General features: G+C 65.7%; 52 protein-coding genes and 1 riboswitch (1 of these 53 only partly in view). Of the genes, 21 read left to right on the top strand and 31 right to left on the bottom strand.

Annotated features, from left to right (window positions below; all coding sequences use genetic code 11):
- Positions 1-708, top strand: partial view of a cobalt-precorrin-6A reductase gene (locus AC1DW9_RS25285; RefSeq protein ID WP_441490356.1) — the 3' portion only. It extends 57 nt beyond the left edge of the window; only the last 708 of its 765 coding nucleotides appear in the window; the start codon falls outside the window, past its left edge; its stop codon occupies positions 706-708.
- Here the strand turns inward: AC1DW9_RS25285 and cobJ are convergent.
- The 9 genes from cobJ to AC1DW9_RS25240 form a co-directional block, all read right to left on the bottom strand.
- The gene (cobJ, locus tag AC1DW9_RS25280; RefSeq protein WP_441507495.1) at positions 651-1,442 is read right to left on the bottom strand and encodes a precorrin-3B C(17)-methyltransferase; all 792 of its coding nucleotides are present in this window, start codon (positions 1,440-1,442) and stop codon (positions 651-653) included. The genes AC1DW9_RS25285 and cobJ overlap by 58 nt on opposite strands.
- Entirely contained in the window at positions 1,439-2,191 is a 753-nt protein-coding gene (locus AC1DW9_RS25275; RefSeq protein WP_441507496.1) for a precorrin-2 C(20)-methyltransferase, read from the bottom strand. The genes cobJ and AC1DW9_RS25275 overlap by 4 nt, the downstream gene beginning before the upstream one ends.
- Before the next feature lie 10 nt (positions 2,192-2,201).
- Positions 2,202-2,834 carry a precorrin-8X methylmutase gene (locus AC1DW9_RS25270; RefSeq protein WP_441507497.1) on the bottom strand — a complete coding sequence of 211 codons (633 nt, stop codon included), beginning with the start codon at positions 2,832-2,834 and terminating at the stop codon, positions 2,202-2,204.
- On the bottom strand, positions 2,831-4,129 hold the full coding sequence (gene cobG, locus AC1DW9_RS25265; RefSeq protein ID WP_441507498.1) for a precorrin-3B synthase: 1,299 nt from the start codon (positions 4,127-4,129) through the stop codon (positions 2,831-2,833). The genes AC1DW9_RS25270 and cobG overlap by 4 nt, the downstream gene beginning before the upstream one ends.
- Positions 4,126-7,488 carry a cobaltochelatase subunit CobN gene (cobN, locus tag AC1DW9_RS25260; protein WP_476776621.1) on the bottom strand — a complete coding sequence of 1,121 codons (3,363 nt, stop codon included), beginning with the start codon at positions 7,486-7,488 and terminating at the stop codon, positions 4,126-4,128. Before cobN ends, cobG begins: the two co-directional genes overlap by 4 nt.
- A gap of 3 nt (positions 7,489-7,491) precedes the next feature.
- The gene (gene cobW, locus AC1DW9_RS25255; RefSeq protein WP_441507500.1) at positions 7,492-8,541 is read right to left on the bottom strand and encodes a cobalamin biosynthesis protein CobW; all 1,050 of its coding nucleotides are present in this window, start codon (positions 8,539-8,541) and stop codon (positions 7,492-7,494) included.
- Positions 8,542-8,545: 4 nt separating this feature from the next.
- Positions 8,546-8,935, bottom strand: a complete 390-nt coding sequence (locus AC1DW9_RS25250; protein WP_441490350.1) for a DUF1636 family protein — start codon at positions 8,933-8,935, stop codon at positions 8,546-8,548.
- A 49-nt stretch (positions 8,936-8,984) separates the two neighbouring features.
- On the bottom strand, positions 8,985-9,725 hold the full coding sequence (locus AC1DW9_RS25245; RefSeq protein ID WP_441507501.1) for a CbtA family protein: 741 nt from the start codon (positions 9,723-9,725) through the stop codon (positions 8,985-8,987).
- Positions 9,726-9,737: 12 nt separating this feature from the next.
- Positions 9,738-9,968, bottom strand: a complete 231-nt coding sequence (locus AC1DW9_RS25240) for a CbtB domain-containing protein (RefSeq protein ID WP_441507502.1) — start codon at positions 9,966-9,968, stop codon at positions 9,738-9,740.
- Positions 9,956-10,138: riboswitch (cobalamin riboswitch) on the bottom strand. (Overlaps the previous gene by 13 nt.)
- 140 nt (positions 10,139-10,278) lie before the next feature.
- Here AC1DW9_RS25240 and cobU point away from each other — a divergent pair.
- Both cobU and cobO read left to right on the top strand, forming a co-directional pair.
- A complete protein-coding gene (gene cobU, locus AC1DW9_RS25235; protein WP_441507503.1) occupies positions 10,279-10,803 on the top strand; it encodes a bifunctional adenosylcobinamide kinase/adenosylcobinamide-phosphate guanylyltransferase in 525 nt (174 codons plus the stop codon).
- A 13-nt stretch (positions 10,804-10,816) separates the two neighbouring features.
- Complete coding sequence (gene cobO / locus AC1DW9_RS25230) at positions 10,817-11,428, top strand: cob(I)yrinic acid a,c-diamide adenosyltransferase (RefSeq protein WP_441507504.1); 612 nt, start codon at positions 10,817-10,819, stop codon at positions 11,426-11,428.
- Between the two features lie 103 nt (positions 11,429-11,531).
- On the opposite strand, the gene cbiB is transcribed toward cobO, so the two are convergent.
- A complete protein-coding gene (gene cbiB / locus AC1DW9_RS25225) occupies positions 11,532-12,512 on the bottom strand; it encodes an adenosylcobinamide-phosphate synthase CbiB (RefSeq protein WP_476768309.1) in 981 nt (326 codons plus the stop codon).
- Between the two features lie 11 nt (positions 12,513-12,523).
- Here cbiB and cobD point away from each other — a divergent pair, with 11 nt between their 5' ends.
- The gene (cobD, locus tag AC1DW9_RS25220; RefSeq protein WP_441507506.1) at positions 12,524-13,540 is read left to right on the top strand and encodes a threonine-phosphate decarboxylase CobD; all 1,017 of its coding nucleotides are present in this window, start codon (positions 12,524-12,526) and stop codon (positions 13,538-13,540) included.
- A 76-nt stretch (positions 13,541-13,616) separates the two neighbouring features.
- Positions 13,617-14,588 (top strand): D-2-hydroxyacid dehydrogenase, encoded by a 972-nt coding sequence (locus tag AC1DW9_RS25215; RefSeq protein WP_441507507.1) that lies wholly within the window; start codon positions 13,617-13,619, stop codon positions 14,586-14,588.
- Between the two features lie 92 nt (positions 14,589-14,680).
- Here the strand turns inward: AC1DW9_RS25215 and AC1DW9_RS25210 are convergent, their stop codons facing one another.
- From AC1DW9_RS25210 to exbB, 4 genes are all read right to left on the bottom strand, one after another.
- Entirely contained in the window at positions 14,681-16,384 is a 1,704-nt protein-coding gene (locus AC1DW9_RS25210; protein ID WP_441507508.1) for an ABC transporter ATP-binding protein, read from the bottom strand.
- Positions 16,385-16,569: 185 nt separating this feature from the next.
- Positions 16,570-17,454 (bottom strand): energy transducer TonB family protein, encoded by an 885-nt coding sequence (locus AC1DW9_RS25205; protein WP_441507509.1) that lies wholly within the window; start codon positions 17,452-17,454, stop codon positions 16,570-16,572.
- Complete coding sequence (exbD, locus tag AC1DW9_RS25200; protein ID WP_441490341.1) at positions 17,451-17,906, bottom strand: TonB system transport protein ExbD; 456 nt, start codon at positions 17,904-17,906, stop codon at positions 17,451-17,453. Before exbD ends, AC1DW9_RS25205 begins: the two co-directional genes overlap by 4 nt.
- A 3-nt stretch (positions 17,907-17,909) precedes the next feature.
- On the bottom strand, positions 17,910-18,953 hold the full coding sequence (gene exbB, locus AC1DW9_RS25195; protein ID WP_476776619.1) for a tonB-system energizer ExbB: 1,044 nt from the start codon (positions 18,951-18,953) through the stop codon (positions 17,910-17,912).
- Positions 18,954-19,329: 376 nt separating this feature from the next.
- Between exbB and AC1DW9_RS25190 the strand changes: the two genes are divergently transcribed.
- Positions 19,330-20,553, top strand: a complete 1,224-nt coding sequence (locus tag AC1DW9_RS25190) for an MFS transporter (protein ID WP_441507511.1) — start codon at positions 19,330-19,332, stop codon at positions 20,551-20,553.
- Positions 20,554-20,563: 10 nt separating this feature from the next.
- On the opposite strand, the gene AC1DW9_RS25185 is transcribed toward AC1DW9_RS25190, so the two are convergent.
- From AC1DW9_RS25185 to AC1DW9_RS25160, 6 genes are all read right to left on the bottom strand, one after another.
- A complete protein-coding gene (locus tag AC1DW9_RS25185; RefSeq protein WP_441507512.1) occupies positions 20,564-21,082 on the bottom strand; it encodes a hypothetical protein in 519 nt (172 codons plus the stop codon).
- Positions 21,083-21,250: 168 nt separating this feature from the next.
- A complete protein-coding gene (purU, locus tag AC1DW9_RS25180; RefSeq protein WP_441507513.1) occupies positions 21,251-22,114 on the bottom strand; it encodes a formyltetrahydrofolate deformylase in 864 nt (287 codons plus the stop codon).
- A gap of 83 nt (positions 22,115-22,197) precedes the next feature.
- Positions 22,198-22,830, bottom strand: coding sequence for a sarcosine oxidase subunit gamma (locus tag AC1DW9_RS25175; RefSeq protein WP_441507514.1), 633 nt, complete (start codon positions 22,828-22,830; stop codon positions 22,198-22,200).
- A complete protein-coding gene (locus AC1DW9_RS25170; RefSeq protein ID WP_441507515.1) occupies positions 22,823-25,810 on the bottom strand; it encodes a sarcosine oxidase subunit alpha family protein in 2,988 nt (995 codons plus the stop codon). The genes AC1DW9_RS25175 and AC1DW9_RS25170 overlap by 8 nt, the downstream gene beginning before the upstream one ends.
- Positions 25,807-26,082 carry a sarcosine oxidase subunit delta gene (locus tag AC1DW9_RS25165; RefSeq protein WP_441507516.1) on the bottom strand — a complete coding sequence of 92 codons (276 nt, stop codon included), beginning with the start codon at positions 26,080-26,082 and terminating at the stop codon, positions 25,807-25,809. Before AC1DW9_RS25165 ends, AC1DW9_RS25170 begins: the two co-directional genes overlap by 4 nt.
- A gap of 22 nt (positions 26,083-26,104) precedes the next feature.
- Positions 26,105-27,355 carry a sarcosine oxidase subunit beta family protein gene (locus tag AC1DW9_RS25160; protein WP_441507517.1) on the bottom strand — a complete coding sequence of 417 codons (1,251 nt, stop codon included), beginning with the start codon at positions 27,353-27,355 and terminating at the stop codon, positions 26,105-26,107.
- 82 nt (positions 27,356-27,437) lie between these two features.
- On the opposite strand from AC1DW9_RS25160, the gene AC1DW9_RS25155 reads away from it, so the two are divergent.
- From AC1DW9_RS25155 to AC1DW9_RS25110, 10 genes are all read left to right on the top strand, one after another.
- Positions 27,438-28,442 carry a GlxA family transcriptional regulator gene (locus AC1DW9_RS25155; protein WP_441507518.1) on the top strand — a complete coding sequence of 335 codons (1,005 nt, stop codon included), beginning with the start codon at positions 27,438-27,440 and terminating at the stop codon, positions 28,440-28,442.
- A 93-nt stretch (positions 28,443-28,535) separates the two neighbouring features.
- Positions 28,536-29,357: a transporter substrate-binding domain-containing protein gene (locus AC1DW9_RS25150; RefSeq protein WP_441490331.1), complete on the top strand. Its 822-nt coding sequence runs from the start codon at positions 28,536-28,538 to the stop codon at positions 29,355-29,357.
- A 169-nt stretch (positions 29,358-29,526) separates the two neighbouring features.
- On the top strand, positions 29,527-30,267 hold the full coding sequence (locus AC1DW9_RS25145; protein ID WP_441507519.1) for an amino acid ABC transporter permease: 741 nt from the start codon (positions 29,527-29,529) through the stop codon (positions 30,265-30,267).
- Positions 30,264-31,118: an amino acid ABC transporter permease gene (locus AC1DW9_RS25140; protein WP_441507520.1), complete on the top strand. Its 855-nt coding sequence runs from the start codon at positions 30,264-30,266 to the stop codon at positions 31,116-31,118. The genes AC1DW9_RS25145 and AC1DW9_RS25140 overlap by 4 nt, the downstream gene beginning before the upstream one ends.
- A 3-nt stretch (positions 31,119-31,121) precedes the next feature.
- Positions 31,122-31,874, top strand: coding sequence for an amino acid ABC transporter ATP-binding protein (locus AC1DW9_RS25135; RefSeq protein WP_441507521.1), 753 nt, complete (start codon positions 31,122-31,124; stop codon positions 31,872-31,874).
- 130 nt (positions 31,875-32,004) lie between these two features.
- Positions 32,005-33,537, top strand: coding sequence for a serine hydrolase domain-containing protein (locus tag AC1DW9_RS25130; protein WP_441507522.1), 1,533 nt, complete (start codon positions 32,005-32,007; stop codon positions 33,535-33,537).
- Positions 33,534-35,117 carry an ABC transporter substrate-binding protein gene (locus AC1DW9_RS25125; RefSeq protein ID WP_441507523.1) on the top strand — a complete coding sequence of 528 codons (1,584 nt, stop codon included), beginning with the start codon at positions 33,534-33,536 and terminating at the stop codon, positions 35,115-35,117. The genes AC1DW9_RS25130 and AC1DW9_RS25125 overlap by 4 nt, the downstream gene beginning before the upstream one ends.
- A gap of 224 nt (positions 35,118-35,341) precedes the next feature.
- Positions 35,342-36,490 (top strand): acetylornithine deacetylase, encoded by a 1,149-nt coding sequence (gene argE, locus AC1DW9_RS25120; protein WP_441507524.1) that lies wholly within the window; start codon positions 35,342-35,344, stop codon positions 36,488-36,490.
- 81 nt (positions 36,491-36,571) lie between these two features.
- Positions 36,572-36,955 (top strand): nuclear transport factor 2 family protein, encoded by a 384-nt coding sequence (locus tag AC1DW9_RS25115; protein WP_441507525.1) that lies wholly within the window; start codon positions 36,572-36,574, stop codon positions 36,953-36,955.
- Entirely contained in the window at positions 36,956-37,420 is a 465-nt protein-coding gene (locus tag AC1DW9_RS25110; RefSeq protein WP_441507526.1) for an NUDIX hydrolase, read from the top strand.
- Between the two features lie 9 nt (positions 37,421-37,429).
- Here the strand turns inward: AC1DW9_RS25110 and AC1DW9_RS25105 are convergent, their stop codons facing one another.
- The 5 genes from AC1DW9_RS25105 to AC1DW9_RS25085 form a co-directional block, all read right to left on the bottom strand.
- Positions 37,430-38,470, bottom strand: coding sequence for a succinylglutamate desuccinylase/aspartoacylase family protein (locus tag AC1DW9_RS25105; protein ID WP_476855208.1), 1,041 nt, complete (start codon positions 38,468-38,470; stop codon positions 37,430-37,432).
- 110 nt (positions 38,471-38,580) lie between these two features.
- Complete coding sequence (locus tag AC1DW9_RS25100) at positions 38,581-39,363, bottom strand: transporter substrate-binding domain-containing protein (protein ID WP_441507528.1); 783 nt, start codon at positions 39,361-39,363, stop codon at positions 38,581-38,583.
- Positions 39,364-39,406: 43 nt separating this feature from the next.
- Positions 39,407-40,138 (bottom strand): amino acid ABC transporter ATP-binding protein, encoded by a 732-nt coding sequence (locus AC1DW9_RS25095; RefSeq protein ID WP_113519325.1) that lies wholly within the window; start codon positions 40,136-40,138, stop codon positions 39,407-39,409.
- Complete coding sequence (locus tag AC1DW9_RS25090) at positions 40,125-40,775, bottom strand: amino acid ABC transporter permease (RefSeq protein ID WP_069877846.1); 651 nt, start codon at positions 40,773-40,775, stop codon at positions 40,125-40,127. The genes AC1DW9_RS25095 and AC1DW9_RS25090 overlap by 14 nt, the downstream gene beginning before the upstream one ends.
- Positions 40,772-41,434, bottom strand: a complete 663-nt coding sequence (locus AC1DW9_RS25085) for an amino acid ABC transporter permease (protein ID WP_441490320.1) — start codon at positions 41,432-41,434, stop codon at positions 40,772-40,774. Before AC1DW9_RS25085 ends, AC1DW9_RS25090 begins: the two co-directional genes overlap by 4 nt.
- A gap of 153 nt (positions 41,435-41,587) precedes the next feature.
- Between AC1DW9_RS25085 and AC1DW9_RS25080 the strand changes: the two genes are divergently transcribed.
- Positions 41,588-42,373, top strand: coding sequence for an IclR family transcriptional regulator (locus AC1DW9_RS25080; RefSeq protein ID WP_441507529.1), 786 nt, complete (start codon positions 41,588-41,590; stop codon positions 42,371-42,373).
- Positions 42,374-42,392: 19 nt separating this feature from the next.
- On the opposite strand, the gene AC1DW9_RS25075 is transcribed toward AC1DW9_RS25080, so the two are convergent.
- Positions 42,393-42,665, bottom strand: a complete 273-nt coding sequence (locus AC1DW9_RS25075) for a heavy-metal-associated domain-containing protein (protein WP_441507530.1) — start codon at positions 42,663-42,665, stop codon at positions 42,393-42,395.
- Positions 42,666-42,866: 201 nt separating this feature from the next.
- Between AC1DW9_RS25075 and AC1DW9_RS25070 the strand changes: the two genes are divergently transcribed.
- Together AC1DW9_RS25070 and cueR are read left to right on the top strand one after the other, a co-directional pair.
- On the top strand, positions 42,867-45,392 hold the full coding sequence (locus AC1DW9_RS25070) for a heavy metal translocating P-type ATPase (protein ID WP_441507540.1): 2,526 nt from the start codon (positions 42,867-42,869) through the stop codon (positions 45,390-45,392).
- Positions 45,393-45,414: 22 nt separating this feature from the next.
- Positions 45,415-45,861, top strand: coding sequence for a Cu(I)-responsive transcriptional regulator (gene cueR, locus AC1DW9_RS25065; RefSeq protein ID WP_069877841.1), 447 nt, complete (start codon positions 45,415-45,417; stop codon positions 45,859-45,861).
- Positions 45,862-45,910: 49 nt separating this feature from the next.
- Here cueR and AC1DW9_RS25060 read toward each other — a convergent pair whose 3' ends face one another.
- The 4 genes from AC1DW9_RS25060 to AC1DW9_RS25045 all read right to left on the bottom strand — a co-directional run bounded on the left by AC1DW9_RS25060 (position 45,911) and on the right by AC1DW9_RS25045 (position 52,326).
- Positions 45,911-47,251: an HlyD family type I secretion periplasmic adaptor subunit gene (locus AC1DW9_RS25060; RefSeq protein WP_441507531.1), complete on the bottom strand. Its 1,341-nt coding sequence runs from the start codon at positions 47,249-47,251 to the stop codon at positions 45,911-45,913.
- Positions 47,252-47,319: 68 nt separating this feature from the next.
- Positions 47,320-49,389 carry a type I secretion system permease/ATPase gene (locus tag AC1DW9_RS25055; RefSeq protein ID WP_441507532.1) on the bottom strand — a complete coding sequence of 690 codons (2,070 nt, stop codon included), beginning with the start codon at positions 49,387-49,389 and terminating at the stop codon, positions 47,320-47,322.
- A gap of 25 nt (positions 49,390-49,414) precedes the next feature.
- Positions 49,415-51,400, bottom strand: coding sequence for a hypothetical protein (locus AC1DW9_RS25050; protein WP_441507533.1), 1,986 nt, complete (start codon positions 51,398-51,400; stop codon positions 49,415-49,417).
- A 149-nt stretch (positions 51,401-51,549) separates the two neighbouring features.
- On the bottom strand, positions 51,550-52,326 hold the full coding sequence (locus tag AC1DW9_RS25045; RefSeq protein WP_441507534.1) for a hypothetical protein: 777 nt from the start codon (positions 52,324-52,326) through the stop codon (positions 51,550-51,552).
- A 599-nt stretch (positions 52,327-52,925) separates the two neighbouring features.
- Between AC1DW9_RS25045 and AC1DW9_RS25040 the strand changes: the two genes are divergently transcribed.
- Positions 52,926-53,639 carry a transposase gene (locus AC1DW9_RS25040; RefSeq protein WP_441507535.1) on the top strand — a complete coding sequence of 238 codons (714 nt, stop codon included), beginning with the start codon at positions 52,926-52,928 and terminating at the stop codon, positions 53,637-53,639.
- Here the strand turns inward: AC1DW9_RS25040 and AC1DW9_RS25035 are convergent.
- Entirely contained in the window at positions 53,624-54,109 is a 486-nt protein-coding gene (locus AC1DW9_RS25035) for a hypothetical protein (RefSeq protein WP_441507536.1), read from the bottom strand. The two genes, AC1DW9_RS25040 and AC1DW9_RS25035, sit on opposite strands and share 16 nt — an antisense overlap.
- A gap of 42 nt (positions 54,110-54,151) precedes the next feature.
- On the opposite strand from AC1DW9_RS25035, the gene AC1DW9_RS25030 reads away from it, so the two are divergent.
- Complete coding sequence (locus tag AC1DW9_RS25030) at positions 54,152-54,727, top strand: hypothetical protein (RefSeq protein WP_441507537.1); 576 nt, start codon at positions 54,152-54,154, stop codon at positions 54,725-54,727.
- The last annotated feature ends 305 nt before the right edge of the window (positions 54,728-55,032 follow it).

The raw sequence follows: 55,032 nt of genomic DNA, 5'->3' as shown, positions 1-55,032 counted from the left end.
GCTGACCAGGCGCCGGAAATCCGCGCGGTTGTCTCGCTGGCCGGACATACCTCCGATCCCAAACCCCTCAATCTGCCGGTGCGTGTCGGTGGTTTCGGCGGCATCGAAGGCCTGCGGCATTATCTCATAGAAAACCGGGTCGTTGCCGTGGTCGATGCCACGCATCCCTTCGCAGCTATCATGCCGTTCCATGCGGAGGCGGCCTGCAAGGCCGAGAACGTGCCGATCATCGCGATCCGCCGTGAATCCTGGAAGCCGCGGCCGGGTGATCGCTGGCGCTCGGTGCCGGACATTCAAGCTGCAGTCGAGACGCTGGGCACGCAGCCGCGTCGCGTCTTCCTGACGGTCGGACGGCTCGAGCTGCCGGCCTTCGCCGACGCGCCGCAGCACCATTATCTCGTCAGGGTGATCGAGCCGATCGGCGACCGGCTGCCGCTCAACGGCATCAAGGTCATCCAGCAGCGCGGCCCGTTCGAGGCCGATGAAGAGGAGGATCTGATGCGCCGGGAGGGCATCGAGATTCTCGTCTCGAAGAATTCCGGCGGTCCGGCGACAGTCGGCAAGCTGACGGCGGCGCGCCGGCTCGGCCTTCCCGTGATCATGGTCGAGCGGCCGCCCAAACCCGATGTCGCAACCGTCGACCATATCGATCAGGTCCTGCCCTGGCTGGTGGCGCAGGGGATCTTCGTCACCGAACGCGGCGTATAGACGATCGGCGCCTGGCCCGGGCGGGCGATCGATCGCGTGCTCGAGGCACCGATCATCACGAGCGTTGCCATGTCGGCCGAGCCTGCCGCCCCCACAGCCTCGCTCATCGGCAATACGCGCAGGACTTCGTCCGGTCGTCCGACAGCGCGCGCGAAGATCACGGGTGTTTCAGGCGCGCGATGCCGGGCAGCCAGCGTTAGGGCCTCGCCGAGCTGCCAGGGCCGAGCCTTCGAGATCGGGTTATAGAGCGAGATCACGAAATCGGCGCTCAGCGCCGCTTCCAGCCGCGCGGTGATCACGTCCCAGGGCTTGAGGTTGTCAGAGAGCGAGATTGCGCAGAAATCGCCGCCAAGCGGCGCGCCGGCCCGCGCCGCTGCGGCGAGCATCGCGGTAATCCCGGGCTCGACGCTGATCGGCAGCGCAAGCCAGCCGGTTTCGCCGGCCTCGAGTGCCTCGAACACCGCCGCTGCCATCGCGAAGACGCCGGGATCGCCGCCTGATACCACCGCGACTGCGCGACCCTCGGCTGCAAGCTGCAACGCATAGCGAGCGCGTGCGATCTCGACCCGGTTGTCGGATGCGTGCTTCGTCTGCCCCCCGCGCACCGCCAGTCGGTCCAGATAGGGACCATACCCGACGAGGTCGGTAGCCGCTTCGAGCGCGGCTTGTGCAGCCGGCGTCAGCCAGTGCGGCTCTCCAGGGCCGAGGCCGACGATGGTGAGCGAGCCGCTCATAGCCGCCGGCCCTCGCCTGGAACGAGGATCATCGAGAAATAGGGGGCAACGTCATCGGTCTTCTCATCGAGCCGGGTCACGACCTGCCCCGCCATCGTTGCCCGCTCGACATAGATCGCGCGATGGATCAGCCCGGCTGCCTTCAGCGCGCGGCGTACTTTCGGCAGGTTGCGACCAAGCTTCATGATCACGGCCGCATCGGTGTCGACCAGGCGACGACGCAGTTCCGCCTCGGGCAAGGTGCCGGGCAGCACGGTCATGACGTCGTCACCCCAGGTGATCGGGGCACCTGCACGAACCCAGGCGCCGGCCATGCCGGTGACGCCCGGTACAACCTCGGTCGGGAAACGGTGGGCGAGGCGCCGCCATAGATGCATGAAGGAACCGTAGAAGAACGGATCGCCGTCGCAGAGCACCGCGACGGTCCGGCCCGCCGCCATCTCGGCTGCGAGCAATTCGGCGGATTCATCGTAGAAGGTGGCGATCGGCCCGGTATAGCCGTCCTCGCTGACAGGAACCTCGGTCGTCACCGGAAAGGCGAGCACGATCTCGCGCGCTGGATCCGGCGGGATCACCGCGTCGGCTGTCACGCGGGCATTGCCACGGCTGCCCTTCTTGCAGAAATGCACCAGCCGGTCGGCGGTCGTGATGATGTCGCGGGCCCGGACCGTCATGTAGTCGGGGTCGCCGGGCCCCAGGCCGACGCCGAAGAGCAGGGTGCCTGCGTTCTGGGGCAAGGACCGGTCCATGCTCACCGGCTCACTCCTTCTCTTGCGCCAGGGCGTTGACGGCAGCGGCCGCCATCGCAGAGCCGCCGCGGCGCCCATGCACGACAAGGAAGGGCACGCGGCCGTCCTGTGCCAGCGCCTGCTTCGATTCGGCTGCACCGACGAAACCGACCGGGATGCCGATCACGGCTGCCGGTTTTGGCGCACCGGCATCGAACATTTCGAGCAGCCGGAAAAGCGAGGTCGGGGCATTGCCGACGACGACCAAGGCTCCCGCGAGATGCGGCCGCCACAGCTCCATGGCCGCGGCCGAGCGCGTTGTGCCGGCCTGTTTGGCCAGTGCCGGCACCTCAGCCTGGTCCAGCGTGCAAATCACTGCGTTGCTGGCCTGCAAACGGGCGCGGGTCACGCCGTTCGCGACCATCTTGGCGTCGCACAGGATCGGAGCGCCGGCGCGCAGCGCAGCCTCCGCCGCATCCGTGAAATCGGCTGACATCTCGACATCGCGCGGCAGGTCGGTCATGCCGCAGGCATGGATCATGCGTACCACCACGCGGGCGGCCGCGCCTGAGAAGCGGGAGAGGTCGGCCTCGGCCCGGATGATGGCGAAGGAGCGCTCATAGATCGCATCACCCTCGCGGATATAGTCGTAGCGCGTGTTCAAACCTGTGGTCCTGAAAACCGGCCTGCGGTCAGGCGGGTGTGAATGTCCTGTCCCGGCTGCAGACGCTGCACAATCTGCGAAAGGTCAAGCCTCGCCATCGGCTTGTCCCGCGTCGTTCCGCCGATGACGACGTCATAGCGGCCGTCATGCCCGACCAGCGTGAGGTCGGCGGGGCCTGATTGCGCGCAGGATTTGACGCAGGCCGATAGATGCAGGCTGAGGCCAGCAGCAAGGAGCGAGGCTGCCGCTTCGGCCAGGACTGCGGCATCGCCCATCGTCTGCGTCTCGCCGCGCAGGCAGGCCGGCTTGCCGGAGCATGCCTGCACTGCAAGCCGTGGATCGGCGTCGCGGGTGATCAGCCCCAGTGCCTCGCATCGTGCGGCGAGGCTCGCGGCGGCATCGTGCTCGAGGCCCAGGAAAGCCAGCCCGCGCCAGGGCGAAAAGCGGATTTCGCTGACGCCATGCGCGCCGGCGGCCTCGCATAGCCGCGACAATGTCCGAGTGTCCGAGCGGCCGAACGGCAGCCCAGCGATCAGGGCAAAACGGGAGGCGCGCAACGCGAAGAGCCCGACCCGCCTCGGCGCGGAGCGAGCCGCCGGCGCACCGGCCGGCGCTATCGAGCGGGCCTCGGTCAGCGCGCTAATCTGGTCGTGGTCGAGATCACGCAGGCGATGGATCCTGTCAGCCTCGGCCCGCCGGTATGCCGCAAAGCCCTGCAACAGCCCTGCCGTCACGGCGCCTGCATCACCGGATGCGACCGGGCCAAACCAGCCGCCTTGCGGCAGGCCGATCACGACGGAACCCTGGTCAATCGCAACCACGCGCAGATCGCCGGCAAAGCCATCGAGTGCGAGCTCGCCGCCGCCATCGACGATGACGCTGGTCTTGGGCGGCAACCCTGAGATGGCGCGCCCCTGACGTTCCAGGGATGCGGCCAGAATGGCGGCATCGATCAGGTCGCTCGGATCCTGCCCGGCGAGCGGTGAGGTGAGCACCAGGCGCTGCGGCCCGGGCCCGCCGGCTTCGTCGACGAGCCGCTCCGCGAGCAAGGCCTCGACAAGGGCGGGATGGGCCTCCTGCCGCACACCCCTGATCTGGAGATTGCCGCGGCTGGAAATCTCGACGAGGCCATTGCCCGTCTCTTCGGCCAGATCCGCCACGCGTCGCAATTGTGCGGGCTGCATCTGCCCGCCCGGCGGGTGCAGCCGCACGAGCCAGCCGTCCCCGGTTTCCATCGGCCGGAGCGTGCTCGGGCACCAGCCGCGCCGGAGCGCTTCTTGCGTCGGGGCGGTCATTCCGCCGCGTCCTTGCTGGCGAGGAAGGCGGCCACGGAATTGCGCCGGGTCTGCCAGAGGCCGCGCCGCTCGGCTTCCGTCAGCCGCGCGCGGATCGAGGCAGCCGCGGGCGCATTGGCCTGTTCCAGCGCGCTCCAGATGGCCGGATCCGCGCAATAGGCCTGGAATACGGCGTCGAACAGTCCGTCCGAGGCCGCGTCTGTGCTGGCCGCATAGACGAAGAGTGTGTCGACGGTCTCGGCAAGTTCGGCCGCGCCGCGCCAGCCATGGGCAAGCTGGCCCGCAATCCAGCGCGGGTGGCAGAGCCGGCCATGGACGATGCGCGCAATGTCCTCGGCCAGGGTGCGCGTTTTCGGCGCTTCCGGGTTGGAGCTGTCGAGACTGTAGAGTGCGGCCTCGCTGCCGAGCGCCTGCGCTGCCGCGGCAAAACCGCCGATCACATCGGCCGCGCTGGTCGCTTCGAGAATGTCGCGCCCCGCCGTGTCGCTGACATGAACGAAGGCGCTTGCCGAGGCGACGCGACGCGCGAAGCCGGGATCGGCGCTGGCAAGGCCCTCCGTACCACCGAAGGCATGATCGCTGGCCGCGAGATAGGCGGCGCCAAGCTCGCCGCGGCTCTCCCATTGCCCGTCGAGCGCGCGGTCGGCCATGGCCGCGCCGAAGCGGCCGGGTGCCGGGCCGAAGATGCGTGCGGCGTCTTCGCCGCGCCGGCGGGCTGCAGCAGGCTCGTTCCATTCATCGGCTTCGTCCAGCACTGCTACGGCGCGCGCAGCGGCGTCGAGCAGTGCGATCTGACCTGGGAATGTGTCGCGGAAGGCGCCGGAGATACGGATGGTGACGTCGATGCGCGGGTGATCGAGCTTGGCCAGGGGAATGACGGAAAATCCGGTCACTCGCGTCGAGGCGTGATCCCAGAGCGGCGCGACGCCCATCAGGGCAAGCGCATGTGCGATGTCCTCGCCACCGGAACGCAGAGTGGGCGAGGCCCAGAGATCCATCACGATCCGGCGTGGATAATCGCCGTGGTCCTGGAGATGGCGTGCGATCAGCGACGCCGCGGCGCGCGAGCCGAGGCGCGCGGCGGCCCGGGTCGGGATCGCGCGCGGATCGAGCGTCGAGAGGTTGCGGCCGGTCGGCAGCACATCGCTTTGCCCGCGATGCGGCGAGCCGGCAGGGCCGGGCGGAACGAACCGCCCGGCCAGAGCGCGCAGCAAGTTGTCGCGCTCGTTGCGGGATGACGCGGGATCGTGCGCAGCCCGCCCGAAGACATGCAGCCCATCCCGGAAGGGCAGTTCGGCGATGTCGCAGAGATGCGCGTCGAGCTGGCTCAGTGCGCTCGCCATGTCGAGATCGGGCGTGACACCGCAGGCTTCCGCCAGCCCGCTTGCTTCGGCTCGCCCGCGGATTTCACGGGCGACGATCTCGGCGCGGCGCGGATCGAGGACCTGCGCTTGCGAAAACTCCTCGACGAGATCACGCAGCAGAGCCACTTCGCCGGCTGCATCCACATGCACCAGTTCGGGTGGGAGATGGCCGAGCGTCACGGCCGAAAGCCGGCGCTTGGCAGGGGCCGCCTCACCGGGGTCATCGACGACATAGGGGTAGATCACCGGCAGGCCGCCAACCGCAAGCCGAGGCCAGCAGCTCGCTGAAAGAGCCACCGCCTTGCCCGGCAGCCACTCGGTCGTGCCATGCGTACCGAGATGGATCAGTGCGTCGGCATCGGCAATCCGCCGGAGGCCGAGATAGAAGGCGAGATAGGCATGGCCCGGCGGCGCATCGGGATCGTGATAGCGCAGCTTGCGGTCGGGCGTCGTGTCGCGAGCGGGCTGCAGCGCGATGGTGAGACGGCCATTGCGGACCACACGGAAACGGAAGGCCGAGCCATCGCAGTCACGATCCGCCTCAGGTTCGCCATGGGCCGCGATGAGTGCCGCGCCTGCCGCGCCGGGAATGGCGCCGAGCCAGGCGTGATAATCGGCGAGCGGGACTGCAAACTCTGCTGGCCCTTCAGTCAGCGCCTGCATCAAACGCGTGTCGTCACCATGAGCAAGGTGACCGTCCCGGCTCTGCCTTGGCTCGTCCGGGATGACACTCTGCGCGGAGGGGCCGACATCGTATCCGGTCTGCGCCAGCAGTTCGCAAATGGCCCCGACGCTGGCTGGGGTATCGAGCCCGACTGCAAAGCCGGCCCGTCCTCCGCGCGCCGGGTAGTCGGACATGACCAGGGCGAGGTTGCGCTCGGCAGCCGGCTTGCCGGCCAGCGCGATCCAGCCTGAGGCGAGATCGGCAAGGGCGGCGACACCATCGCGATCAGGAACCAACCGGCGGCTCGTCAGGCCGGTCCTGCTGTCCGTCATCTCGGCCTTGAAGGCGACGGGCAGCGCCCCCAACCGTCCGTCGAATTCAGGCAGCGCCACCTGCATGGCGAGGTCGGCCCCGGAAAGCCCGCGCGGCGAGGCCTCCCAGGCGTCGCGCGGGCTGCCGACCGGCACGGCCTGCAGGATCGGGCAATCGGCGGTGTCCAGCACGAAATCGGCGCTGTTGCGGGCCGAGAACGCGGTGGTGGTGATGATGGCGGCGGGCTTGCGCGCGGCGATCAGGGCCGCAAGTTCGCCGGTGACGGCCGGGTCCTTCAAGCTCGTAAGGGCCAGAATCAACGGGGCATGGCCGCGCGCACTCAGCGCCTCTGCGATCGCCTCCGCCATGGCGGTGTCTCCGGCGGCGACGCTGGAGCGATAGACCAGGATCGGGACTAGCGCGTTCGCGACGGGGCGCTGTGAGAGCGCTTCACGCCATGCGAGCGGAGCACCGCCCGCACCAAGGGCGAAGAGCGCGGGCAAGGGAGTGGGCGCGAGGTCCGAAGCATCGCTTTCGCGGCGAAGGAACGCATCCACCCGTCCAAGCAGCCGGTGCATATTCTCCGCACCGCCGCCGGCGCGGAAATAGGCGAGAAGCTCCGCCGCGAAATGCGGTTCGACGGTGCCGTACTCGGCCAGCCGCTCATCAGGCCGGTCGTCGCCGGGCAGCACGACGAGCGGTATCCCGCCCCGTCGGCAGATTTCCGCAAGCTGCTCGATGCCGTAACGCCAGTAGTCCAGCCCGCCGAGACAGCGGATCAGCACGAAGCGCGAATGCGCCACCGTCTTCTCGACGAGAAAATCGACGGAGAGCGGGTGTTTCAGCCGGCGCAGCGAGGCGAGCCTGACGGCGAGCTCGCTTGCGCCGGCCGCGGCCGTCAGCGCCGAAAGGTCGCTGTCGGCGAAGGAGAGCACCAGCACATCCCCTGGCGGCAGGGCGAGATCGACGGCGTCTTCGCCGTCGTCAAGCCTGATCTCGCTTGAGGGGAGGAGGTGCATGGCTCAGCCCGCGAGGGCGGCCTCCACGGACTTGCGATCAAAGCCCTTCAGGCCAATCACCACGAGGCGACCATCCTTGGCTTCGCCGGCCGCCCAGGCGCGGTCGTAATGATGGCTGACCCGACGCCCGACACCCTGGACGACGAGCCGCATCGGCTTACCGGGAATCGCCGAAAAACCCTTCAGGCGCAGCACGCCCTCGGCCTCCGCGGCCCTGGCAACGCGGGCCGCCAGCTCCTCGGGCGATGTCGCCGCGGCGAGAGCGAAATCGAGGCTTTCGAAATCGTCGTGGTCGTGGTCCTCGGCGCTCTCATGGTGCGAGGGGCGTCCAGCGAGATCGGCCTCGGCAGCCGCGTTGAGGCCAATAATCAGGGCGGGCTCGACCTTGCCATGGGCCGTCTCGACGATCTTGATCGCCTTCGGCAGATGCGCGGCGATCTCGGCCTTGACGCGTTCGCGGCCGGCCGCATCGACGAGGTCGCTCTTGTTGAGCAGGATCAGGTCGGCGCAGAGGATCTGGTCCTCGAACACTTCTTCGAGCGGGTTGTCGTGCCCGACCGCGGCATCCTGCGCCGCCTGCGCAGCGAGAGCGGCGGGATCATCCGCGAACTGGCCATCCGCCACGGCCGGACCATCGACCACGGCGATGACACCATCGACCGTGACACGTGACCGAATGGCCGGCCAATTGAACGCGTTGACCAGCGGCTTCGGCAGGGCAAGCCCCGAGGTCTCGATCAGGATGTGTTCCGGCGGGTTCGGCCGGTCGAGCAGCTTTTCCAGCGCTGGCACGAAGTCGTCGGCGACGGTGCAGCAGATGCAGCCATTCGGCAGCTCGACGATGTCCTCCGCGGTGCAGCCGGAAATGCCGCAGCCGTCGATGAAGGAACCGTCGAAGCCGAGATCGCCGAACTCATTGACCAGCACGGCGATGCGCTTGCCCCCTGCATTCTCCAGCAGGTGCCGCACCAGTGTGGTCTTTCCGGCCCCGAGGAAGCCGGTGATGATCGTGCAGGGGATCTTGCCCAGCGAGCGGGCTTGGGGAGCGTTCATGATCTCATCCTTGTTGGCGCGCCGGGAGAGGCGGTACGCGCGCGACCACGCCCTTGCGGAACGAAGCGGGTCTTTCTTTCCAGGGAACGATACCGTTTGCGCTGGCTGCAAAGCTTGCAGCTGCGTCAACGATTTCGGCGATATGGGTGTCTGCGTCGAGATCGCCGATCAGATAGGTCCATTTGCCGTCGGCCGCCAAGGCGACGGTGCAGGGGCGATTGCAGACCGCGAGGCAGTCGACGGGTTCGACCGGAAGCGTCCCGCCGTCGCGCGCGATGCGTTCGCGCAGCGCCTCGGCAAAACCCAGTCCGGGCTGGTCGTAACCCTCCGGCAGGTCCGCCCGCGCGCGCCGGCAGGCGACGCAGACGAAAATGGTGACATCGCCTTCGGGCATAGGCCGGTTCCTTTGCTTCCGGCGCGATCCCGGGGGATCGCGCTCAGCGTCAGGCCTTGGCCGGGGCTGCGGCACGGCGCGTCGCCCAGGGCCAGAGCACGCCGACGGCAAAGCCGGTAGCGAGCCAGAGGGCAGCCTGGAGCGCGAGCGAGAGCGCGGCGAAATGCGCTGCGATTTCGGCCGGGACCTTGCTCTCCGGGGCGGCGGGATGTGGTGCGCCGATCAGATGCGGGACGAGCATGGCAAGCACGGCAAGTGCCCGCAGCCAGCTCGCCTCCGTCCGCAGGAAGACCCAGAGGCCGCCGGCGGTGACGAGCGCGGTGGCGATCCACCAGGTCTGGCGGTGGAGCAGTTCGGCTGACGCGCTGCCGGGCAATTCCGGTGCGAGCCCGGTCGCCGGCACGAGGCCGAAGGCCAGGAAGCCGCAAGCCGCCCAGATCAGTGCGGTCCGTTCAGTGATGGCATCGCCCGCTGCGATCATGCCGCCGAGCAGCAGGGCGGCAAAGCCGATCGCGGTCGCAATGGTGACGATGGTGGTGAAGGCCGTGCGCTGCAAGCCGTCCTGTGGCTTCCACTCGGCGTGGTCGGCTGCGTCGGCGCCGCCATGGGCAAGGACGATCCTGGCATCGCCGGTGAAGCTGGCGTGCTGAAGCTCGGCTGCGCGCAACGCCGTCTCAAAGGTTTCCGCCTTGAGGATCAGCGGCGTGGTGGTGACATGCTGGAGTGCTGCGACCAGGAGCCCAGCAAGAAGCCCGGCCAGAAGACTGACCGTGAGAACACGATTGACCATGTTGCCTTTCCCTCAGTGGCAGGGAAAGGCGAGGGTGTGGCGCGTGTCGTGGGCTGCGTTGTGAACGCTGGTCGAATGGGCGAAGCCGACGGTGAAGATCAGGGCTGCGCCGAGTGCCAGGGCAGCTGCGACAGCCTTGACGCGCTCGGATGCGCTGGCCTGGGTGGTGATCGAAGCCGTATTCGTCGTCATCTCGGTCTCCTTGGCCACCCCGCCGGCAGCCCGCTGGATTGCATCACTCATCGACGGCAGGTCTCCTGGCTCGCGGGTCCGGATCTCTCGCCGCCTTCCCGGGACAATCCCAGTGGCCGATGGCGCGAAACTCGCCGCTTACAGTTGCGGGGGCAGCCGCGGTATCGCACCGCGTTCCCTTTTCACCTCCTTGCAGAGGCACCGTCGGGGATGATCATTAGCCATCTGCACGGTGCTGTGCAATGCAGCGATCGTGATTGCGAGCGCAGTGAAGCGATGTGATCTCTGATGGCCTGTCCCGGCTTGTTTCGCTTCGCTCGCCAGGTCCGTTCCTTAGGCTGATCTTCCCTGGGTTGAGATTTTGGCAGTGGCAGCGATCCTTTCCCCTCTTACCCTCGTTCTGGGCGGCGCCCGCTCCGGCAAGAGCCGCCATGCCGAGGCCCTGATCGAGATGGTGCCGGCGCCCTGGATCTATCTCGCCACGGCGCAGGCCTATGACGATGAGATGCGCGCCCGGATTGCCGAGCACCGCGCCCGCCGGTCGCAGGATTGGATGACCATCGATGCGCCGCTGGCCCTGGCGCAGGCGATCCGCGCGGTTCCCGCGGGGCAACCTGCCCTGGTGGACTGCCTGACGCTCTGGCTGACCAACGTGATACTGGCAGAGCAGGATGTGGCGGCTGCAAGCCGGGAACTGGTCGAGGCCTGCGTTTCGGCACGTGGCCCGGTGGTCCTGGTTTCCAACGAGGTCGGGCTCGGTATCGTGCCCGAGAATGCGCTCGCCCGACGGTTCCGCGACGAGGCGGGGCGGTTGCACCAGATGCTTGCGGCGCGGGCCGACCGGGTGATCTTCATGGTCGCCGGTCTGCCGATGCAGGTGAAATGAGCAGGAGGTTCCGATGACGATCGATGCTGACGAGGCCGCCCGCCACAAGGCCAAGATGGAAAAGCGCAAGGCGGTGCAGGATGCCGAGGTCGCCGCCAAGACGATCGAAAAGGGACTCCTGATCGTCAATACGGGGCCAGGCAAGGGCAAGTCGACCGCCGCCTTCGGATTGATCCTGCGGGCTCTCGGCCATGACTGGCGCGTCGGGGTGGTGCAGTTCATCAAGGGCGCCTGGGCGACAGGTGAACGCAAGGCGCTCGACGCCTTCGGCGATCGCATCGTCTGGCACACGATGGGCGAAGGCTTCACCTGGGAAACGCAGGACAAGGCCCGCGACATCGCTGCCGCCGGGCGCGCCTTCGCCAAGGCCAAGGCGTTGATGGACGATCCGGAGATACGCCTGCTCGTGCTCGACGAACTCAATATCGCGCTGCGCTACGACTATCTGCCGCTGGCGGAGGTGGTCGAGACATTGGCGAGCCGGCGCCCTGATCTGCACATCGTCGTCACCGGCCGCAATGCCAAGCCCGAGTTGATCGCCGTCGCAGACCTCGTCACCGAGATGACGGTGGTCAAGCATCACTTCGCGGCGGGCGTGAAGGCACAGGCCGGGATCGAGTTCTGAGGCCAGGGCATCGACCCGAAACGTGGATCGCAGCTTTCGGGAAAGTCGAAGCAAACACAGAAGGTGAGATCGTCGTTCCCGATGCGATGCCCGGTCCGATGAACTAGAGGGCGAGCGCGGTGACGGCCCCCGCAACGGCGAGCCCCCACAGCAGCAGACACGCCCTCCGATAGAGAGCGAGCGCCCGCCGGATATCCGCCGCTTCCGCTTCGGCCCGGCCGTCCCCCATCCACCCGTCGTCGACCCTGACATCGCCATAGACGCGCGGGCCCGCCAGCCGGAGGCCGAGCGCACCTGCCATCGCGGCTTCCGGCCAACCGGCATTGGGCGAACGATGATGGCGGGCATCGCGTCGGACAGCTCGCCACGCATTGGCGGGGTCTGACGTTTTGTCGAGTGCGGCGGCTGCGGTCAGCAGCAGCGCGGTGAGGCGAGAGGCGGGAAGGTTGACGAGGTCGTCGAGACGCGCCGCCGCCCAGCCGAAGGCGAGGTGGCGCGGTGTCTTGTGGCCGATCATCGAATCGGCGGTATTGATCGCCTTGTAGAGCGCGCCGCCCGGCAGGCCGCCGACGCCGAGCCAGAAAGCCGGAGCGACGATCCCGTCCGAGAAATTCTCGGCAAGGCTTTCGATTGCGGCGCGGGAAACTCCGGCTTCGTCGAGGGTTTCGGGGTTGCGGCCGACAATCATCGAAACGGCGATGCGTCCGCCTTTGAGCCCGTCCCGCTCCAGTCCTTCGGCGACCCGTGCGACATGCTCGTGCAGGCTGCGCTGTGCGATGAGGCTGGAGGCGACGAGCGCGAGGGGCAGCCAGCCCAGCGGGCCGAGGCCGCGGCAGAGCAGGGTCAGCCCCCATGAGATGGCGAATGTGGCGGCAAGCAGCAGCGCGAGGGCGAGGCCGCCGGCCGCCTTGCGCACGATGAAGGAGGCGCGCTCGCGATTGAGCATCCGGTCGAGCCGGGAGATCAGCGCACCGATCCAGGTGACGGGATGGCCGATCAGCGCATACAAGCCCTGGGGGTAGCCGAATCCCGCCTCGATGATCAGGGCGGCGGCGAGGAGCGGTAGGGAATCGGACAGGCTCATGCGGGGCGGGAATGGCTGAGGCGGCAGGCAAGGTCTGGCATGGCGGCGATCTGGCACAGGCGAAGGCGCTGTTCCCGGAGGCGCCCGAGCCATGGATCGATCTTTCGACCGGGATCAATCCCATCCCCTATCCGGTTCCTGCGCTGCCGTTAAGCCTCTGGCAGCGCCTGCCGGGAGTGCGGGACGAGGCGGCATTGCTCGCTGCGGCACGCGAGACGTACCGGGTGCCCGAGACGGCCGGCATCGTCGCGGCGCCCGGCACTCAGATCCTGATCGAACTGCTGCCGTGTCTTGCGAACACCGGGCCAGTCGTCGTGATCGGCCCGACCTATGCCGAACATGCGGTGGCCTGGCGCAAGGCGGGGATGGACGTGCGGGAGAGCGCAACGCCCGCGGAGGCGGGCGATGCGGGCGTGGTCGTGCTGGTCAACCCGAACAATCCCGATGGGCGGGTGATTGAGCGCGCGCAACTCACGGCGGTTGCGCGTGACCTGGCCGGACGAGGCGGGTTGCTCGTCATCGACGAGGCCTTCATCGATTTCATGCCCGAGGCGAGCCTGATCCCCGAGCTGCCACCGGCGACGCTGATCCTGCGCTCCTTTGGCAAGACTTACGGGCTTGCCGGCTTGCGTCTGGGTTTCGCGATCGGCGAGGCGCGCCTGACGGAGGCCTTGCGTGCCGCGCTCGGTCCCTGGGCCGTCGCGGGGCCGGCGCTTCATATCGGGGCGCAGGCGCTCAGTGACACGGACTGGCTCGCGGCGGCCGCCGGTGCCCGGGCCAGCGATGCCGCCCGCCTCGATGCCTTGCTGGCGTCGCGAGGCGTGATCGTTGGCGGCACCTCCCTGTTCAGGCTGTTGGCGACGCCGGACGCACCGGCACTCTTCGCCCATCTCGGCCGCGACGGCATCTATGTCCGCCGCTTTCAGAACAATGCGAGCTGGCTACGGCTTGGCTTGCCCGGCGACGAGCCGTCCTGGCAGAGGCTCGCCGCTGCTCTGGCATCCTTTCTGCCTCCTGATGCCGCCTAGGGGGCGCATGCATGGAAGGGCGGGACGGAGCCGTTTCGCATGATTAAGCTGGGTTTTGTCATCACGGGGGAATGCAATGAAGCCTTGGCCGCAGGAAAGAGAACTCACGATCGGCTTCGCGCATGCCGCCTACCAGTTGGGAGCGGAGTTCTCCGCGCGGGCGCGCGCCGCGAGGAGCTTTGAGGTTCGCAGCCTCGATGAACTCAAGGCGCGCGCGCCCGAAGCCGATGTCCTCGTCGTCTCCGGACTCTGGCGCAACGAGCTGATCGCCGCCTGCCCGCGCCTGCGCTTCGTCCAGTCGATCAGCGCCGGCACGGATCAGTTCGACAAGGCCGCCTTCGCCGCGGCCGGCATTCGCCTCACCAGTGCGCAGGGGGGCAATGAGCGCGCCGTTGCCGAACACGCGATGGCGCTCATCCTGGGCCTTACCCGTCAGATCCACCTCGCTCGCGACAACCAGATGGCAAAGCATTGGCGGCCGATGATCGGTGATCGCGCCCGACGCGAGGACGAGCTCGGCGGCAAGACGCTTGTCATCGTCGGCCTTGGACGGATCGGCCTGCGTTTGGCGAGGTTGGCTGCGGCTTTCGGTCTGCGCATCATTGGTGTGCGCCGCAGCGAGCGGCCCGTATCAGGCATCGATGCGATTGTGGCGACGGACAAGCTGGGCACGGTTCTGGCTGAGGCCGATATCGTGGCGTTGACCTGCCCGCTGACGCCCGAGACCGAAGGACTGATCGGCAGCGAGGCGCTGGCCGCCATGCGTCCGGGCTCTCTCCTGATCAATGTTGCGCGTGGCCGTGTCGTCGACGAGGCGGCGCTGCTGGCGGCGCTGGGTTCGGGGCGCCTGGCTGGCGCCGGACTCGACTGCTTCCATGACGAGCCGCTCCCACCGGCCTCGCCCTTCTGGGGGCAGCCGAACGTCATCGTCACCCCGCACAGCGCCGGCGAGACGCGCGCCTATGAGACGAACGTCGTCGACATCCTCCTCGACAATCTCGACCGGCTGGCGCGTGGCGACGCGGAGTTGCACAACCAGATCGTTTAGATCATGGAACCGGAACGAAGTCCGGTCCCATGATCTGACTGTGATCGCATCGGTCTTCCCGGTTTCGGGCCGATACCTGACCGGGCGGTCGCTTACGCCTCGTGCAGCCGGCGGTAGATGCCGTCGGCCTTGACCAGGTCGGCATGGCTGCCCTGCTCGGCGATCCCGGTCGAATCCACCACCACGATCCGGTCGGCATCGCGGATGGTCGCGAGACGATGCGCGATCATCAGCGTGGTGCGGCCCTGCGACAGATCCGCAAGCGATTGCTGAATGGCGCGCTCGGTTTGCGTGTCCAGCGCCGAGGTCGCCTCGTCCAGGATCAGGATCGGCGGATTCCTCAGGAAGATGCGAGCGATGGCGAGGCGCTGCTTCTGCCCGCCCGAAAGCTTGACCCCGCGTTCGCCGATGATGGTGTCGAGCCCGTCGGGCATCGCCGCGATGACCTCGTCGAGCCGCGCGCGCCGCGCGGCCTCGACGATCTCGGCCTCGCTCGCCTCGAGCCGGCCATAGGCGATGTTCTCGCGCATCGTGCCGGCGAAGAGGAAGACATCCTGCTGCACGATGCCGATCTGCCCGCGCAGCGAGGCCAGCGTCATGTCGCGGATATCGATGCCGTCGATGGTGATGCTTCCGCCGCTGACTTCGTAGAAGCGCGGCAGCAGGGAGCAGATCGTCGTCTTGCCGGCCCCGGACGGGCCGACGAACGCGATCGTTTCGCCCGGCTTGATATGCAGGTCGATGCCGCTGAGCACGGGGCGGCCGGTCTGATATGCGAACGAAACGCCCGCATAGCGGATTTCGCCCGAGAGTCTCGGCGCAGTCACCGCATTCGGTCGGTCGGCGATATCAGGCTCGGTGTCGAGGAACTCGGTATAGCGCCGGAAGCCGGCAATGCCCTTCGGATAGGTCTCGATCACCGAATTGATCTTCTCGATCGGTCGGAAGAACACGGCGATGAGCAGCAGGAATCCGACGAAACCGCCCTGGCTCAGGCTGCCGGTGATGACGAGATAGCTGCCGGCGACCATCACCACCATCTGGGTCAGCCGCATGCTGAGATAGCTCAGCGAGATGGTAGCCGCCATGATGCGGTAGGCATCGAGCTTGGTCTGGCGGTAGTTCTGGTTGTCACGGGCGAAGAGCCGCCGCTCGTGCTCCTCGTTGGCGAAGGCCTGGACGACGCGGATGCCGCCGACATTCTCCTCGATTCGCGCGTTGAAGCTGCCGACCCGCCCGAAGAGCTGCTGCCAGTTATGCGTCATGCGCCCGCCATAGCGGCCGGTCAGCCAGCCGGTCAGCGGCACGATCGCGGCAGTGACGAGCGCAAGCTCGGGGCTGACCATGAACATCAGCACGAAGGCGCCGAACAGGGTCATCATCGCGATGAACAGGTCTTCGGGCCCGTGATGCGCGACCTCTCCGATCTCCTCGAGGTCCTTGGTGAGGCGGGCCACGAGATGGCCGGTCTTCTGGTTGTCGAAAAAGCTGAAGGAGAGCTTCTGCAGATGGTCGAACGCCTTCCGCCGCATCTCGGTCTCGATATTGATGCCGAGCATGTGGCCCCAATAGGTCACGATCGCCATCAGCCCGCTATTGAGCAGGTAGATCACCAGCAGTGCGGCGGCGCAGGCGAGGATCAATCCCCAGTTCTGGCCGGGCAGCAGCCAGTCGATGAAGAACTTCACCGCGATCGGGAAGGCGAGCTCCAGCAGGCCCGACAGCACTGCGCAGGAAAAATCCAGCAGGAAGAGGCCGCGATGCGGTGCGTAATAGGCGAAGAAACGGCGAAGCATGATGACGATGTCTTTTCAAATCCGGATCGCGCACGATTATCCGCGGGTCCAGAGGCCGGAACGGGGCCGGCCCCTTCTATAGGCTCTGGCGTGCCGGAGCGGAATGCCGGCGATGCATGGCCGGGCACTGATCACTCATCGCCAAGCCGGGGCCCGGAGCTCCGCCGCACTCCAGATGGGCCACGTCAGCGATTGTAACGCACCGGCACCGCGAGCGAGATCGTGCCGCCCCCGCCGACGCCGGCAGGAGGCGCCGGGACGGGGCTTGCCCTGCGGATCATGCTGACGGCCTCCTCATCGAGCGTGGCATCGCCGGAGCTACCGGCGAGTCGCGCGGACAGGACACGCCCGCCCCGATCGATCGAGAAGGCAATCTGCACCGTGCCGGGACGCGCGCCGCCCGGGAAGCGCTTGTAGCGATTGAGATGGGCGATCAGCATGCCGCGCCATGACGCCGTCGAGGCGGAGGGCGATGCAGCGGAACCGGTTGGCGCGGAGGAAGGAGCAGCGGCGGGCGCGGCCGAGGCGGGGGGCGCGGCGGCTTCCTTGGCCCGTGGCTTCTCGCGCTCGACCGGCTTGCGGCGCTCCACGATGCGTGGCTTGGGCGGCGTCGGCTTGCGTTCGACGACCTTCGGCTTCTCGGGGGCAGGCGGAGGCGGGGGAGCGAGCACGGCTGCAGCATCGGGCAGCTGCGGCAGTTCGGGCAGCTTGATCTCAGGCTCGGGCAGATGGACCGGCTCGGGTATCACCTCGGGTTCCGGAGGCGGCTCTGGCTCCTTGACCGGCTCGGGAACAGGCTCCGGGGTTGGTGGGGGCGGCTCGGCCTCGGTCGCCTGGGGGGCAAGGGGCAGGTCGGCAGCGGGGGCCTCGGGCGCAACGGAAACCGCCGCAAGCTCGATCATCACGGCAGGCTCGGGCGCGCCGGCCGCAGCCTCTCCCGGCCGCCAGCTCAAGGCCAGCCAGGCAATACCGCCATGCGCCGCCACCACGACGAGCCCAGCCGAACTCCAGCGCAATAGCGCCGGCCAGAGGCGTCGTGATGCGCTGCCATCGAGAGACCCGGTCTTCATGGCTTCACACCCGCGACCGGCGCGGCCGCCTGGCCCGTATCCTCGAGCCCGACCAGCGCGATCTTCAGATAGCCGGCATTGCGCAGGAGGTTCATCACATCCATCAGCTCGCGATAGGCGACAGTCCCGTCGGCGCGCAGGAAGACTCTCTGCTCACGGTCGCTGCTGGTTTGCCGGTCGAGGACACTCTGCAGCGCTTCGCGCGGGACGGGGTCGTTGCCGAGCGCGAGCGAGAGATCGCCCTTCACGGTAAGGAAGACGGGCTTCTCGGGCCGCGGCTGCGGCTGCGCGTTGGAGACGGGCAGATCGACGGCGACATCGACGGTGGAGAGCGGGGCTGCGACCATGAAGATGATCAGCAGCACGAGAATCACGTCGATGAAGGGTGTGACGTTGATCTCGGAGACCTCAGCCAGATCGCCGTCCTGCGGATCCTTGAGCGAAACGGCCATCGTTCACTCCGCCGACATCAGCGGCGGCACCGCATGCAGCGAGCGGCCGGGACGCTGCGCCGCACGCCGCGCACGCTCAAGGTCGCGCGAGAGGTGGCGCAGGACGTCGCCCGAGGCGTCCGACAGCACGGCGCGGTAGCCTGCGATCGAGCGCGAGAAGACATTGTAGATGATGACTGCGGGGATCGCCGCGACGAGGCCGATCGCAGTCGCCAGCAGGGCTTCGGCGATGCCGGGCGCGACCACGGCGAGATTGGTGGTCTTCGACTGCGAGATGCCGATGAAGGAGTTCATGATGCCCCAGACAGTGCCGAACAGGCCGACAAAGGGGGCGGTCGAACCAATCGTCGCGAGCAGGCCGGTGCCCTTCGCCATATCCCGGCCGGCACGCGCCTCGCGCCGTGACAACGCGATCGCAACGCGCTCCTTGATGCCGTCATCCGAGAGATCAGCCGAACGGCGGACTTCATCGCGAGCGGCCTGAACCAGCTCGGCGACGACGCTGCGTCGTGCATGGCCGGCAGAGATCCTCTCGGCGGCGATCTCGAGGCTGTCCGCCTCGTCCAGCCGGCGTGCGGCCAGCCGCGCCCTGGTCTTGGCAGCCATCAGCTCCAGGCTCTTGGCGAGCCAGATCGTCCAGGTCACCAGCGATGCGAAGGCAAGCCCGAGCATCACCGCCTTAACGACGATGTCCGCCGCCATGAACATGCCCCAGGGCGAAAGGTCATGAGGAAGCGCAGCAGCGGCGACCGGGGCGGGAGCTTGCGGTGCCGGCAGTTGCTGGGAAACAGCCGTCTGTTCATGGGCGCCGCTCGGGCTTGCGGCCATGTTCGGCGCCGGCGTCGCAGGCGCGGTCGTCGCGGCTGGGGGGGGCGCCGGCTGCTGGGTGGTCGGCGCGCTTGCTGGCGCCTGCGCGAAGCTTGTTCCGATTGCGGGGCCAATTGTGAGGGACAGTGCCAACAGCAGGCTGCCCGCTGCGCTGCGTTTTGCCCGACCAGCGAGGGTGGTCGTGGCTGTACTGCGGCGGGGCTCGTCCTGGGCACTCATACCGGTTGGCTCTCTGCTGTCAGAATGGTGGGCGGTTCATTTCAAGAGGGTAGGCAATAGTTGTACTATTAATTTAGAAAAAATCTAATCTATGAATACTTCTATGGGCGCGTTACTGGCCACTAACAACGCGAATGTCAAAGATAAAGATTGTGGTTGTGCCGAGTTGTAACGATTGTTTGGGCGGTTCGCGGTCAGGGGCGCCGCAGCCCGGCGTAACACTTTATCGCGTCGCCGCTGCCGACCGGTCGTTCGTTCGCCCATGCCGATGATGTCTGCTCAGGTATTCGCAGGATGGCGTTGTCTCCGGCCGCGAGTCGAAGAATGGTCATCCGGTCGCACCCCGTGATGCCGTCTGCCGGATGACCTGATCTCGATGCCGAGCCTGCCTTCGCCCTTGCCGGTGCCCTCGACGGGGCGCGGACTCGGCCTCATCCTCACCCTCGGCGTGACACAGGTCGCCGGCTATGGCTGCCTCTACTATACCTTCGCGGTGCTGGCCCGGAATATGACCGCAAGCTTCGGATGGGCTCCTGAATGGACCTATGCCGGGTTCGCCGCGAGCCTTCTTGCCGGCGGTGTCGTTGCTCCCGCCGTCGGCCGGCAGGTGGACCGTCGAGGAGCACGGCTGGTGATGACGATCGGTTCGGCCCTTGCCGGGTTGGCACTGCTGGCGCTCGCCGAGGCACGCGGCGGCCCGAGCTATTTCGCGGCGATGATTGCCCTTGGCATGATTTCGACCATGGTCTTCTACGACGCCGCCTTTGCGGCACTGACGCAGTCGCGCGGTGCCGGTGCRCGGCGCTCGATCAGCCAGCTCACTCTGATCGGTGGCTTTGCCTTGACGATCTTCTGGCCCCTGACGACGGCGCTGCTCGCGCAGTTCGACTGGCGCGAGATCTACCGGTTCTACGGCCTGCTACAGCTGGGGCTCTGCGTGCCCTTGCATCTCCTTGGGCTGCCAGGGCGTGTCAAACGGGCCGCAGAGCGCGGGCATGCCGCGAGCGTTCCGGCGTTGCTCCATGCCGATTATCTCGAAGGCGAGGCGCGCCGGCTCGCCTTTGTACTGCTCGCTCTCGCCTTCTCGCTGCAGGGCTTCGTCGTTTCAGCCATGTCGGTGCATCTGCTGAGCATATTGCAGGGGCTAGGCCTGAGCGCTGCAGTCGCGGTCGGCATCGGTGCCATGGTCGGCCCTGCCCAGGTCGCCGGGCGGCTGGCGGAGATGCTGTTCGGCGCTTCTCTCTCGCCGATGACCACGGCATGGGTTTCGGCGGCGATGATGCCGCTCGGTTTCGTCCTGCTGATGACGGGCCAGACGACCGCAGTGCTCGCCGGTCTCTTTGCGATCGCCTACGGGATCAGCGTCGGACTGAGTTCGATCGTGCGTGGAACCGTGCCGCTCCAGCTTTTCGGCCCGGCGGGATACGGCGCGATGCTTGGCAAGCTCTCGGCGCCGGGGCTGGTGGTCAAGGCGGCGGCGCCGCTTGTCTGTGCGGTCTTGATCGAGCGGGCTGGCCTGATGCCAACGGCGGGGCTCATGGTGTTGCTGTCCTTGCTTGCCACCGGGGCCTTGTTCGTGCTCGCGCGCAAGGTCTCCTGACCTGAAGGGATCAGATCCGTCGTGCGCGCCACCATGAACGGACGGCGTCGCGCGTGCGCAGCATGAAGGCATGGATCGGACTGCGCCTCACCCAGTCCAGCGTGCGCGCACGCAAATCGGTGATGACAGCCATTCCGCGCGCGAACCAGCTGATGGTGAGGAGCTTCTTTCGGCCGGCATTGTAGATGCGCTCGACGATCACGAAGCTCGCCAGATACGCCAGCCCGAGCATGATCAGGCCGCTGATCACATGGCCGCGCGCGATCACGATGAGGCTGACGAGCTTGAGAGGCTCGACGACCGCGAACGGCGCTGCCAGCAGCGCCAGGATCGCAAAGCGCGGCATGCGGGCGATCGCCGCCTCGGCGCGTGCCACGAACCGCCGTTCCGACAGCCAGCGAATGGCCGGGCGGTAGAGCGGGCGCGCGAGCTCGTCGAACAGGATCAGGAACGAGATCAGGCCTCGTAGCGGCAGCGCAGCAACGCGGCCGATGGCGGCTGCCAGACGATGGAGAGGTGACGATGCCATCGATCCTTCCTTGCCGCCCGCGTGATGCAACAGCAAGCAGAAATGCCGCGCCTCCCAGCCGCGGATGGCTGGAAACCCGCTGTCATCATCCCTGGCGTCGGTTCCGTCGCCAGGGATGTCGCAACGATTGAGACGACCCGGGCGTTGATCGCCCCGATCGCGGCGACCTCAGTCGGTGAAGACGACCGTCTTCTTGCCGTTCAGAACGACGCGGTCCTCGAGATGATGCAGCACGGCGCGCGCCAGCACCCGCCGCTCGATATCGCGGCCCTTGCGCACCAGCGCGTCGGGCGTATCGCGATGCGAGATGCGCTCGACATCCTGCTCGATGATCGGACCCTCATCGAGATCGGGCGTCACGTAATGGGCGGTCGCGCCGATCAGCTTCACGCCGCGCTCATGCGCCTGATGGTAGGGCTTGGCGCCCTTGAAACCGGGCAGGAAGGAATGATGGATATTGATGCAGCGACCAAGCAGCTTGGCCGAGAGCCCGTCCGACAGGACCTGCATATAGCGCGCAAGCACGACGAGATCGGTCCGGGCCTCCTGTACGAGCTGCCAGATCTGGGCCTCCTGCTCCATCTTGGTCTGTCGGGTGATCGGCAAATGATGGAAGGGCAGGTCACCGATATCGGTCGAGGCGATGCTGTCGCGACCGTGGTTAGAGATGATGCCGGCGATCTCCATCGGCAGCTCGCCGATGCGCCAGCGATAGAGCAGGTCGGCGAGGCAGTGGTCGAATTTTGAGACCAGCAGCATCACGCGCTTCCGCACATGCTGCTCGCGCAGCGTGAAATCCATGGCGAAGCGCCGGGACAGTTTCCCGAAGGCTTCCGTGATCTCGGCGTGCGACCTGCTCTCGGCGAGGCGCTCGAAGACGACGCGCATGAAGAAGCGGCCCGTTTCGGTGTCGTCGAACTGCTGTGCGTCTCGGATGTTGCAGCCGGCCTCGAACAGCAGCGTCGAGACGGCGGCGACGATGCCGGGACGGTCGGGGCAGGAAAGGGTGAGGATCGAAATGCGGTCGGACATGGCTGATGCCGCCCTTCGAGGGGCGGCCCTTCGCTGGGACAATGGGACGGGTTTCGGGTTGGAGGGCGCGCGACGCGCTGCGCTCAACCTCGTCCCGTTGCCGTCACCCTGCAGCCGAACTCCGCCGCGGAGGCGGAAAGCCAGGACCAGAAACTGCCTGCCATGCTGCGTGCGACCATGATCTCGAAAACGGCGTCACCGGATTCCGGATCGTCAGTGATCCGCCAGAGATGCACACCCATATAAGCGATGCTTGTCAAGGCGGCGGCACCGGCGGGGAAGACGGAAGGGTGCAGATCGAGCATGCAGCCCTTCGCCAACGTCTCGCGCAGCTTCGGTCCGGAAAGCCGCAGCGCAGCCCGCCCGTCGGACTGGTCGGAGACGGCCGCGAGCGGCGCGAGATCGCGCAGCAGCTCATCGAAACCGTTCCGATCCGTCGCGATCAGATGCCACTGATCCGGGCCGGCCCAGACCAGACTGTGGCTCGTGCTGGAGACGATGCGCGGCGTCACCGGCAGGCCGAGCCCGGTGCGGCGCTGGAGCGCCTGCGTGAGCACCTCATCCCGACCCTCCCCAGCAATCAGGCTGGCGATGCCGAGGCCGTCGCGCGCCTCGATCGTGATGCCGGGCTGCCCGGCGGCACCAAAGGCGCCCGAGGCCAGAATGCCGGCCCAGGAGCCGCGTGGCGTCCAGGCAGTTGTCACGGCGTCAGCCATGGAGGCGCGCTCCTTCGGGATCGACGAAGACCGGATTGCAGATTTCGAGGACGATATCGCCGTTGCGCACCGGGTCGACGGCGCGGATGCGTTCGCCGATGCGTTTCGGGCCATTCTTCAAGAAGCCGAGGCCGATCCAGTGCTTCAGCACCGGGGAATAGGCGACCGAGGTCATGTAGCCCTCGTCATGCTCCATCGCCGCAGGCTTGCCGAGGCCGATGAAATGCGCGCCGGCTCGCAGTCGTTGCCCGATTTCCACCGGCCTGAAGCCGACCAGGGCGGGACGATCCGGTTCGATCAGGGCTTCGCGCCTTGCCATGACGCGACCGACAAAGTCCTTCTTGGCGGACATCATCCGGCCCAGGCCAAGATCGCGGGCCGTGGTCTGGCCGTTGAGCTCGTTGCCTGCGACATGGCCCTTCTCGATGCGCATCACACCGAGCGCCTCGGTGCCATAGGGCGTGATACCGTACGGCGCCCCTGCCGACATAAGGGCACGCATCATTGCATCGCCATGATCGGCCGGGACGGCGAGCTCATAGGCGAGCTCGCCCGAGAAGGAGATCCGGAACAGCCGCGCCGGGATGCTGCCACCGACCGTGACGCTGCGCGCCGCGAGATAGGGGCAAGCTTCGTTCGAGAGATCGTGTTGCGCATCGACGACGCCGCGCAGAACATCGCGGGCCTTCGGTCCCGCAACCGCGGCCTGCGCCCACTGCTCCGAGACTGAGACCATGCGGACATCGAGCGTCGGCCAGAGCACCTGATGGCAGAATTCGAGATGCTGCATCACCTTGGCGGCGTTCGCCGTGGTGGTCGTCATCAGGAAATGCGTCTCGGCCAAGCGCGAGGTCGTGCCGTCATCCATGACGAAACCGTCTTCGCGCAGCATCAGTCCATAGCGCGCCTTGCCTACGGGCAAGGCCTTCCAGCCATTGATATAGACCCGCTCCAGGAACTCGGCGGCATCATCGCCCTGGATGTCGATCTTGCCGAGGGTCGAGACGTCGCAGATGCCGACGCCATTGCGCACGGCGAGCACCTCGCGATTGACGGTGGTCAGCCAGTGGTCCTCACCTGCTTTCGGATAATACTGCCCGCGCAGCCACAGCCCGGTCTCGACGAAGACGGCGCCCTGGTCCTTCGACCATTGATGGGTGGGCGCCAGCCGCATCGGCCGGAAATCCGGGCCGCGATGGTGTCCGGCAAGCGCACCGATGGCGACCGGCGTATAGGGCGGCCGGAAGATCGTCGTCCCCGTCTCGGGAATGGTCTTGCCCGTTTGCTCGGCCATGATCGCGAGGCCGGAGATATTCGAGGTCTTGCCCTGGTCGGTCGCCATCCCGAGCGTGGTGTAACGCTTCAGGTGTTCGACCGGTCGGAACCCCTCGCGCGCCGCCAGCTCGACATCGGTATCGGTCACGTCGTTCTGGAAATCGACGAAAGCCTTACCCTTGCCGCCCTTGACCCGCCAGAGCGGAGAAACCGAGACCGCTTCAGGATCGGTCTTCGCTGCGGAGGCCAGCGGCTTCGCCGCGAAACCGCAATCGGCCGCAGCTTCGCTGCCGAGGCGGGCGCCGTCCGCCAGTGCCTGCGCCAGGCTGAAATGCCCGGCAGCGCTGCCGGCGGCGCTGAGCCCGGCCGGCATCGTGCCCGGCACGAAGGCTTGGATCGCCTCGTCCCAGATCGGCCGCGTGTTCTGATGCGAGGTCAGGTGCAGCGTCGGGTTCCAGCCATTCGAGACGGCAAGCAGATCGCAGGCAAGGCTTGTCTCGCGGCCGGACGCGTCGCGGATCGTGACCTGCTTGAGGGCCTTGCCGCCGGAGGCGCGGCTGACCGCGCTGCCGGCGAAGACGCGCGCGCCGATCGCGTTTCCGAGTGCGACCAATGCCGAATCCACCTGCGGACGCGGATCGACGATCGCTACGACCTTCGCGCCGGCAGCGGCCAGATCACGGGCCGTGGCCCAGCCATCGTCGCCGGCCGTGAAGACCACCGCCTCGCGCCCGGGCAGTACGGCGTAGCGATTGAGATAGATCCGCACCGCACCTGCCAGCATGACGCCGGGGGTGTCGTTGCCGGCAAAGACGACAGGCCGTTCGATCGCGCCAGCCGCCAGCACCGCGCGTTTGGCGCTGATGCGCCAGGAGCGCTGACGTGGCTGATACGCGGCTGGCACCGGCAGATGGTCGCAGACGCGTTCGACAGCGCCGTAGATGCCGTGATCATAGACGCCAAACACTGTCGTGCGTGTCATGATCCGGACATCGGGAAGGCTGGCGAGTTCCGCCAGCGCGTCGGCGACCCATTCGGAGCCGGCGCGGGCGTCGATCTCGCGCTTGTCGGCGATCAGCCGGCCGCCCGGTCGAAAATCCTCATCGCACAGGATGACGCGGGCGCCGCTGCGGCCGGCCGCCAGCGCGGCAGAGATCCCGGCCGGCCCACCGCCAATGACGAGGACGTCGCAAAAGGCGAACGCTTTCTCGTAATGGTCGGGATCGTCCTCCATGGCGGCGCGGCCAAGGCCGGCGGCGCGGCGGATCAGCGGCTCGTAGAGTTTTTCCCAGAAGGCCGCCGGCCACATGAAGGTCTTGTAGTAGAAGCCCGCGGTCAGCGCCGGCGCGAGCAGCGAGTTGATCGACAGGATGTCGAAATCGAGCGACGGCCAGCGGTTCTGGCTCTGCGCCTCGAGCCCGTCATAGAGCTCGGCCACGGTCGCTCGCGTATTGGGCTCGCGGCGCGCGCCGGCGCGCAGTTCGACGAGTGCATTCGGCTCCTCTGGACCTGCCGAAAGGATGCCGCGGGGCCGGTGGTACTTGAAGGATCGGCCGACGAGGCGCACGCCATTGGCCAGAAGGGCGGCAGCAAGGGTGTCGCCGGCATAGCCCTGATGGGAACGGCCGTCGAAGCGGAAGCTGACGACGTTCGCCCTGTCGATCAGGCCGCCATCGCCGCGGCGGAAGGGCTGCTTCGCGCTCATGCCCTATCTCCCGTGGCGCGCGCCCTGGCCGTCTCGACGGTCTCGATGGCGTGGGTCCTCGTGTCGCGCGTCACGACCAGCCAGGCATGGCAGCCGGCGCCGTGATACCAGAGCTCGCGATGCCGCCCGGCCGGGTTGTCGCGCTGATAGACATAATCGTGCATCGCCGCTTCCGTCGTTGCCATTCCCTCGGGGCGCTGCGGATTGGCGTCACCGAGATAGGTGAATTCCTGGACGTCGCGGGCGCCGCAATGGGGACAGGTAATGCGCATGGAGAAAGGTTCCTGAGCCGGCTCAGTGCAGGTTCGGCTGGGCGCCAGCGCCCTTTTCGTCGATGAGGCGGCCCGTCGCGAAGCGGTCGAGCCGATAGGCGGTCGCGACCTCATGGGGCTCGTCGCGGGCGATCAGGTGGGCGAAACACCAGCCGGAGGCCGGCGTCGCCTTGAACCCGCCATAGCACCAGCCGGCATTGAGATAGAGGCCCTGGACCGGGGTGTGGTCGATGATCGGCGAGCCGTCCATCGACATGTCCATGATGCCGCCCCAGTGACGCAGCATGCGGATGCGGCCAAGGCCCGGCCATAAGGCCATGGCCGATTCCATCACGTCCTCGATCACCGGCAGGTTGCCGCGCTGGGCGTAGGAATTGTAGCCATCGATATCGCCGCCGAAGACGAGCCCGCCCTTGTCTGATTGGCTGATGTAGAAATGCCCGGCGCCATAGGTGACGACGTTGTCGATCAGCGGTTTCACGCCCTCGGAGACGAAGGCCTGCAGCACGTGGCTTTCGATTGGCAACCGCATCCCGGCCATCCCGGCGAGCCGCGAGGAGTTGCCGGCGACCGCAAGTGCGACCTTCCTGGCCCTGATCGCGCCACGCGTCGTCTCGACGCCGGTGATGCGGCCGCCTTCGATCGTCAGTCCGGTGACTTCGCAATTCTGCACGATATCGACACCGCGCTGGTCGGCGGCACGGGCGTAGCCCCAGGCGACGGCATCATGCCGGACGGAGCCGCCACGGCGCTGCAGAAGACCGCCCTGGATCGGGAAGCGGCCATCCCGGTAGTTCAGGAAGGGCGCCATGGCACGGACCTGCTCGCGGTCGAGCAACTCGGCATCGACACCGGCAAGCCGCATGGCATTGCCGCGCCTGGCATAGGCGTCGCGCTGGGGGTCGGAATGGTAGAGGTTCAGCACGCCGCGCTGGCTGACCATCGCGTTGTAGTTGATGTCCTGCTCCAGCCCCTCCCAGAGCTTCAGCGACCATTCGTAGAACGGGGTATTGCCGGGCAGCAGATAGTTGGAGCGGATGATCGTGGTATTCCGCCCGACATTGCCGGAGCCGATATAGCCCTTCTCGATCACCGCGACATTGGTGATGCCGTGCTGGCTCGCGAGGTAATAGGCCGTTGCCAGCCCATGGCCGCCGCCGCCGATGACCAGGACGTCGTATTCCGCCTTCGGCGCAGCATCGCGCCAGGCCGGGGTCCAGCCACGGTGACCCTTGAGTGTCTGTGCGGCGAGGGAGAAAATCGAATAGCGCATCGGGGCACCCGGGACGTCTATGCCGGACAGGAATTCGCGCCGGGCTTGTCATCCTGAGATTGACGAACATAGTCTGACGGACATGACTATCAGCGACGCGATCTTGACCAGTAACGACAGGCGTGAAGAAGAGGCGCCGACCCATGTCGGCTTCCTGCTGATTCCGGATTTTGCGCTGCTGGCCTATGCAACGGCGATCGAGCCGCTGCGCGCCGCCAACCGGCTCTCGGGGCGGGACCTGTATCGTTGGAGCCACGTCTCGATCGACGGATCACCGGCGCCTGCCTCCAATGGCGTCCGCATCCAGCCTGATTTCGCTGTCGGCGATGACGCCCGTCTCGACTACGTCTTCGTCTGCGCTGGCGGAAACCCTGCCGCCTTCCAGCACCAGCCCACCTTCGCCTGGCTCAGGCAGCTGGCGCGCCGCGGGGTGAAGCTCGGAGGTATCTCGGGCGGACCCTATATCCTGGCGCGCGCCAATGTGCTGACGGGCTACCGCTTCACCATTCACTGGGAACATGCGCCAGCCTTCATCGAGGACTATCCGGAGCTCGATCTGCGGCGTTCGCTCTACGAGATCGACCGTGACCGCCTGACATCGAGCGGCGGCACAGCCCCGCTCGATATGATGCATGCCGTCATCGCACGCGAGCATGGCAGCGAACTGGCTCTCGCCGTCAGCGAGTGGTTCCTTCAGACCCATGTACGCGAAGGCGAGGGGCCGCAGCGCATGCCGCTGCGCGAGCGGCTCGGCGTCAGCCATGCGCCGCTTCTACGGGTTGTCGGGCGCATGGAGCAGAATCTCGAAACGCCGCTTTCGCGCGGCGAACTCGCGCGTACGGCCGGCGTCTCGCTGCGCCAGTTGGAACGGCTGTTCCGCTTGCATCTCGGGCGTTCGCTCGGAGAGCACTATCTCGGCCTCAGGCTGGAGCGGGCCCGCCATCTCCTGCGCCAGACCAGCCTGTCGGTGCTGGAGGTCGCACTCGCTTGCGGCTTTTCGAGCGCGAGCCATTTTTCTCGCGCCTATCGCGCCCGCTTCAATCACCCGCCGCGCGGCGAACGTGTCCCTTACCGAACGGCGGTTTGACGCTGAGCGTCAAGAAACCGTCGCATGACGACAATTCGAAATGGGGATAGGTCGAAACTCTAGGCCCCAACAGAACAACGGGGACCGGTTGCCATGAAACGTACCTTCACGCTCGCGCTCGCCTGCGCCGCGATGCTCGCCGCGATGCCGGCATTCGCGCAGGACTCGCTCGCCAAGATCAAGGAAAAGGGTGTCCTCACCGTCGGCGTGAAGAACGACTACAAGCCATGGGGCTTCCTTGAGCCGTCCGGCAAGATCGTCGGGCTCGAGATCGATCTCGCACAGGCGGTCGCCGACAAGATCGGTGTCAAGCTGGAAATGCTCCCGGTCATCGCCGCCAACCGCATGGAATTCCTCAAGCAGGGCCGTATCGACATGGTCCTGGCGACGATGGGCGACACGCCTGAGCGCCGCAAGGTCGTCGGCATGGTCGAGCCGAATTACTATGCCAGCGCCACCAATGTGCTGGCTCCCAAGAGCGCCAATCTGAAGAAATGGGAAGATCTGAAGGGGCGCAAGGTCTGCGGCGTCCAGGGAGCTTATTATAACCGCCGCGTCTCGCAGCTCTATGCGCCTGAACTCGTGGTTTTCCCCTCGGTGCCGGATGCGCTGAATGCTCTGCAGGGCAATAACTGCGTCGCCTTCCTGTTCGACGACACGCTGATCGTCTCGACGTTGGCCGCGGGCGATCCGAAATGGGCGAATTACGAAATGCCGCTGGCTTCGGAAGATCCGCAGCTCTGGGCGATCGGCATTCGCCTCGAGGACATGGACGGTCCCTTCGGCAAGCTGGTCAAGGATATGTCGGTCGACTGGCACAAGAGCGGCAAGCTGCTCGAACTCGAGACCAAATGGGGCATCAAGCAGAGCCCCTATCTGATCGAGACCAACAAGAAGCTGAAGTCAGCTTCGTAACGCGGTCGCGCTCGATCGGCTGCGTTGATGCAGCCTCAGACACGTCATCCCGGGTTTGACCCGGGATCCATCGCCGCGCGGTGCGAGGGATCCCGGCATTCCGCGTCCTGGCATCTCGGATGACGATAGGCCTTCGGCTGAAACGGTGCTGCGGCATGAGCAGGTTTTCTTGATCGCGTCCTTCTTCCAGTGGCTGAACGATACGCAGGGGCTGAATTTCTCGGTCTTCTACGATGCGTTCGACCGTTCACGCTTCCTGACCGGGTTGTGGACCACGACCTATATCTGCGTGGTCTCGATCATCGCATCGATGGCGCTAGGCCTGATCGGTGTCTGGCTCGCCGGCGGCAATTCGCGCTCCGGTCGACTCGTGGTGCGCGTCTATGTGCAGTTCTTCCGCAATACGCCGCCGCTGGTGCAGCTCTCCTTCTTCTACTTCGCCGTGGCGAGCCTGTTGCCGACGGTGAGCGATGGTTTTGGCGGCCAGTCGCCGCTGGTCTCCGGGACCGGCTGGGCGATCATCGCATTCTCGCTCTTCGCCGGCGCCTTCAACGTCGAGATCTTTCGCGCCGGCATCGAGGCCGTGCCATCGACGACGGTCGAAGCGGCCGAGTCGCTCGGCTATACCCGTCTGCAGCTCTATCTCCATGTCGTGCTGCCGCTCGCCTTCCGCATTTGCCTGCCGGCGCTGAACAACAACCTGATCAATCTCGTGAAGACCACGACGCTGGCCTATGCCATCGGCGTGCCGGAGCTGCTCTATGCGGCCTCGCAGATCTGGTCCGAGGTGTTCAACGTCCGGGAGATGATGAACGTTCTGCTCGTCACCTATGTCGTGCTGGTGGCGGTGCTGGTCTGGATCATGGGCCGCTGGGAGCGGTCGATGCGCATTCCGGGATATTCGACATGAGGTCCGGCTCAACCGATCTGCCGGTGCTCAAGCCGTACCGCGCCCCTGCGCCGATCGCCCCCTCGGGTTTCGCCGCGCCGATGATGTTGGGCGGCGGCACGCTGACTGTCTTCGTCATCCTGTTCGGCGCTTCGCTGGCTCTTGCGCAGGTCACGGCGCGTCCGGCTGGCGAAGGTGCGGCCACCGTGCTGCTGCGCTGGGCGCCGCTTATCTTCCAGGGTTTCCTGTTCAATATCCTGATCAGCTTCCTCTCGATGGCGCTCGGCACCGTCGTCGGTGTGCTCGTCGGCATCGCGCAGGTCTCGCTGGTCGCGCCGGTCCGCAAGACCGCCTGGGGCGTAACGCAGTTCTTCCGCAACGCGCCCTGGCTGGTGCTGCTGTTCTACGCGATGTTCCTGTTGCCCTTCGAATTTCAGCTGTTCGGCATCACGATCGCCTTCCCAGCCTGGGTGAAGGCGGTCATCGGACTTGCGCTGCCGGTCGCGGCCAATGTCTCCGAGATCGTGCGCGGCGGTATCAAGTCGATTCCCGCCGGCCAGTGGGAATCCGCCGATGCGCTCGCCTTCACGCGGGCGCAGACGATGTGGATGATCATCCTGCCGCAGGCCTTCAAGCGGATGCTCCCACCCTGGATGAACCTCTATGCGATCCTGACCATGGCGACGACATTGATTTCGGTGGTCGGCATCCAGGACGCGCTCTCCGTCACCCGCGCGGCGCTGATCGCCGAGAGCCGGCCGGAATTGATGATCCCGATGTATCTGCTGCTGCTCCTGATGTTCTTCGCCTATTGCTACCCGATCGCGCGGGCGACGCTGGCGCTGGAGCGGCGCTTCAACGTGAAAGCTTGAGCCATGGCGAGCCGTCATCAACTGGGCGAGCCCGTCGTCGTAGTCGAGGGGGTCGAGAAATCCTTCGGCAGCTTTTCCGTCCTCAGGGATGTCAGCCTGACTGTCCGGCGTGGCGAGACCGTCTGCATCATCGGCCCGTCCGGTTCAGGCAAGTCGACGCTGCTGCGCTGTATCAATGGGCTGGTGCCGATCAGCAAGGGCTCGATCAGGCTCGCCGGTCGCGAGGTGAACGATGCGAAGCTCGACAAGCTGGCGCTGCGTCGCGACGTCGGCATTGTCTTCCAGCAATACAACCTCTTTCCTCACAAGACCGCGCTTCAGAACGTGATGATGGCGCCGATCCATGTGCTGAAGCAGGACAAGGTCGAAGTCGAGGAGCGGGCGCGCAAGCTTCTCGCCAAGGTCGGCCTTTCGCAGAAGCTCGCGACCTATCCCGGCGAGCTTTCGGGCGGTCAGCAGCAGCGGGTCGCGATTGCGCGGTCGCTGGCGATGAACCCGAAGGTGATGCTGTTCGACGAGGTCACCGCCGCGCTCGATCCCGAAACCAAGAAGGAGGTGCTGGTGACGATCCAGGACCTCGCCGCAGAAGGGATGACATGCATCCTCGTCACCCATGAAATGGGCTTCGCGCGTGAGGTGGCCGATCATATCTATTTCACCGATGGCGGCCTGATCGTGGAACATGGTTCGCCGGCGGATGTGTTCGGCAATCCACGCGAAGAGCGCACGAAGGGGTTTCTGGACAAGGTATTGTAGCAAGCCGTCGTCAGTCCGGCTCTTCCCCGCGTCTCGATCCGACGGTTTCCGCGTGCCTGCCATGCAGTGGCAGGGCCTATGTCGTCTGCGGATGCCTCTCTAACACTAGCGAGGAAGCGAGGGAGAAATCATGCTGGACTGGACACGGGCCGAGGCGGAAGCAGCCGCTATCACGAAGAGCTGGGCCGATCAGGCAGGGCCAGGTGGTGCGGTCGTCATCTTCGATGCGGAGCGACGGCTTGAGGCCTGTGCCGGCGGTTTCGCCAATCTGGAACAACAGACGCCCTTCACGGCGGATACGCCCAATCGTCTGGCCTCGATCAGCAAGCATTTCATGGCGGCGACGCTGCTGCTGGAAGGCATATCGCTCGACGCACCACTCGGCAGCCTGCTGGATGGTTTGCCTGCCGCCATAGCCGCCGTGCCTCTCGGCCGCGCACTTGACATGACCGGCGCCCTGCCGGACATGATGGAGACCCTGTGGCAGCTCGGCGTGCCCTACACCACGAGCCTCAGCGCGCCTGAGATTCACGGTTTCGCTCAGCGCCTGCCGGGCATCAATGCCGTGCCCGGCCAGGAGATGGCCTATTCCAATACCGGCTGGCGCCTGGCGCAGTCGGTGCTGCCGGCCCAGCGCAGCATCACCTATCGCGAAGCCCTGCGGCTGCGCCTGTTCGGGCCTCTCGCCCTGCCCTTCGTCTTCCCGGAGGATGAGAGCGAGATCGTGCCGGATCTCGCAACTGGCTACTGGCATGATGGCGTCAACTGGCGGCGTGGACGCTACGGCTTCCAGTTCTCTGCCTCAGGCGGGCTTGTCGGCAGCGCATCGGCGCTGGCGATCTGGGCGTCCGATCTGATGGCCGGGCGCGGGCCGCTCGCCGGCCTGTTCGAGAAACTCACCGCGCCGCGCCAGTTCGCGGATGGTCGCGAGAGCGGCTACCGCCTCGGCCTGGTCAGCACTCCGCTTCTCGGTACCACGGTGATCGGCCATGGCGGATCACTCACGGGCTACCGCAACCACTTCCTGATGGCGCCCGAGCATGGTGTCGGCGTCGTCGTGCTGAGCAATCGTGAGGAGGAGGCGCTCTGGCCGGCGTTGCGTGTGCTTGCGGCACTTCTGGGCGAAGCGCTGCCCGAGGCACCGAAGGCTGGGCCGACCGGCCTCTATGTCGGAGAGGAAGGGTCCTTCTGGGCCGAGCTCGCTGGAGACTCGATCGGCGTCATGGGCGGGCATGAGCGTCTCGTCGTCGGCGAGAACGGCAGGTTGAGAAGCCTGCCTTCCTATCTCGACATCGAGCTCCGCACGCTCGGCGAAGACGAGATTCGGGCGCGGATCGGCGGTGTCGAGCGTCGTCTTCTGCGCGTTCCGGCCGCCACGCCGCTCGACCCGCGCCTTGTCGGCCGCTGGCGCGAGCGCAGCTTCGGCGTCGAGATCACGGTTGAAGCGGACGGCACGGCCCAATGGCCCTGGGCCGAGCCGGTCGGCATGACCACCCGGCTGACCCCCTTGCCGGGAGGCCGCGCGCTCGCCGATCTTGTTCATGGTCCCTGGCGGCACCGGCCTTGCTTGTGGCTGCAGCCGGACGGCTCCCTGCGCGTCGACAGCCATCGGGCGCGTGTCCTGCTATTCGATCGTGTCGACGACGTTGGAGGTACCCGATGATCCGTTCCCGCCTTGCCGGATTGTTGCTTTGCGCCGCGTCGCTGACGCTCGGTCTCGAGGCACAGGCCCAGCCGGCTCCGAGCCGCACCTTGCGTGTCGCGCCGCATGCGGATCTCAAGACGCTCGATCCCGTTGCCGCTTCGATCGTCATCACCCGCATGCATGGGCTGATGATCTACGAGACGCTGTTCGCCTGGGATTCAAAGCTGCAGCCGCACCCGCAAATGGTCGAGAGCTTCTCGACTGCTCCCGACAAGCTGTCCTGGAGTTTCACGCTGCGGCCCGGCCTCAAGTTCCATGACGGCCAGCCGGTCACGACCCGCGACGTCATCGCTTCGCTTAAGCGCTGGATGGCGCGCGACACGATCGGCGGCAAGCTCGGCGAGTATACGGAAGGGTTGGAGACGGTCGACGACCGGACCTTCACGCTAAAGCTGAAGCGGCCGATGGCACTCGTGCCTTTCGCACTCGGCTCGGCGGTCGGCCAGATCCCTGTGATCATGCGCGAGAGCGATGCCAAGAGCGATCCGATGAAGCCGGTCACAGAAGCGATYGGCAGCGGCCCTTTCCGCTTCAACCGGGCGGAATGGCGCAGCGGCGCGCGCGTCGTCTACGATCGCAACCCCGATTATGTGCCGCGCTCGGAACCGGCCGACGGTCTGGCGGGAGGCCGCGTCGTCAAGCTCGACCGCGTCGAATGGATCATCATGCCGGACGCCGCGACGGCGGCCGCTGCGATCCAGACCGGCGAGATCGATATCTGGGAGCAGCCGAGCCAGGACCTGATCTCGACCATCGCCAAGACCCGCGACGTCAAGGTCGAACGCTACTCGAACCTCGCCAACCAGGTGATGCTGCGGCCGAACCACCTCTATCCGCCGTTCAACAATCCCAAGGCCAGGCTCGCCCTGGCCTATGCCACGGACCAGGCCGATTTCCTCGCCGCCGGGTTCGGGGACGAGGAGTGGTGGAAGCGCTGCAATGCCTATTTCGTCTGTGGTGGGCCAAACGGAACCGAAATCGGCTCCGAAGCCTATGCCAAGCCCGATCTTGCAACCGCGAAGAAGCTGCTCGCCGAGAGCGGCTACAAGGGCGAGAAGCTGGTGCTGAGCACTTCGAACGACATCGCCCCGATCGGTCGCATGGCCGAGGTCGCGGCGCAGTCGCTCAAGGAGGTCGGCTTCAATGTCGATGTCCAGTTTGCCGATTGGGGCACCGTCACCACCCGCCAGCAGAATCGCGGCACCGTGGATCAGGGCGGCTGGAACCTGTTCGTCACCTATGCGTCGGGCGCGACCATGCAGTCGCCGATGACCAATATCGGCACCAATATGGGCTGCGAGAAGGCGTGGGCGGGCTGGCCCTGCGATGCCGAGGCCGAACGGCTGCGTGGCGCTGTCGTCGATGCTCCGGACGAGGCAAGCGGCAAGCTCGCGATCGAAGCGTTGCATCGCCGACTCACGGAAGTGCAGCCGTACCGTGTGCTCGGTCAGTTCGACCAGCCCTACGCCCGCCGCAGCACTATTTCAGGCGTGCTCGCCGCACCGGTTATGCTGTTCTGGAACATCGAGAAGAAGTAAGCAGCCAGCACTGACGGCTGCGGTCGATGCGCGGTCCGGGGCGAGGCTTCTCTCGCCCTGGACCACAAGATCGGAACATTCTGCCGGCGGCAGGGCCAATCCCGGCAGGATGGGGCGCCTCCGGGTGCCAGACGGGCACGGATTGCGAGCTGCCCCTCTGCTAGATTTGCGCTTATCCCTCCTGTGCGGTCCGATCGACGGCCGCTTCAATCACGTGGCTTGTCATGACGACTGTCGAAACGGTTCTGGCCGATCTTGTGGCCTTTCCCTCTGTTTGCCGGACGCCGAACGCGGCGATCATCGAGCATGTCCGCCGATACCTCGCGAGCCATGGTGTCGAGAGCGTCATCGTCCCGGGGCCGGAAGGGGATCGCGCCAATCTCTTCGCCACCATCGGACCGCGTGAGCCGGGCGGGATCATTCTCTCGGCCCATCTCGACGTCGTGCCTGCTGCCCCCGAGGGCTGGGTCGGACAGCCCTTCGCCTTGCGCCGCAATGGCGACCGCCTGATCGGGCGCGGCGCTGTCGACATGAAGGGGTTTGTGGCCAGCGTGCTGGCGAGCGTGCCGGATCTCACCTCGCGCCGGCTGGTGCGGCCGGTCCACATCGCGCTCTCCTATGACGAGGAGGTCGGCTGCGTCGGCGTTCGTCACCTGATCGCGCGGCTGCCGGAGCTTTGCCCCAGGCCGGCTGGTTGCATCGTCGGCGAGCCGACCGATCTCCATCCCGTCTTGCGTCACAAGGGCAAGATCGCTCAACGCGTCACGGTCGAGGGCAAGGCCGGGCACTCGTCGCGGACCGATCTCGGCGACAATGCCATTCACTACGCTGCGGAGTTGATGGCTGCCGTGCATGCCGAGGCGCGCCGGCATGCGGTGGAGGGCCCCTTCGCCGACAGCTTTGCCCCGCCCTATTCCACGATCCAGGTCGGCACGGTGCGGGGGGGAACCGGCATCAACATCGTTCCGGCGCAATGCGTCTTCGAGGTCGAGGCTCGCGCCATCGCTGGACAGGAGCCGGCCGGACTGCTTGCCTTCCTGCCGCGCGAGGCGGAGCGGATCCATGCGGCTGCTGTCGCGGATGGGCACAATGTCGTCTTCGGCTTCGAGACGATGAGCGACTATCCGCCGCTCGATCTGCCCGATGAGGATCCGTTGGTCGGGTTGACCGAGGACGTCTGCGGGAAGCCGCGCCAGCAGGCCGTCAGCTTCGGGACCGAGGCCGGGCTCTTTCAGGCCGCGGGCATCCCTGCAATCGTCTGCGGGCCGGGTGACGTGAACAGGGCGCATAAGCCCGAGGAGTATATCACCGATGCGGAACTGGCCGGCGCGATGGCCATGATTGCGCGGATTGGCGATCGTTTGTCCTCCTGACTCAGGCTGTCAGCGCAGTTCTGGTTGATCGCCTGAGGCCGTGCATGAATGTCGGCACGGATCATCCGGAGGAGACTGACCATGCCTGATCGCCAGCGTGTCGAGGCTTTTGTCGCAGCCGTCGTGAGTGGCGATCATGTCGGCGCCATCCGCGACTTCTACTGCGAGGATGCTTCGATGCAGGAGAACGGCGCCGAGCCGCGCCGCGGACGCGACGAATTGATGGCGCATGAGGCCAGGGCACTCGTCCGGCTCAACCGGATGCACACACATCCCGCCCGGGCCGTGCTGGTCGATGGTGACCGGGTCGTGATTCACTGGATCTTCGATGCCACCGACAAGCAGGGTGTGACGCGGCGGCTGGAAGAACTCGCGATCCAGCGCTGGCGCGGCGACCGCATCGTCGAGGAGCGCTTCTTCTACGATACCGGATCGGCCTGGCAGGTCGTCGAGCCTGTGCGTTAGATGTCCATCAGGGCAGAGAGCACCGGCAAGCCGGAGCGGTTCAAGCTGGTCGTGTCAGTCTATGTGATCTTTGGGCGGGGGAGCGAACTCCTGCTGCTGCGGCGCGCGAACACGGGTTACGAGGACGGCAATTACGGTCTCGTCTCCGGGCATCATGACGGCAGCGAGCCGCTGCGAGCAGCGGCCGCGCGCGAAGCGAAGGAGGAGGCGGGCGTCGAGATCGATCCGGCCAGCCTGACCTTCGCAACTGTGCTCCACCGATCGCAGGACGAGGAGCGGCTGGATTTCTTCTTCGAGGCGCGCAGGTGGCAGGGCGAGCTTCGCAATGCCGAGCCTGAGAAATGCGCCGAACTGGCCTGGTTCCCCATCGATGGCTTGCCGGAGAACACGATTGCCTATGTTCGCGAGGCCATCGCCCATTGGCAGTCCGGCACTCGCTATTGCGAGTTTTGGCGGGAGAGCTGACGCGCCCCGCTACGACAGCACGCCGCGATAGGGCGCAGCCACGATCAGGCAGCAATTGCCGGGCCGGACGCGGCCGGGCTGGCGGCGGCCGTAGAGGATGCCGTCGGCGGCATWGTGCAGCGTCTCGGGCGGGCGGGTCGGGTCCCAGGTGCAATGGATGCGGCCGGCCGGCTGGCCGGCCCTGACCTTGGCGCCATTGGCGTGGAAGGGTTCGAAGACGCCGTCGACGGTGGCATAGACATAGGCCGAGGTGCCGGGCAGCTCGAGGATCTGGCCTTCGCCGCGCTTCGGCTCCGGGGTGTCGCGCGCGACGATGCCGAGATGGTCGAGCACATTGGCAACGCCGCGCCGGCAGACCTTGAGCGCCTCCAGCGAAACCGTGCCGCCGCCCGCCATCTCGGTGCCGACGGTGACGAGCCCGTTGCGGCAGGCCGTTGCTGTTGCGGTGCGCGGCTCGCCGAGATTGCTGATCACCACCGTCATCGGCGCGTCGAACGCCTGCACTGCGGCGACATTGCGCGCGTGCAGCGCCGGATCGTCGGTCGGCTCGACGATCGCGCTCGGGATGATGTCGAGCGAGGAGCCGCCTGAATGCAGGTCGAGGAAGGCGTCGCCGAGCGGCAGGATATGGTCGCTGACAAAGGCGGCGATCTGCTGGGTGATGGTGCCGCGCGGGTCGCCTGGGAAGGTCCGGTTGAAATTCAGGCCATCGACCGGCGACGTCCGCTGGCCGGCGATGACGGCGTGCGAATTGTTCGCCGGCATCAGGATCAGCCGGCCTTGCACGCGGCCGGGATCGAGATCGCGGATCAGGTCGCAGATCGTGATCGGCCCCTCGTATTCATCGCCATGGTTGCCGCCTTCGAGGATCGCCGTCGGGCCGGAGCCGTTCTTGATGATCGCGATCGGGATCCGCGTCGCGCCCCAGGCGTCGTCATGCGGCGAATGCGGAATCATGACGAAGCCGACTTGCTTGCCGTCGCGCGCGGGATCGACTGTCAGGAAGGCGCTGGACGGACGGGGCGTGGGGTTCTGCTTGACGCTGGTCATGGCTGGCTCGCGGGCGCGCCGAGGCTCTTGGGGCGGCAATCCGGCCCGGTGGCGCAGTCTGAAGGGAAAATGCCGGGCGCGGCCCGCGCCCGGCTGATGTCTGGCGTCGCTCAGAGCGTCGGCAGCGGGTCCATCGGCATGTCCAAATACTTGCGATGCAGCCGGTCGAGCTCGCCGTTCATCGCATTGAAGAAGATGAAGCCGTCGAGCCAGCGCACGAGATTATGCTGATCCATCTGCACACCCATATGGGCCGGGCTGCGGCGGATGACGAACTTGCGCTCGAATTCCTTGTTCGGGTTCTGCTTCGCCAACGCCTGCGCGACGATGCTGTTGGTGGCGAGCAGGTCGGCCTGGCCGGTGATATAGGCTGCCGCGGCCGTGGCGTCGTCCTCGGTGCGCATCAGGCTCGCCTTGGGGGCGGTTGCCGAGATCGCGAGCTCCTGCGTCGTGCCCTTGGCGGCGGCGACGCGGGCGGAGCCGATGGTCTCGGGGCTGCTGACCGGCGAGGCCTTGGCACCATAGACGGCCAGGAAGGTATTGGCATAGGGCGCGGTGAACTGGATCTGCTTGGCGCGCTCCGGCGTCAGCCCCATCACCGAGATCACGATATCGACCTTGTCGGTGAGCAGGAACGGAATCCGGTTGGCGCCGGTGATCTGCTGCATCTCGAGCTTCACGCCGAGGCCCTTGGCGACCATCTCGGCCATCTCGATGTCGAAGCCGATCGGCTTGCGGTTCTCGTCCTGAGCGCCGAAGGGCGGGGCGTCGAGCGGCACGCCGATGCGTACCACGCCCTTGGACAGGATGTCCTGGAGCTTGTCGGCCCGGGCTTCGGCTCCGCCAAAGACGGCAACAGTCAGTGCAGCCAAACCTGCAAATAGCGAACGCATGTTTCGTCTCCCCTCGTTGTGCAACTGGTGTCGATCGGCCTCCTCAGTGCAGGACCGCGCTGAGGAAGGTCTGTAGTTCGGGCGTCTTCGGCTCGGCGAGCACCGCCGCGGCCTGGCCTTCTTCGTGAATGCGGCCCTCGTGCATGAAGACCACGCGCGAGCCGAAGCGGCGGGCAAAGCCCATCTCATGCGTGACGAGGATCATCGTCATTCCGTCCTGCGCCACCGATTCGAGCACCTTCAGCACCTCGCCGGTGAGTTCGGGATCGAGCGCCGAGGTGACCTCGTCGAACAGCATCAGCTTGGGCTGCATCGCGAGCGAACGGGCGATGGCGACGCGCTGCTGCTGGCCGCCGGAAAGCTGGGACGGGAAGGCGTCGAGCTTGTCCTCCAGCCCGACGCGGCGCAGCACGTCGCGGGCGATCTCGCGGGCTGCGTCTGGCGCCTGCTTCTTCACCACCCGCGGCGCGAGTGTGATGTTGTCGCAGACCGAGAGATGCGGGAACAGGTTGAAGCTCTGGAAGACGATGCCGACCTCCTGCCGGAGCTTGCGCAGGTTGGTCCTGGGATCGTTCACCTGCACGCCGTCGACGAGGATCGAACCGCCCTGGATCGGCTCGAGGCCGTTGATGCAGCGCAGCATGGTGCTCTTGCCGGAGCCCGAGCGCCCGATCACGGCGATGATCTCCCCCTTCGCGACGTCCAGCGAGACGTTCTTCAGAACCTGGACCGCGCCATAGCTCTTGCTGATCCCCTTGATTTCAACGAGCGACATCGAGCTTCCGCTCGAGCGAGCGGCTCCATTGCGTGAGGGGGAAGCACATCAGGAAGTAGATGCAGGCGACGGTGATGTAGACGGCGAAAGGCTTGTAGGTGCCGGCGGCAGTGAGCTGGCCCTCGCGGGTCAATTCGACGAGCCCGATCGTCGCGGCGAGCGAGGTGTTCTTGATGAGCTGGACGAGGAAGCCGACGGTGGGCGGGATTGCGACGCGGATCGACTGCGGCACGATGATGTGGCGCAACTGCTCCCAGAGCGACAGGCCGAGCGAGGCGCCGGCCTCCCATTGCGTCTTGGCGATCGAGATCAGCGCGCCGCGCCAGATTTCGCCGAGGAAGGCGCTGCCATAGACCGAGAAGGCGACGGCGGCTGCGAACCACGGATTGACCGAGATGCCGATCAGCGGCAGGCCGAAGAAGATCAGGAACAGCCAGACCAGCAGCGGCGTGCCCTGGACGATATGGGTGTAGCCGGCCGCCAGCCAGCGCAGCGGCGCGAAGGGCAGGATGCGGACGACGGCGATGACCAGGCCGAGCAGGGCGGCTCCGGTGAAGGCGGTGACGGTCAAGGCCACGGTCCAGCGCGCCGCCGCGACCAGGTACATCACATCGATCAGGCCGAAGGAACGGATCATCGCCTGACGAACGCCCAGTAATAGATGCCGGCAAAGAGGCCGCGGAAGGCCAGCGCGAGGCCGAGATAGAGCACGCCGATCACGGTGTAGACTTCGAAGTCGCGGAAGGTGCGCGACTGCACGATCGAGGCCGCGTGGAACAGGTCCTCGACCGAAATCTGCGAGACCACGCTCGTCGCCAGCATCAGCAGCACAAATTGGCTGGCGAGCGCGGGAAACATCGATTTCAGCGCCGGGAACATCACGATGTAGCGGAAGACCTGCAGGCCGGAGAGGCCGAGCGAGTGGCCGGCCTCGGTCTGCGCCTTCGGCACCGCTTCCAGCCCGGCCCGGACGATCTCGGTGGTATAGGCGCCGAGATTGATGACGAGCGCGATGATCGCCGCCGTCAGGCCGTCGAGCCGGAGGCCGAAGCTGGGCAGGCCGAAGAAGATCAGGAAGAGCTGGACCAGCAGTGGCGTGTTGCGGATCACCTCGACATAGCCACCGACGATCCGCTTCAGCCAGCCCGGTCCATAGACCCGCGCCGCAGCACAGGCGACGCCGATGACGAGGCCGCCGAGCATCGCGCAGGCCGAGAGCAGCAGCGTGATCCAGACGCCGTCGAGGATCGACTCCCACGCCGCAAACACATCCCGAAACTGCAGGCCGTATTTCATCGCGCTCAGACCGCCACGGCCGCAGGCGGCGTGACGGCACGCCCACAACAAACCGACAGAGTGATCAGCGATGGTGTCATTGAGCCTCCCCTTTACAAGAGGCTAGGTTGGCTTCTTATTTGATGTCAAGCTTCACATATGAAACGAGGCAGCATGCCTGACCTTCCGGAAACAGATGACGGCGAGAAGGCCTCCTATTCCGCTCCGGCTCTGGAGAAGGGGTTGGATATTCTCGAGCTGCTGGCGGATGTCGGCGAGCCGCTATCGACCCGCACCATTGCCGAGCGACTGGAGCGTTCGAAGAGCGAGATCTTCCGCATGGTCTTCGTGCTGCAGCAGCGCGGATATCTGGTGCGGGAGGCGGGAACGGACAGGCTCGCACTGTCGCGACGATTGTTCGATCTCGGCATCAGGACGCCCAGCGGGCGGCAGTTGACCTCGGTCGTACTGCCTCTGATGGAGCGCTTCAGCGAGGAGAGCGGGCAGGCGGCTCATCTCGTCGTGCTGAGCCGTGCGCAGACCGTGGTGCTCGCGACGACCTCCGGACATCTCGACGCGACGGTTACCGTGCGGCCGGGCTATGGCAGGCCGGCGCTGGAGGCCAATTCCGGATTGCTCATCCTGGCGTTCCAGACACGGGCACGGCGTCTGACCCTGATGAAGGATGCCGATAATGAGGCGCGGACGCGGCTAGAGAGCTCCGGCGTTGCAGCCATCTTCGCGATGATCAGGGAGCAGGGACACCAGATCGCACCAAGCCGCGACATTCTGGCGGTTACCGATATCGCCTGCCCGGTCATCGGACCGGCGGGCTATGCGCAGGCGGCGATCCTGGTGCCATGCCTGCAGCGCCATGGCGTGCAGACCAATGAGAAGGCGATCCTCACCAGCCTGAAGGCCTGCTGCCACGAGGCGGGGCTGCGCCTGGCCTATAGCTGACCAGGCGCAGGATGTTGGATCAGGCGGTGACGGGCTGCGGCGTGTAGCCGGCCGCCGTGACGATCGCCGCGATGGCGGCGCGGTCACTGGTGCCCAGGACGCTGACCAGTTTCGAGGCCGGGTCGGCCTGGACGCGGGTTCCGGGAAGGCCAATTTCGATCGCCTTGATGATCGTACCGGCGCAATGCCCGCAGGTCATGTCCTCGACGCGGAAGCTGAGTGTTCCCGCGCCCTGAGGCTGTGCCTGAGTCCCAGGTGTCGTCTTCTCGCTATGACTCTGGCATCCGCACATCGTTCTGCATCCTTTCTGAGGGGTATGAAGGGAGCCTAAAGCTTCCCATGATGGGAAGGTCAAGCGCCCTCTGCGGGATGCCGGCGCACATCATGGGGAGGATCCGGCCCTCTCGCGGAGTGTTGAAAATTGGCCTTGACCTTCCCATCATGGGAAGGATCATACCCCTCGCCATCAACATGCGGAGATCAAGCCATGGCGATGGCACGGACAGCGGGAAGCCCCGTTAGAGAATTTGAGATCGAGATCGGCGGGATGACTTGTGCTTCCTGTGTCGGGCGCGTCGAACGCGCCGTGAAGGCCGTCGACGGCGTCGGCTCAGTCGCGGTCAACCTCGCGGCCGAACGAGCGCGTGTGACCCTGTCTTCCGGCGGTAGCGATGCCGGCGCGATCGCGGACGCGATCCGCGGCGCCGGCTACGAGCCCACCGAGCGCACCGTCGAGCTGAAGATCTCCGGCATGACCTGCGCGTCGTGCGTCGGCCGGGTCGAGCGGGCGCTCAAGGCGGTGCCGGGCGTGCTCGACGCGACCGTGAATCTCACGACCGAGCGTGCCACCGTGCGGACTCTCGGCGGTGCGGGCCAGATGCAGCAGCTCGTCGCGGCCGTTGCAGGGGCGGGCTATTCCGCCGAAGCGGCGAGCATCGATGCCGGAGCCTCGGATCGCGAGCAGCAGGCGCGCGAGGCGGAGCAGGCGGGTTTGAAGCGCGCGGTCATCATCGCCGCAGTCGCGACAATCCCGCTGCTCGTCTTCGAGATGGGCTCGCATATGTACGAGCCGCTGCACCATTTTCTCGCCGGGCGTGTCGGCGAGTTCAACATCAAGCTCCTGTCCTTCCTGCTCGCGACATTCGTCCAGTTCGGGCCGGGCCTGCGCTTCCTGAAGAAGGGGTGGCCGGCCTTGCTGCGTGGCGCGCCGGACATGAATTCGCTGGTCATGCTCGGTACCAGCGCGGCCTATCTGTACTCGACGGTGGCGACCTTCGCGCCGGAGTTCCCGCCTGACGGCACGGACTACACCTATTTCGAGGCCGGTGCGGTCATCGTCACGCTCGTCCTGACCGGACGCTGGTTCGAGGCCAGAGCCAAGGGCCGGACCAGCGAAGCGATCCGGCGACTGATGTCGCTGCAGGCGAAGTCGGCGCGTGTCCTACGCGACGGCGTCGAGGCCGATGTCGGGATCGAGAGCGTTGTTCCGGGCGATGTCGTCATTGTGCGTCCGGGGGAGCGCATCCCGGTCGATGGTGAGGTTCTCGACGGCGTGTCCTATGTCGACGAGGCGATGATCACCGGTGAGCCGGTGCCCGCCCGCAAGGAAGCGGGGGCGGCTGTGACCGGTGGCACGATTAACGGCACGGGTGCCTTCCGTTTCACCGCCACCAAGGTCGGTGCCGATACGCTGCTTTCGCAGATCGTCCGCACCGTCGAGGCGGCGCAGGGCTCGAAGCTGCCGATCCAGGCCATGGTCGACAAGGTGACGATGTGGTTCGTCCCGGCCGTGATGGCGCTCGCGCTTGTGACCTTCGCGGCCTGGTTCGCCTTCGGCCCCAGCCCCGCCTTGTCCTATGCTCTCGTCAACGCGGTCGCCGTGCTGATCATCGCCTGCCCCTGCGCGATGGGATTGGCGACTCCGACTTCGATCATGGTCGGCACCGGCAAGGGCGCCGAGCTCGGCATCCTGTTCCGCCAGGGCGATGCGCTCCAGGGTCTGAAGGATGCGAAGATCGTGGCGCTCGACAAGACCGGAACCCTGACCAAGGGCAAGCCGGAGCTGACCGATCTCGTCACCGCCGAGGGCTTCGAGGAGGCCCAGGTGCTGCGGCTGGTCGCCTCGGTCGAGGCTCGCTCGGAGCATCCGATTGCGGAAGCGATCGTTGTCGCTGCCCGCCAGCGCGGCCTCGCCCTCGCAGAGGTGTCGGAGTTCGCGGGTGAACCCGGCTTCGGCGTCAAGGCCGTCGTCGAAGGCCGGACGATCGAGATCGGTGCCGACCGGCTGATGCGGCGTCTCGGGCTCGACCTCTCGCCCTTCACGGAGGCGGCAGGCCGCCTGGGCGATGCCGGCAAGACGCCGCTCTATGCGGCGATCGACGGCAGGCTCGCGGCCATCATCGCGGTTGCCGATCCGGTCAAGGCCACGACCCCCGAGGCTATCGCATCGCTGCATCGGCTCGGCCTGCGCGTCGTGATGATTACCGGCGACAACCGGCGTACGGCCGAGGCGATTGCCGCGAGGCTTGGCATCGACGAGGTCGTGGCCGAGGTTCTGCCGACCGGCAAGGCCGAGGTGGTGGCCGGGCTCCAGGCCGGTGGCGCCAAGGTCGCCTTCGTCGGGGATGGCATCAACGACGCGCCCGCCCTGGCCAAGGCTGATGTCGGCATTGCCATCGGCACCGGCACGGACATCGCCATCGAGAGCGCCGATGTCGTGCTGATGTCGGGCGATCTGAATGGTGTCGCCAATGCCATTGCGCTGTCACAGGCGACGATCGCCAATATCCGCCAGAACCTGATCTGGGCCTTCGGTTACAACGCCCTGCTGATCCCGGTGGCTGCCGGCGCGCTCTATCCGAGCTTCGGCATCCTGATGTCGCCGATGTTCGCCGGACTGGCCATGGCGCTGTCGAGCGTCAGCGTCCTGACCAATGCGCTGCGCCTGAAGCGCTTCCGCGCTCGCACGCCGGCCCCGTTGCAGGACCAGCGCGCCGCCAGGCTCGCGTTGGCGGGGTGAGACTGTAGGAGGAGCATGAGAGATGAACATCGGACAAGCGGCAACAGCCTCTGGCGTCAGCGCAAAGATGATCCGCTACTACGAGAGCATCGGGCTGATCGAGGCTCCGGTGCGCACCGAGGCGGGTTATCGTGTCTATGCCGGTGACGACGTCCACACGTTGCGCTTCGTCAAGCGCGCCCGGAATCTCGGTTTCTCGATTGAGGAAACGCGTGAACTCCTGGCGCTCTGGCGCGACAAGAGCCGGGCCAGTGCCGATGTGAAGGCGTTTGCCCTGCGCCACATCGGCGAGCTCGAGGCGCGGATCGGCGAGCTTCAGGCGATGGTGAAGACGCTCGGCCATTTGGCGCATCATTGCCACGGCGACGGTCGCCCCGATTGCCCGATTCTCGAGGACCTCGCCGATGCTCCCGTCCGGCAAGCCGCGGTTCCGGCAGGCTCTCGCGGCAGGGTACGGCATCACGCCTGAAGCCGGACAGGGCGGGCGCCCCGCAAGGCGCCCGCCCCACATCGACGGCTTAGGTTTCCCGGAAAGCGCGCGCCATGCTGTCCTTCAGCGGCTGCATCAGATATTCGAAGAACGTGCGTTCCTTCGTCTGGATATAGACCTCTGCCGGCATGCCGGCCGTCGGCTGGAAATCGTGGATCGCGGCGGCGCTGTTGCTGTCGAGGCGGACCCGTACGACATAGAGATCGGACGTATTGGGGTAGCCGCGCTGCCTTTCATCCGGCAGGGCGTCGGCCGAAATATAGATCACCTTGCCCTTGATCATCGGCGTCGTGCGCTGATTGAGGGCGCTGAGGCGGATGGTCGCGACCTGACTGTGCTTGATCTTGTCGATATCCTGAGGACGGACATGCGTCTCTATGACGAGCTCTTCCTGCAGCGAGACGATCTCCATGATGCTCTTGCCCGCCTCGATGACACCGCCGGCTGAGTGGTAGCGCAGCTTGACCACGGTTCCCTTGACCGGAGTGACGATCCTGGCGCGGTCGAGAACCCCCTTTACCGTGTGTATGCGTTCACGGACATCGTTCAGATCGGCACTGACGTCCTGCAACTGCTCCGATGCGGCCTTGATCGCGTTCTTTCTGACACCATCGATCTGCTCGACTGCGCGAGCGATGCGCTCCCGCGCGTCGCCGATGTCCCCGGTGATCCGGCCGGCCTCGCCGCGTAGATTGGCGGCGTTGCGTTGAAGCGCGAGGACGTCGGGCTTGCGGATATAGCCACGGTCCAGCAGGGCCTGTTTGCCAGCGAGCTCTTCCTTGAGGAGTTCGCTCTGCTGGGCGACGGCGGCAAGTTGGGCCTTGCTGCCTGCGATTCTTTCCTCCAGCCCGTCGATGCCCTTTTGCTGAGCCGAAATGTCATTGGAGATGTTGTTCTGGCGGGCAATGAAAGTGGCCGTCTGCGCCTGGAGCATCGCGGCGACGTCGCGGTCGGTGCTGCTTGCGATCAGGTGGGGGGGGAATACCAGTTGGGACCGACCGGCCGCCTCGGTGTTCAGCCGCGCTTCGACCGCCTCCAGCCGCATCTGCTTGAGCAGGTGCCGGCGGAGTTCCGCCCGGGAAGAGGTGTCGTCGAGCTGCACGAGCAACTGGCCGGGCAGGACGACGTCGCCCTCTCGCACCATGATCTCGCGGATCACGCCGCCTTCGAGATGCTGGATCGTCTTGTTCTGTCCCGTGGTCACGAAGACCCCCGGCGCGATCACGGCGCCTGAGATCGGTGCGGTATTGCCCCAGACGCCGAAGCCCATGACCGTCATCAGCATGATGCCGATGCCGCTGAGTTTCGCCCAGCGGGTGTTGCGCGGGACGTCGCCATACCAGGGCTGGGCTGCGATCATTGCGGTCATCGTGCGTCTCTCCACCCTTGCAAAACGCCCGACTGCCCGCCCCGGCAGGGGCGTGGCGGCACAGAATCTCAGTTCGGCCTTGGCGTGTTGTCGATGCTCCGCTGCCCGACGATCAGGGGCAGGATCTCGTCGCGTGCGCCGATCGCCTGGACCGCGCCATCCTTGATCATCATGATCTTGTCGACGCTGCGCAGCAGGGCCGGTCGCTGTGTCACCGCCACGACCGTCATGCCTCGCGCCTTGGCACGCTCGAAGGCTCGCGCCAGCGCGGCCTCGCCGATCGTGTCGAGATTGGAGTTGGGCTCGTCGAGAACGACCAGTCTCGGATTGCCGAAGAAGGCACGGGCGAGCCCGAGCCGCTGCTTCTGGCCGCCGGAGAGCGGGCTGCCATCGATGCCGATCTGCGTCTCGTAGCCATGTACGAACTGCGCGACCATTTCGTGGATGTCGGCGATCTCGGCAGCCTCATACACATCCTCGTCGCTCGCGTCGTCCCGCATCCTGGCGATATTGGCCTTGATCGAGGCTGGGAAGAGTTGCGTATCCTGGGGGAGATAGCCGACATTCTCGCCGAACTGCCGCGGGTCCCAGTTGCGCTGCTCCATCCGGTCGAGCCGCACCGTGCCGGCCGTTGGCGTGATCGAGCCGACCAGCATGCGCGCGAGCGTCGACTTGCCGCTGCCCGAGGCGCCGACGATGGCAAGCGAGTCGCCGGGTTCGAGGCTGAAGCTGATGCCGTTCAGGATGACCTTCTTGTTCGGTGGCGGCACATAGAGGATGCGCTCGACATCGAGGCGGCCCTTGGGGTTCGGCAGCTTCAGCCGATCGAGATTGAGCGGCGAGGCCTGCAACAGGGCCTGAACCCGGGAATAGGCGGCACGCGCGTGGATAAAGCTGCGCCAGCCTTCGATCGTGCCTTCAAGCGGGGCCAGCGCGCGGCCCGCGACCACTGATGACGCGATGACCATGCCGCCGGTGAGGGATCCTTCCAGGGACAGCCAGGCACCCCAGCCCAGCATGGCGATCTGCGTGCCGAGCCGGAAGAACTTCGACAACCCGGTCATCATGATGTTGCGGTCCTGGGCGCTGACCTGCGCCTTCAGGGATTCCGCGGTCTCGCGGCCCCAGATCAGCACGCCCTCCGGGATCATGCCCATGGCGTTGATGACCTGCGAGTTGCGCGACATCGCTTCCGATTGAAGATTGGCGCGCGTCGCAAACGCGCTCGACCTTGCGAAGGGGACGGCCGTCAGCTTCTGGTTGAAATAGGCGACCACGAACAGGACGATGGCGGCGACCGTGACGATGTAGCCGAGATGCGGATGAATCAGATAGACTGCCAGCAGGTAGATCGGTGCGGTCGGTGCATCGAGCATCGTCAGGATGACCGGCCCGGTCAGGAAGCTCCGGATCTGCTGAAGATCGGCGAGTATCTGGAACTCCCGATTCGAACCGCTCTGGGCCGCCTTGGCTGCCGCGCTGAGAACGGGGCCGCCGAGCCGGCTTTCGACATCCACGGCAACCCGCATCAGGATGAAGCGGCGCATCATGTCGAGCAGGACATGGGCCAGGATCGCGACCATCACGATGATCGAGAGCATCATCAGCGTGTCGAGGCTGCGGCTGGTCAGCACCCTGTCCGACATCTGGAACAGATAGATCGGGACAGCCAGCACCAGCGTGTTCACGACGATCGAAAAGATCGCGACGATCACCAGGTTGTGGCGCGCCTCCGCGAGCCCTTTGCCGAGGACCTGCTGGAAATCGCGATCCCCGAGGCGTTGTTCGAGCGGTGATCGGCCGCCGCTGCCACCGCCCCCTCCRCCACCACCTGTTCCGCCCTTGCCGCCCCCAGGACCGTTCGATGTCGTCGTGCCTTGCGGGCTGCCGGCGCCTCCGACCGGTCGCAGATTGGGGACGCTGTCGGCGGGAGGAGCGCCATGCTTCGCCTCGGCGCGCAGCGGGGCTTGCCCTGGTGAGGCCTGACGGGCCTCGCCGGCCATGCGGTCGTTTGAATTGGCGACCAGCGTGAGCGGGGGCGGGGGCCTGCCAATGGTTGTCCCGAGCGGCGTGGCTCCGGGCAACCTGGCGGCATCTGGACGGTTCGGTGGCGCGGCGGGAACGGCTTCGTCGGTCATGGAGAGCCCTCGATGCGTACTGGCCTCAAGACATGATGTTGGAGGTGAGGTGATCGTGCTGGGACGGGTCGGGTACGACCGGGCGCGAGATGGAGGAGTCCGATCCGGAATGTGTATCGACGTCATGCGCGAAGGCGACGAGCTCGGGCACCAATGTCTGGGTGTCGTGGATGGTGACCTTGTCGGTGTCGGTGATCATGTTGGTCTGGATCAGCACGCTCTCCTCGTAGGCGTCGCCGCCCAGGTATTTCGAGGTCGAGAGCGTGCCCGGATCAATGATATGCGCCTCATTGAGCACCGTGTTCCCGCCGGCGGCGACACCTTGGGTCGTCCCGGGCTGAGCATTGGCCTGGATGACCTGGTCGGCGTCGTTCAGAACATTGATCTGGGTGATGACGTTCACGTCGTAATAGTCGCCGGGCACGTAGAGGACGTGCAGCGTTCCGAACCTGTTGCCGTTGAGTTGCCAGTTGGCGTCGGGCGTCAGAATTGTAGAGTTCTGATCAAGAGCGCCGAGAAGATCGTAATGCGCCTGCTGCATCGGCTTGAATGCGACGCTGTCATAGGTCGTGATATCTGCGAGATTGGTAAGGTTGTTGAAGCCTGTGGTGACAACGGTAATATCGCTGCCGTGGCCTGTTGCAAACAGCTTGGCGCTGTCTGAGTCCAGAACGATGTTGTACTGGTAGATCCAGTCGGCGCGGTGATAGTTGCCGCCAATGATGATGATGTCGTAGCTGTCCAGGCCGGTGATCTGAGCGAGATTGAGCTGGGCGTTCTCGCCGCTCTTCACGTCGAAATAGGTTCCGTTCTCCGCCTGAACGATCCTGTCGCTATCGTTCAGTCCATTGAACTGAATGACGGATTTCACATCATAGAAGCTTCCCGGCATGACATCGACCGACCAGAAGGGGGTCGCTGCGGCGCCGTTTGGCGCGATCGTCATCGTATGCGTCGCGAATTCCGCGATGTTGTGGACTTCGTTGCCATGGCTCTGAACCAAGGGGGCCAGCGTGCCATCGACGGCGACGTCGACATGGTCGTTGTCCACGAGGACATTTACCTGCGCGATGCCGCGGCTGAAGAAATAATTGCCGCCCACGATCATCGAGCCTGTTGCTTCGTTGGCGTCGACGATGACCGCAGCATTTGCCAGCATGTTCAGCCCGGTCTCCGAGACGACGGCGACCCCGCCTGTGGGTTCGGCGGCTGTAATGGATTTGGTGATGCTGTCGGCGGGCGCGTCGGCCAGGCGCCAAGGCGCGACCTCGGCAAGGCTCGGCACCGGTGGATCGTTCGCGTTGAGCGCGCCGTCGACAATTCTGCCTTCCATGGCATGTGAGACAGGGCTGCCGTCGGAATAGGGGCTCCCCGTTTCGGTCCAGCGCATATCGCGACTTTCGATAGCCGCTATCACGCTCTGGGTCGTGCCGCCCTGAAGCGCCGCGACCTCGCCGGGCACAGCGCTCTGCGCCTGGTGCAGCATGTCGCTCAGGACGCCGTCGAGATGAAGTTCGGGGGGCACGACGAGAGTGCCGTCAGGATAACGGATCGCGTCGGATGTCAGCAGATCCCGGTCGTCCGCCTGATTGACCTGGTGGATCGAGAGCAATGTCTCGGTGCCGCCGTTCTGATACCCCACAGTGACGATCTTGTGGCTGGTGACCATATAGCCATAGTCGTTATCGACGCTGTCGGGCGCATCGAGGCGATGTGGAGGCGGATGACTCGATGGGAGGATTCTGGCCGGCGGAGTGAAGGGTGTGGGCGTCAGGCTGTGGAGGGCGGGACTGTCGTCGGAGACGTTCGGCGCCCGAAAGAACACGGGTTGCGAAGCCGTTTCATCCGGTGTGATGGGCGCAACGCGATCGTAGAAGCGATCGCCCCCCTCGTCCGACACGACCCGGGACGCTTCGCCGTCATAAGTTTCGCGCGCCCGCATTTCATCAATGAAGACGCGAAGATAGCCGGCAAAATGCCATATCGTTTCGGTAAAGCCGCCAATGTTCATGGCACACTCTGCACTATTGCCTGGCAAGGCCGGTCGCGAGGGCACCAGGCATTGCGTGGGCTCAGGGGCTCACCGGCCCCGAGCAGGGAGCGCGCGGGGAGGCGACCCCGCGCGTCCGAGCATAGCTTGCCTTCCGAGCGTTGGGACGCTCAAAGTGTGCCGATGTCGTGACCTGCGACGGTCAGGTGATCGACGGAGTTGAACTGGACATTTGCGCCCATGGCGATGTGCTGTGTGAAGGCCTCCTGGGTCAGGGCCACGTTGGCAGCAGCCGCGCCGATGCCCGAGTAGCCGTCACTTCCGCCATGGATGTCGCCGAAGCTCGACGATGCTGAGCCACCCGTGGCCGTGGCGGTCATGGAGAAATCGCCAACCGCTTCCGGGATATGGCCTGGACCATAGCAGGACGGGTCGAGCCCACCAGAGTTGAAGTTCACCGACGGATTGGACAGGCTGTCATTGTCGGTGAGGTTGTTGACCTGCGCGATATTGAAGTTGTTGCCGTCATCCGTCGTCTGGGTGACGACGGACGGCATCACGATCGAGTCGTGGATGTCGTGAATCGAGTCGATATCCATCACCCGGTTATCGACGGGTGGCACGAGGGCGCCACTGAGGTCGAGGTCGACCTTTACATTGACAGTGGTGTCGACGGCGGTCTGAACGTGGTTGATGTTCTCGTTGTAGTTGAGGTTGCCGTTCAGGTTGCCATTGGCGTTCAGATTGCCGTTGCCGTTGAGATTCAGGTTGCCGTTGTCATTCCAGACGGAGGTGTCGACGGCCTGCGCGGAGTACTGCGCCTGGCCTTGTCCCTGCCCCTGGCCTTGTCCTTGCCCCTGACCTTGTCCCTGCAATTGGGCTTGAATCTCAGCCTGCGCCTGATCCTGGCTTGGATCCTGCGGGTGATAATCGTTGTTGTTCGGCATGGTGCTTTCCCGTCAAAAAAGGAAAGGCACCCTTCCGCTCGTTGATCGCCGCGTCCCTTCTGCGCTGCGCCGATCCACTTGCGTTGGATGCCATTAGTGCGGAATATTGATAATTTATGTCGAATGAATGTCCCGCCTATCTACGCAAGGAACGTTCTTCAAGATTTCGTACTGGCGACAGCAGAAACCCCTTAATTGACTAAGTCATTGTTTGCGTCTCCCGATATTAATTAGTTGATATAAGTAATAATTTTTCTGAACTATTAGTCTGGTTCGATATTGGGCCAGAGTGTGCGAAATGAAATCTGAGACATATAATTTTATGAGTCATATACTAGCAGATAGGTATAAATTCTGAATATTATTTAAAATTATTGAATGTAATATTCATTATCGGCGAACAATTTCTTTTTGTTGCCTAAATTGATAAATGTCTCAGAAATAATGTGACAATTTGGGGGTTGTGTGCATTATTCCCGATCAGCAAACATCCAACTATGCCCTTGCGGCGTCAATGTATCGAATTATTACCCATTTTCAGACTTTATTGACTTTCAATTACCCATCTGGGACCATGTTTTCGGGTTGGAGGTTGCGCCATGCCGAACGCCATCCGCTTGCAGAACGAGCGCGTCGTCCATTTGTCGCTCGAACGAATGGTCTGGCCTTCCGGACCGGTTTGCCCGCATTGCGGCGAGGCTGCCCGGCTGGGGCGGCTCAACGGCCTGAGCACCCCGATTGGCGCGTGGAAATGCTATTCCTGCCGGAAGCCGTTCACGATCAGGAACGGCACGATCTTTCACAACAGCCATGTGCCTCTGCATGTCTGGCTCCAGGCCCTCTACCTGCTGACGGCGACCCGGCAGAAGATGGGGTCGCAAAGGCTGGCGCAAACGCTGGGAGTTTCCGTCCGAACGGCCTGGCATCTGAAGCAGAAGATTGCCGGCGGCCTCGCGGTTTCTCCGCTGGAGGTGGCCTGCTACGCACCATGGCAGCATGGCGACATGGTCATGCGCTGCGAGTTCCTGGACTGCCAGGTCGATGGCGGCCCAGGCAGCGCGAGTTGCGTCGCGCGTTTTGAACGCTTCATGGCAGCGCTGGAAGGCATCGCAACCGCGGAAACGGACACCTTGTTCATTCAGGCGTTGCGGCGGCTCCTTGCAACCCGGCCGGAGCGGCTGGAAGAGGCCGGCGAGGCGTTGACGGAAGTTCAACTTGAACTCGGCTTGCTTGACGACGAGCCGGCGCAGCCGCGGGTCCGAGCTGCGAGCTTCAGCGGTTTCGGCATGCCGGTCTCTCAGGCCAAGAACTGACCTCTGCGCATATGACGTTCGACATGGTCGTGCCAGAGCTCGTCCAGCGTTCTGCTTCCGGCTTCGCTGGAAGCTGTGCCGAGCGGCTCCATTCCTACCAGTTCGCCCGCCGATGGCCGGGTGGCGTCCAAGGCTTCCAGAAAGGCGAGCGCTCCCATCGACCCTGCGGTGAAGGCCGGGTCTCGGCGGCTGCTCAGAAGACAGATTTCCTCGCCCACAAGTTCCGGGCCGATCCCGGTGAGAGCATTCAGCACCGATGACTGGGCCGAGGCGAGCGCGTGCGTTCGCAGCTCGCCGCATTTGCGTTCGACGATCAGCGTGACCAGGGTCGCAAGGAAACCGAGAATCTGCGGCTGGAGCCAGTCGCCCGCTTGCAGGCCGGCGCCATTCGCGGAAGTCTTCAGAACGAACGGCTCGAGGACGGAGAAGGCAGCCTTGCGCGCTGGTCGGGCTCTCAGAAGATCGAACATGCTGGCTCTGCCGTATCGGAGCCTTCAGGAACGGTGGACGACATGCTTAGGCACAACCGGAACGGGCCATCTACGCTGCCGCCCCGTCCTGATTTCATCGCGCTGGAGCTGGCCGCGCAACGCTCGGCCGAGCAAAGGGTAGCCTTTCTGTCGTTGATAGGCGATCTCAATTTCGCCTGGTCCAACAATGAGAGCATGTTCATCTATGTGCTGATGCTGCTGCTGGACACCGACGAGGCGGCTGCAGCGATCGTCTTTTCCACGCTCAACACGACGCGGGCGCGCCTCGACCTGGCGCAGCGCCTCGCCAAGGTCCGGATCACGGACAAGGGGCTGCGCGCCGAGCTTGACGCGGTTGTCGAGGCCTTTTCTGCGGCAACGCGGCTGCGCAACGATCTCAACCACGCCACCTTCGTCGTCGACGCGAGCGGGGCGATCACACACACACAGAGCATGAAACTGGAGGAGGCCCGGGGCAGGCTGCGTTTCGGCACCCGCCGCCCCGTCGACCAGGCTCGGCTCGACGAGATCGCGGCGGCGACGCAGGAACTCTATGCTCTGAACCGGCGGATCTGGGATCTCCTCCCGCAGCTCGAACGCGGCGTGGCCACGTCCTGACCTTGCTTGGCATCGCTCCGAAAAGTGGAGTGCGGTTTTCGGGAAAGCCGATGCAAACACAGGTGGTTAGACCGTCGGACTGGATATGATATCCGGTCCGATGATCTAGTCTTACTGCGTCATAAATTGCGTGTCTGTCGCAGACGGTCCATGGGCCTTGTGCAGCACGGACATCGTTGCAGGCGGTTGGCCAGGGCCACGGTCAGGCGTCGCCTGAGGGTCGGGATCGAGGTCGGGACATGCCGCTCGGGTCGGACCGGAGGATCCGCGCGGTCGATGACTTTCGGGAAGGCCAGGTGTTTGGC

This window comes from Allobosea sp. P4_E12 (assembly GCF_056401655.1).
Note: the sequence above shows the minus strand (reverse complement) of the source record. Positions and strands in the feature narration are given on the sequence as shown.

What these genes read in the sequence shown, in the direction of transcription:
- cueR (WP_069877841.1), top strand. Translation starts at nt 45,415, where the DNA reads ATGAACATCGGACAAGCGGCAACAGCCTCTGGCGTCAGCGCAAAGATG.
- AC1DW9_RS25205 (WP_441507509.1), bottom strand. Translation starts at nt 17,454, where the DNA reads ATGAAGACCGGGTCTCTCGATGGCAGCGCATCACGACGCCTCTGGCCG.
- AC1DW9_RS25275 (WP_441507496.1), bottom strand. Translation starts at nt 2,191, where the DNA reads ATGGACCGGTCCTTGCCCCAGAACGCAGGCACCCTGCTCTTCGGCGTC.
- AC1DW9_RS25140 (WP_441507520.1), top strand. Translation starts at nt 30,264, where the DNA reads ATGAGGTCCGGCTCAACCGATCTGCCGGTGCTCAAGCCGTACCGCGCC.
- cobO (WP_441507504.1), top strand. Translation starts at nt 10,817, where the DNA reads ATGACGATCGATGCTGACGAGGCCGCCCGCCACAAGGCCAAGATGGAA.
- AC1DW9_RS25085 (WP_441490320.1), bottom strand. Translation starts at nt 41,434, where the DNA reads ATGAAATACGGCCTGCAGTTTCGGGATGTGTTTGCGGCGTGGGAGTCG.
- exbB (WP_476776619.1), bottom strand. Translation starts at nt 18,953, where the DNA reads ATGAGTGCCCAGGACGAGCCCCGCCGCAGTACAGCCACGACCACCCTC.
- AC1DW9_RS25060 (WP_441507531.1), bottom strand. Translation starts at nt 47,251, where the DNA reads ATGACCGCAATGATCGCAGCCCAGCCCTGGTATGGCGACGTCCCGCGC.
- AC1DW9_RS25080 (WP_441507529.1), top strand. Translation starts at nt 41,588, where the DNA reads ATGCCTGACCTTCCGGAAACAGATGACGGCGAGAAGGCCTCCTATTCC.
- cobJ (WP_441507495.1), bottom strand. Translation starts at nt 1,442, where the DNA reads ATGAGCGGCTCGCTCACCATCGTCGGCCTCGGCCCTGGAGAGCCGCAC.
- AC1DW9_RS25050 (WP_441507533.1), bottom strand. Translation starts at nt 51,400, where the DNA reads ATGAACATTGGCGGCTTTACCGAAACGATATGGCATTTTGCCGGCTAT.
- AC1DW9_RS25240 (WP_441507502.1), bottom strand. Translation starts at nt 9,968, where the DNA reads ATGAGTGATGCAATCCAGCGGGCTGCCGGCGGGGTGGCCAAGGAGACC.
- argE (WP_441507524.1), top strand. Translation starts at nt 35,342, where the DNA reads ATGACGACTGTCGAAACGGTTCTGGCCGATCTTGTGGCCTTTCCCTCT.
- AC1DW9_RS25115 (WP_441507525.1), top strand. Translation starts at nt 36,572, where the DNA reads ATGCCTGATCGCCAGCGTGTCGAGGCTTTTGTCGCAGCCGTCGTGAGT.
- AC1DW9_RS25095 (WP_113519325.1), bottom strand. Translation starts at nt 40,138, where the DNA reads ATGTCGCTCGTTGAAATCAAGGGGATCAGCAAGAGCTATGGCGCGGTC.
- AC1DW9_RS25070 (WP_441507540.1), top strand. Translation starts at nt 42,867, where the DNA reads ATGGCACGGACAGCGGGAAGCCCCGTTAGAGAATTTGAGATCGAGATC.
- AC1DW9_RS25035 (WP_441507536.1), bottom strand. Translation starts at nt 54,109, where the DNA reads ATGTTCGATCTTCTGAGAGCCCGACCAGCGCGCAAGGCTGCCTTCTCC.
- AC1DW9_RS25045 (WP_441507534.1), bottom strand. Translation starts at nt 52,326, where the DNA reads ATGCCGAACAACAACGATTATCACCCGCAGGATCCAAGCCAGGATCAG.
- AC1DW9_RS25245 (WP_441507501.1), bottom strand. Translation starts at nt 9,725, where the DNA reads ATGGTCAATCGTGTTCTCACGGTCAGTCTTCTGGCCGGGCTTCTTGCT.
- AC1DW9_RS25170 (WP_441507515.1), bottom strand. Translation starts at nt 25,810, where the DNA reads ATGAGCGCGAAGCAGCCCTTCCGCCGCGGCGATGGCGGCCTGATCGAC.
- AC1DW9_RS25030 (WP_441507537.1), top strand. Translation starts at nt 54,152, where the DNA reads ATGCTTAGGCACAACCGGAACGGGCCATCTACGCTGCCGCCCCGTCCT.
- AC1DW9_RS25075 (WP_441507530.1), bottom strand. Translation starts at nt 42,665, where the DNA reads ATGTGCGGATGCCAGAGTCATAGCGAGAAGACGACACCTGGGACTCAG.
- AC1DW9_RS25130 (WP_441507522.1), top strand. Translation starts at nt 32,005, where the DNA reads ATGCTGGACTGGACACGGGCCGAGGCGGAAGCAGCCGCTATCACGAAG.
- AC1DW9_RS25215 (WP_441507507.1), top strand. Translation starts at nt 13,617, where the DNA reads ATGAAGCCTTGGCCGCAGGAAAGAGAACTCACGATCGGCTTCGCGCAT.
- cobD (WP_441507506.1), top strand. Translation starts at nt 12,524, where the DNA reads ATGGCTGAGGCGGCAGGCAAGGTCTGGCATGGCGGCGATCTGGCACAG.
- AC1DW9_RS25210 (WP_441507508.1), bottom strand. Translation starts at nt 16,384, where the DNA reads ATGCTTCGCCGTTTCTTCGCCTATTACGCACCGCATCGCGGCCTCTTC.
- AC1DW9_RS25165 (WP_441507516.1), bottom strand. Translation starts at nt 26,082, where the DNA reads ATGCGCATTACCTGTCCCCATTGCGGCGCCCGCGACGTCCAGGAATTC.
- AC1DW9_RS25155 (WP_441507518.1), top strand. Translation starts at nt 27,438, where the DNA reads ATGACTATCAGCGACGCGATCTTGACCAGTAACGACAGGCGTGAAGAA.
- AC1DW9_RS25110 (WP_441507526.1), top strand. Translation starts at nt 36,956, where the DNA reads ATGTCCATCAGGGCAGAGAGCACCGGCAAGCCGGAGCGGTTCAAGCTG.
- AC1DW9_RS25160 (WP_441507517.1), bottom strand. Translation starts at nt 27,355, where the DNA reads ATGCGCTATTCGATTTTCTCCCTCGCCGCACAGACACTCAAGGGTCAC.
- AC1DW9_RS25250 (WP_441490350.1), bottom strand. Translation starts at nt 8,935, where the DNA reads ATGCCCGAAGGCGATGTCACCATTTTCGTCTGCGTCGCCTGCCGGCGC.
- AC1DW9_RS25150 (WP_441490331.1), top strand. Translation starts at nt 28,536, where the DNA reads ATGAAACGTACCTTCACGCTCGCGCTCGCCTGCGCCGCGATGCTCGCC.
- AC1DW9_RS25175 (WP_441507514.1), bottom strand. Translation starts at nt 22,830, where the DNA reads ATGGCTGACGCCGTGACAACTGCCTGGACGCCACGCGGCTCCTGGGCC.
- AC1DW9_RS25090 (WP_069877846.1), bottom strand. Translation starts at nt 40,775, where the DNA reads ATGATCCGTTCCTTCGGCCTGATCGATGTGATGTACCTGGTCGCGGCG.
- cobW (WP_441507500.1), bottom strand. Translation starts at nt 8,541, where the DNA reads ATGAACGCTCCCCAAGCCCGCTCGCTGGGCAAGATCCCCTGCACGATC.
- AC1DW9_RS25135 (WP_441507521.1), top strand. Translation starts at nt 31,122, where the DNA reads ATGGCGAGCCGTCATCAACTGGGCGAGCCCGTCGTCGTAGTCGAGGGG.
- exbD (WP_441490341.1), bottom strand. Translation starts at nt 17,906, where the DNA reads ATGGCCGTTTCGCTCAAGGATCCGCAGGACGGCGATCTGGCTGAGGTC.
- AC1DW9_RS25185 (WP_441507512.1), bottom strand. Translation starts at nt 21,082, where the DNA reads ATGGCATCGTCACCTCTCCATCGTCTGGCAGCCGCCATCGGCCGCGTT.
- cobG (WP_441507498.1), bottom strand. Translation starts at nt 4,129, where the DNA reads ATGACCGCCCCGACGCAAGAAGCGCTCCGGCGCGGCTGGTGCCCGAGC.
- AC1DW9_RS25040 (WP_441507535.1), top strand. Translation starts at nt 52,926, where the DNA reads ATGCCGAACGCCATCCGCTTGCAGAACGAGCGCGTCGTCCATTTGTCG.
- AC1DW9_RS25100 (WP_441507528.1), bottom strand. Translation starts at nt 39,363, where the DNA reads ATGCGTTCGCTATTTGCAGGTTTGGCTGCACTGACTGTTGCCGTCTTT.
- cbiB (WP_476768309.1), bottom strand. Translation starts at nt 12,512, where the DNA reads ATGAGCCTGTCCGATTCCCTACCGCTCCTCGCCGCCGCCCTGATCATC.
- purU (WP_441507513.1), bottom strand. Translation starts at nt 22,114, where the DNA reads ATGTCCGACCGCATTTCGATCCTCACCCTTTCCTGCCCCGACCGTCCC.
- cobN (WP_476776621.1), bottom strand. Translation starts at nt 7,488, where the DNA reads ATGCACCTCCTCCCCTCAAGCGAGATCAGGCTTGACGACGGCGAAGAC.